Genomic DNA, 57,671 nt, shown 5'->3' with positions numbered 1-57,671 from the left:
GAAACATTAATTAATTCTCTTTCAAAAAACTTTGCAGATAGAATGAGAAAAGCTTATGATGATCATGCTAAATTAACTGATGAACTAAACCGCGAATTAATGACTTTTGGGATATATAAAGATCGTGTTAAAGAACTGACATATTCATGAACAAAAACAAAGAAAACATCTTTGACAAGAAAAATGGTTAAAGATGCAAAAAATAATTATAAATTTGCAAAACAAACTACTCATTCAAACGAAGAATATTCAAGAATTAAAAAGTACTACAAAAATAGAATTGATAATACAATTTTAGAGTTTGAAACAGTAAACCCAGAAATAACAAACGTAAGACAAAAATTAAGAAAAATGTCTGCTTATAAATTGAACAGACTAGATACCCCTGAAAAAGAAAAGTTATATGACTTATTGCTAGACATTAATGAAAATAAATATGCAGGTGCAAAACAAATTACTGAGTTAAAACTTGAATTAAGAGACTTGAAAGATCAATTTATTTATATTAAAGGTACAGTAAGTTTCAAAGAAAAAATGAAACAAACGTCACTATCTATTTCTAGTAATGCAGGTAAAGTAACTAATGTTGGGTTTATTTATGCTATTAGAAATGGGTACTTCTCATTAATGCCGCTGGTATTGTTGGGTGCCTTAGCTATATTTATGACACAAATATTTTTCAACTATGAAACTGGATTTATGTCTTTATTTATTGAACCTGATAATGAATCGGCGATAAAAATATTGGACGCACTAATTATCCCGTTTAAAACACTGTATGATTCCACATATGGAATGTTAGGTATATTACTTGCAATTTCTATTGCTTATTCACTCGCAACGTTCCACAAGGTAAATAGGTTATCAGCAATTGTTGCTACAATATTATCGTTTCTAATTATGTCTCCAAAATTCTCCCAAGACTTTAGTGTGTTTGGAACACAAGGAATGTTTGTTGGAATGTTTATTTCTATTTCTACAACCATGTTATTTGTTTTATTTTTCAAAACTAATATGTTTAACTTCTTATCGTTAAGAGCTTATGAAAAAAACCTTGCTTTGGCGTTTGTTAATGCAATATCAGTATTAATTATTTGTTTAGTATTCTCATCAATATCGGTTTCAATAATATTCATTGGTGAAGCGGTAGGGCCGGTTACTATTTTTGAAGATACGATTGTTATTACATCAATTTATGATGTGCTGCTTGTATCAATTCAAAGACCATTAGTTGATATTGTTACTGGGCCATTTGGGATGCCGATCATATTAATCTTATGACAAGCATTATGATTCTTTGGTATACATGCTTCAGGGCTATTATCAACCATAATAGAACCTTTACAATTAGAAGCAATTCAACAAAATGCTTCTGGTACTGGTGAAAATGTATTTACAAAACCATTTGTTGAAATGTTTGGTCAAAACGGTGGTGCTGGTGCAACTTTCGCATTAATAGTTGTAATCCTTGTATTCTCAAAAAGACATGAATGGAAGACGATGGCCAAGATCGCAATAATACCTGCGCTATTTGGTATTAATGAACCAATACTATTTGGACTACCAATCATCTTAAACCCAATGTTCTTTATATCATTTGTACTTGCGCCACTTGCTGGTTGCATGATTGCATATGTTGCAACAATCACTGGATTTATGCCGTACACAACAGTAATAACGCCATGAGTTACGCCAACAATTTTAGGTTCTTTCCTTTCAACTGGCGGAAGCTGAACGGCCATTATTGTTTGACTGATAACAACTACATCTCAGTTACTTGTCTATCTACCGGTTGTTTTAATCGCAAATGCTGCAATTAAAAAAGATATCGTTAGAGAAATGATTAGATTAGAAAAACGGGGCTTTAACCGATTTAAAAATGAGTATCAAGATGAAAAAAATATAAAAGACGAAGAAAGAAATGAAGAGCTTTCAAAACAGTTTGATTTAGATAACAAAGAAGACTATGCTGATAATTTGGCTTAAAAGGAGTAAAGATGAAAAGATACAAATTTTTATTAACATGTATGGCAGGAATGAGTACATCTATTGTCGTTAAAAAAATGCTTAATTTTGCTTTCGAAGAAGAGATGGACATTGATATAAAAGTATTTACTTTAGCAGAAGCAATTAGTGAGTCTGACGGATATGACCTTTGTTTGGTTGCACCACAGGTTTCATATGAAATGCAAAAATTATCTGACCACATGAAATGTAAAGTCATGTTAATAGATAAGGTCGACTATGGAAATGTAGATGGAAAAACAATTTTACAAAAAGCTATTTCTTTTTACGAAGAAGATTTCTAAAAATTAAAAATTAGCAAACAATGAATAAGGAGGGAATATGGTACACAAATTTTCAAAGTATGAAAACATCAGTAAAGTTAATGCAGAATTACTTGAAATTTTAAATCAAATTGAGATAGTCACAAAAAAAATGAAAACTCAAAAAGCTGATTTAAAAGAAATGAATAGTTCAAAGTATTCGATGAAAACACGTTTCAAAGAACTGAAAAACGAAAAGCTTATTATTTTAGATAAGAATTTTAATATTCAATTATTGCGTGCAAAAGTAAACAAAACAGATGTAAACAAAATCTATGATGATTATGAAGTCGAAAAAAGCAACACATATATTGATTACGATGAAAAATATAGAAGACGTATTTCCAAATTAGAACTTGATATTTCTGATCTTAAAAAAGGTATAAGAGATAATGGTTTAAACAGGGAGTTATTAAAAGGTAAATTTAAACTTACTAAGAAATCATTTAGAGAGCAAAGAAAAATAATTTCAAGTGTTAAATGAGAGTCCAGGAAAGACCTTCTTGAATTAAAATTCAAATATAATGTTGAGTGCCTAAATTTAACTAATCAATTAAAGACTGAATTAATTGATATTGAAAAGTATGACGCTGATTTTTTAAATATAACAAATGAATTTAGAATTCAAGAAGAGAAGGCTTTGATAGAGGCTGATGCACTATATTTAAATTATGTTGAATGTAAAAAGTTTTCAATCAAAAAAGAGAATTTAAACAACTTGGATATTAAAATTGAAGAAGCTAAAAAACTTATAAATATAAAAGCTCAAAAGATTGAGAGTGACTATAAAACTCAAATTAATGAGCAAAATAAAAAATACAAAGATCAATTTCTTGTACCTAAAACAGAATTATCAAAAGAAGAAATTAAAAAAATAAAACATGAAAACAAATTAACTATTAAACAAATTAAATTTTTAAGATACTCTGATAGCAAAGATAACTCAGTTGAACTTGCAGAATTAAAAAGAGAAAAGGTATTATACAAAGATAGTGTTTCTTCAAACAAGAACCAAATCTTGGTCGAGTTCTATAATTCAGTTGAAATTTTTCAAACAAGATATAAAAGTTTAAATGCAATTAAAATGACTTTCCTAACCGTTTTCCCAATAGTATTGCTTGGAGCATTTGTAACATTGTTTACAAGTGTTATATTTAGTACTGGAGCTGGATCTATTGTAGATACATTTGACATACCGTTATCCCATGAAATGATTTTATGAATGTCTAGAATTAGACAATTCTTTGAAGTTGTAGGGGCCGGTACTAGTGGTACTATTTCTTTATATATTGTTGTCGTTATGTCTTACAACATTTCAAAAAATTATAATCAAAATATTATTTGAGTTTCTACGGTTTCTTCAGTGATAGCATTTTTCTTGCTATCAAATAATTTTTTAGAATCACAAGCTAACTTTAATATGACAATGGGTACAGATGGGATGCTTGCTGCAATCGTTCTACCAATATTTATTGTTAAAATATTTGCTTGATTAGATAAGGTAGAAGTGTTAAAGTTGAAACTGCCAACATCAATTCCCGATGCAGTTGCCAAATCACTTAACTCACTAGTTCCGATGTTTGTTCTATTAACCGCTGTCTCATTCCTTGCTTCAGTGCTGACTTACACATCACCATTCATTGACCCATTGTTGGACGCCATTGGTGATGGATTCACGGTAAGAGGGGCCAAAACATTATCACAAGTCTTAGGTATATTTGTTTCAATACCAATGAATTTATTATTTAATTTCAATATTATTCTAGGTGTAATAATATTCGTAGGGCTTTCATCAATAATATGATGATGTGGAATTAATAGTTCGGCTATTCTAGGTGCCTTTTTATGAGGTAAGTTTGGTGGTTGAATAAATGATGGATTTGGAGATAGTTGATTTGGTTCTTCGTTCTTCGACCATATGATAAGTCTTGGTGGTACGGGTGGTACACTTGCATTAATATTTGTAGTATTAGCATTTTCAAAAAGAAATAATTGAAAAATGATATCAAAAATAGCAATAATCCCAGCATTATTTTGTATTAATGAACCGATCTTATTTGGTTTACCATTAGTGTTTAACCCAGTGCTGTTCCTACCATTTATATTAGCTCCAGTATCTGGGGTTTTAATGTATGTTGGAATTCATGGTTTTGGTATCATGGATCTAACAATTGATAAAGACATTGAAGTTCCATGAACTACTCCACCAATTTTAGGTGCTTATTGAGCTACAAATAGTTGAAGGGGTTCATTCTTTGCGGTGTTAGTGTTGATTGTTCAGTGCGCAATTTATACTCCATTTGTATTTATGGATAACACGTTGTATAAAATAACGCTTGAAAATCAAGATGAAGATGTTACATTCTCATTTAGAAAAGATGCTTTAAAAATTGGAAATGAATTAGAAGCTCATGGAGTTTCGAAAACATTAGAAAGTTATATCGACCCACAAGCAGATTATTATGATTAAAAAATAGTTCATTTTTGAACTATTTTATTTTTTTAATTTCACATATTTTTTTAAAGTCACCCAAAGAATCGGTCAGTTCACGTTTAGTGAAATTATAGTGAACTCGGTGTCGGGTATTAAATATAGAATATGTTTCTATTTCTGAAATATCATCAAAATTATCAATAATCAACTTCTCATAAAATCTAAGTTGTAGTGATTCTTTTTCCTTGTTTAATTGAGCTGTAGTTTTAAAGTCAACAAGATGTCATAGGTCATCGACATCTTTATAAAGAAAATCAAATGTGCCAGAGTAGTGGTCATTAACCATAGAGACTTCTGAGTAATATTCAGAAATATTGTTTAATTTTATGAATTGTTCAATTTGAGATTTGAGTCAACTAAATTCAGTTTGATGTGTTTTGTCGATAATGTTATCGTAGATGTGTTTACATTTGATGTCTGACTCATATTTAATATATTCACTTATACGATCATGTACGCAAGTTCCTTTATCAATTGAACGTCTTAGGACTTCTTTATCAATTGAACTAGCAGGGAATGGGTACAATAGGTTAATAAGGGTAGTTACGCTTGGCAAGTTATATGGAATCTGACTATCAACATTAATGTATTGATGTTTGTGTTTTCTAAGTTCGACTGAAGGACTTCAGTAATATTCAATTAATTTCATATCTATATATTAATGATTTGTTTTGAATTTTGAAAAAAATTAATTAATTAAAGAATATTGAGATATAATTATTTTGTTTAAAGCAAGAAGCAATCGCTCACCACTACAAATAGGACGTGGTATTAAACAAGATTAAATTAATACAAAGTGATTAATTAATATTGTTTTTCTTAAGTGTGCTGATTGTTTTAATCGCACACTTTTATTTTGGAGGAGTCAACTTGAACCCTAACAGCAACACTAATAACCGTAATCAAAAAGATGTAGAACCATTGAATAAAGCAATTAGAGCCAGAGAGGTTTTAATTATTAATGAAGATGGAACAAGACAAGGACCAATAAATAAATTTGAAGCATTGAAATTAGCCGAAGACGGTGGAATGGATATGTTACAAGTTGGTGTACAACCTAATGGGGTTGCAATTGTAAAATTCTTAGATTATGGAAAACATAAATACGAACAAAAGAGAAAACAAAAAGAAAATAAGAAAAATCAAATTCGTACTGAAAACAGAGAAATAAGATTAACAGTTGGAATCGGAGATCACGATTTAGATGTTAAGGCCAAAAAAGCACGTGAGTTTTTAAGTGATGGAGATAGAGTTAAAGTATCTCTTAAATTTAAAGGACGTGAAATTGCTTATCAAGAATTTGGATTAAATACAATCAACAAATTCTTTGAAAAAGTTAAGGACGTTGCTAAAGTTGAAAAAGAACCAAAATTAACAAATAGATTTCTAGATATGTATATCGTACCTAGCAAATTAAAATCAGGAGGTAAAAACAATGCCAAAAATGAAGACGAAAAAAGCGTTAGCTAAACGTGTAAAAGTTAAACCAAACGGAACATTACAAAGAGGGCATGCATACCGCTCTCACCTAGCACAAAACAAAACAACAAAACAAAAAAGACATTCAGAAAAATCAACAACTGTTCATCCATCAGATATGAAAAGATTGAAAGGTCTAGTCTAATATAAGGAGACATAGAAGATGGCAAGAGTAAAATTTGGAAAAGTAACTAGAGCAAGAAGAAAACGTTGAATCAAACGTGCTAAAGGTTACTATGGATTAAAAAAGGCAAGTTACAAAAAAGCCCATGAACAAGTACAACGTTCAATGGCTTATGCATTTGTTGGTAGAAAATTAAGAAAAAGAGATTTTAGAAAATTATGAATCGTACGTATTAACGCAGCCGTTAGACCATTCGATTTAAGTTATTCAAAATTTATTAACGGTATTAAATTAGCAAACATAGATATCAACCGTAAGATGTTATCTGAGTTAGCAATTCACGAACCTCAAAAATTCGAAGCAATTGTTGGTATGGTTAAAAGTGCATTAGCATCAAAACCAGCTGTTAAGCCTAAACCAGCTGTAGTTGCACCAGCTCCTAAAGTTGTTGCACCTAAACCAGTAGAAGTTAAAAAAGAAGCTCCTAAAGCTGCTGAACCTAAAAAAGTAGAAGTTAAAAAAGAAGCTCCTAAAGCTGCTGAACCTAAAAAAGTTGAAGTTGTTGAAGTTTCAAAAACTGAACAATCTGATGCTGACAAGTTCTTGAAAGAAATGGAGAAAAAATATGCAGATGAATTATCTGCAAAAACACAATCTCCTTCAGCTGCTGATTTAGAAGCTAAAAAAGAAGCCGAAGCAAAAGCAAAAGAAGCTGCTAAAAAAGAAGCTGAAGCTAAAAAAGAAGCAGAAAAAAAATTAGCAGAAGCTAAAAAAATTCAAGAAAAAGCAAAATCGGAAACTGACGTTAAAGCAAAAGCTGCCGCAAACAAAGAAGCTGATAAGTTAAAACTTGAAGCTGAAAAAGCAAATGTAGCTGCCAAAAAAGAAGCTGAAGCTAAAAAGAAAGCTGAAAAAGATGCTGCAGATGCTGCTAAAAAAGTTGAAGCAGCTAAAAAAATCAATGTTAAAGAACTTTCTGCTGAAGAAAGAGCTAAACTAGATGGATCAGCAACTATCAAAGAAAAAAGAAGTGATTTACAAAAACACTCAAACACAACTAGAAAAATGGCAATTCAAAATAAATTATCTCCAAAAGCTCAAAAAGCAAACTTGAGAGATATGACTAAAAAAGAATTAATCCAATACATGCAATTAGTTCGTGAAGAATTATCTAAAAAATAAAATCGGTTATAAACCGATTTTTTCATTTATTAATTTAAGTTTCTTATTTGATATTTCAGTTGCACGTTGTTTACCGCGATCTAATAAGTCTCGTAGTTCTTTTGTTCCAACTAAAGTATTAAATTTTGTTTGTATGTTTTCTAATAACTCGCAAACAACATCAGCTACTTCTGATTTTAAAACACCATAATTTTTCCCATCAAAGTGTTTTACAACGTCATCTATTTTTTCGTTTTTCAATGCACTATAGATTGTTATTAAATTAGATACACCAGGCTTATTAACGGGGTCGTATTTAATTAAGTTTTCAGAATCAGTTACAGATGAATTGATTTTCTTTCTTGCAACTTCGGGTTTATCAAGAAGCGAAATGAATGACTTTTGATTATCAGATGATTTAGACATCTTTTTAGTGGGGTCTTGTAAGTCCATTATTTTTGCTGTCACATCATTTGTGTATTCTTTTGGAAGTGTAAATAAATCTTTTCCATATTTATTATTCATTCTTGTTGCAATGTTTCTTGTTAGTTCAATGTGTTGTTTTTGATCTTTTCCAACAGGGACTAAATCAATATCATACAGTAAGATATCGGCTGCCATTAAGGTAGGGTAAGTAAGTAAACCAGTTGGAACTGTTTCGGTACCGTTGCTTGATTTTTTAGCAGATTTATCTTTGAATTGAGTCATTCTAGAAAGTTCACCAATCGTAGTATGACAATTTAATATTCATGCTAATTGTGTGTGGGCTGGAACTTCAGATTGAATAAACACTGTAGTTCTTTTTGGGTCAAATCCACAAGCGAAATAGATGGCAGATGCATTAGAAATTCTTAATCTCAAGTCTTTTGCATCACTTGGAGTCACAAGTGCATGTAGATCTGCAATAAACATAAACATCTCGTTATCGTTTTGCAAGTCTAGCATTGGTTTGATTGCTCCAATGTAATTTCCTAATGTAATTGTTCCAGTGGTAGTAATACCCGTAATAATTTTCTTCATAGATACCTTTTCTTAAAATATTATAGTTTAAAAAATATATATAATATATACATAATTTAATGGAGTGGGTAGTTATATGTCTGAAAACAAAAAACCAAATAAAAAAAACGAATACTATGATAGTTTTGATTTAAAAGAACAAAACGAAGCACACCTTTATAGAAGACCTGAGAACATCAATGAACAGACTGTTGATATTCAGAATTTTGAATATGGTAAAAAAAATAAATTAGACACATTATCAAAAGCCGTTAATGACCATAAAAAATCTAAGAAACCAAATGAAGATGACATGATTAAAACAATTGATATTAAAGATATCAATGATGAAAATAAATTAGTTGCTTTAAAAATGAAAAGAAAAGGTAGAGATAAAGTTGAATTTATTGATGAATCTACAGTTTCTGGTCGAAACAAAGCAAGAATGAGATTAGAAACAAAACCATATTTTGTAGTTTCTGGTATAACAAAAGAATTTAGAAATGGAAGTGGTGTTAAAGACGTTTCATTTTCAATTCAAAAGGGCGAAATGGTTGGTTTTATTGGGGATAATGGTACCGGTAAAACAACAACAATTAAAATGATATTTAATGAACTAAAAAAAGATGCAGGTTTTGTATCTTTAGAAGGGAAACAGGCAACTAATAAAAATGTTCTAAGTAGAATTGCATTCTTCCCAGATCAAAACAACTACCCAAAGAATTTCAACATTGTTAAATTTTCATACTACTGTGCATCTTTGAAAGGCGTACAAAAAGATGAACTTGATAAGTATATTGAACTTTATCTTGAGGCACTAACGTTAAAACCGTATGCAAAAAATAAGTTTTCAGATTTATCTGCTGGTATGCAAAAAAAAGCGCTATTACTTTCAGTACTAGTTACAAACCCAGAAATCATAGTTCTCGATGAACCAACTGCTAACCTAGATGTTTACTCAAGATTAGAATTCATGGGTGTATTGAAACACTTAAGTAGTGTTCACGGTAAAACAATTGTTATTACATCTCATAATATTGATGAATTAAACAACTCAGTTAATAGAGCGATACTTCTAAAAAAAGTTGATGGTTATGGCCAGTTAGTTTATGACGAACCTTTCAATAAAGAAAAACAAGATCTTAGAAAAATTTATATTGAAGTCGTAGGGCGTGAAATCAAAGGAATTGATTATGATAAAATCAAGAAAGTTGAAGACGAAAAACATAGTGCAAAATACGAACAAGTTTTTGGTGATGTTTTAGCTGATGCTGATCCAAAGGGAGGGCGTAAAGATGTTTAATAAATTCCCAATTTTTAAAAGAACATTTGTTACACAACTGAGTTCTAAGATAAATTTAATTTTATTACTAATATTTACACCAACGTTTATAGCAGTAATTATTTCTGGAATTTTATTGGCTGATTTAGTTCTATTTGGTTGAGTTGCATTTGCTGTTCTTTTGTTGTTCGTCACATTTTTTAATGTTTTCTTTACAACTAATTCATTTAACAAGGACCTCGAATTAGGGGTGATAAATCTTGAAGTAAGAAGTGGTTATAAAAACACTAAGTTATTTTTCCAAAGGTACGCAGCTCAAAAGTCATTTATTATTCCAATTCAAATTATTTTATTTTTAATTTGAACTATTGCAGGTTATGCATCTGGAGTTTCATACATTCAAATGTCAACAACTGAGTTAATATTTGGGATGTTGACTATATTTCTTTATGAAGCCTTAATATCAAGTTTCTTATTATTATTTTCGTCATTAAAAAGTGGGATAGCAACCACATTCTTTGGTGTGATTATTGGAATATTGTTAGCGGTTATGCCGTTGTTCTCTTTACTTGAATCATATACAAGCAGTGCTGTTGCGATGAACGATAAAAGTTATAGTAAATACACGCTACAAAAATATTCTGTACTAAGTGAGTTTGATCAAATCAGATTAGACAACAAAGATGGAATTATTGATGGTCAAGTATCAATTAATTTTGAAAGTGATAATGAGATTGTTACCTCGTCATTCTTTGAAGCGTTCACGGTTTTTGATTTGTTTTTCTTCGAAGTAAGGGGGACGGGTCCGAATGCCGATGTTTATAATGTTAAACAAAATATAGACAGAAACGGTAGGGACTCATATAATCCGGCAGAAACATATATAAACATATCAAGATCATATACAAACGATCTGATATACAATGGTCTGGCTTCTGAATTGGTTAATCCGACACTGGAATTGATTTCAAAAAAAGGTTCTGGTAATGAAGGAACTTATTTATTTGATGAGTTTGCAGCGCAAAATCCCGTTGCTAAAGCAGAATACGAAAAATTAGTAATGGAAAATAAAGTATTGCAATTCATTAAAGAAATTGATGAAATTGATAATTCGTTCTTCGGTAGCAAAAAAAATAATGTAAACAATTCATTTTTCTCATTGAATGCTAAAACTAATGACAGATTTTCTGGATCAACTGGTTTTGATAATTTTGTTGAATACTTAAAAAATAATTATTCAAATGATAGTGAAATGCTAAGAATAATTGATTTAGTAAATGAAACTGCTAAATTTTCATATACGTCAGCATATAAAACAAATTCATCAAGAAGCTCAATATTCGATATTGGTGGGAGCACTGTGGATAACCCGGATAAAAGAGTTGAAGATACAAACTTGTGATTAACGAACCCAGAAATTAATAATTCAAAACAAGAATGAACAAATATAACATCTGATGGTGCAAGGGTGTTCTTCAAAGTGTATTTTGATATATTGAGAGAATATATGATAAACCAAGCACCGAAGTATAATATCAGTAATCGCAACAGTGATGATAGCATTATTAATGGAACTACATATTTAAAAGAAATTACAAAAAGAAACTTGATTAATACTGGAACTATGCTTACTTCATTTTTTTATAACTCAGGATACAATAAGAACTTTAAAAATAGTCAAATCGATTTTTTTAATCCGTACATTACATATGTTTATGACTTTGATGAAGATGTAAAGAACAAGTTTAATATAGGTCAATATTTAACGCTTGAAGAAAACCCGAATGGTGTTGGCTTGAATGACGTGTTAATTTGAGATCTAAGTGATAAAGAAAATGCTATTGATGATGAATTTATTGAAAAATTTAAGGAAAAGATTTCTTCAAATTCAGATGACGAGATTGAAGCAAAAGATATTGAATTAAATGTTATTGAGCTTAAAAATACTTTCAAAGGAGCGCAACTAGATGGTCTTCAGGTTTATACGAACAAAGAAAACTATTTTGGTGAGAAAAATATTTCAATATTATTTATTAACGGAAGCGGTGTCAGTGGTGGTCCGAGCGATCCTCAAAAAACTAAAATAACTGAGACTATCAAGAATCATATAACAGATAATCCCGAACATAGTTTAAAAGATGAAAACCCAACGAAAAGTGATCTATACAAATTTGGTAAAAAAGATGGAGAACTATATTATGTAGGTTCTACATTTAATGTATGAATTCCATTAATTGCTCTAATAAGTATTACGGCATTATTTTTTGGATTATCATGATTTTTATTTAATAAAAGAATTATTAGATAAATAATGGATATTAATCCATTTTTTATTTTCATTTATTACTTTGTATAGTAAAATATCAATAACATTAATTCGACATAAAAATTAAATATAGGAGTTTATACAATGAAAGAAATAAGTTTTTTTGCTCTTGGTGGGCAAGATGAAAAAGGTAAAAATATTTTCTGTATCGAAATAGAAAATGAAATCTATGTATTTGACTGTGGTTTAAAATACCCAGAAAAATCATTATTAGGAATCGATCAAATAGTTCCTAACTTTACATATCTAAAAGAAAACGAAGACAAAATAAAAGGGGTATTTCTATCTAACCCTTCAATATACAATGCTGGTGGAATCGGTAACTTATTAAAAGAACTACCTAACCTAACTGTTTATTGTAGTGATATAGCGATTGATTTATTAAGAGAAAGAATTACAAAACAAAAAATAAAACACAATCCAAGTTCTTATAAAGCAATTAAAAACAAAGATGTAATTAAATTTAAGAATGCTGAGATACATGTATTCAAAGCAACTGCTTCATTTCCAAATACATTTGGGTTTGCAATAGTTACTGATCAAGGAACAATTGTATACATGGGTGATTACATGATACAGGCTAATGCTGAGTATTCATTTGAAGCTGACTCACTTTGAGTTAACAACTTATCAAAAGAAGGCGTATTAGCATTTATTAGTGATTCAGAATATGCAGATAGAATTGACTTTACAATGCCAAACCATAGAATTCAAAAATATATCAAAGGTCCGATGAAAGATATGTCATCAAGATTAATCATTGGTATTTTTGAAGAAGATATTTACAAAGTATATGAAATCATCAAAGAAGCAAAAGAAGTAGGTAGAAAAGTTGCTGTTTATGGAAAAACAATGTTTAACATTGTTAACTCAAAATTAGTACAACAAGACTTAGACTTAAAACCTGGTGATATTATTCAAACAAGTGAAATTGAAAAATATCCTGATTGTGTAGTAATTATAAATGGTACCGGAGATGCACTATATTCTAGATTAGAAAAAATGGCAAACGAAAGCGAAGACTTTGTTTCATTTAATGAAAAAGACTTTATCATCCTTGCAACACCACCAATTGCAGGTGTAGAAAAAAGACATGCACAAGCACTTGATGAACTAGCTAGAACTAATGCTCGTGTTTATTCTTTATCTGATAAAGCACTATGAACAATGAGAGCTTCATTTGAAGATATCAAATTAATGACTCACATTTTTAGACCAAAATACTTCATTCCAATTAAGGGTTTATTTAAAAATTTCTTAAATGCAGAAAAGGCCGCTATTGAAGCTGGTGTTAGTGAGAAAAACACATTGCTAATTAGTAATGGGCAATTATTAAAAGCCACAAATGGAAAAATTGTTTTTGGTAATAAAAAAATAAAAGCTGGAGATCAATTTGTAAACGCAATTGGAGCTGGCGGAGTGTCATCAATCGTTATTAATGAAAGACATCAACTTGCATCTAACGGTGTTCTTGTAATGGGTGTAAATATCGATCACAAGACAAAACAAATTGTTTCATTGATAGATATTCAAATGAGGGGATTAATTTATGTTTTTGAAGATTCACCAATATTCAAATTAACTCAAAAATTAGTTTCTGATGAAATACTATTTCATGCAAATGAATTCAAAAAGAATCCAAAAAACTTTAGTTTAGAAGAAATCAAAAAAACATTGTCATTTAAAATTGGGACAATTGTTAAACAAGAAACTGGTAAAAAACCAATAGTATTGATTGCAATTAATGAGATTGATGAAACAAAACATTACAGTCCAAAACCGCTAACAAATACAAAAAAATAGTTTATATATTTAAAATCAAAACACATATTAATATGTGTTTTTTTATGTTTCAAAAAAATGGTTAATTCACCCTAAGTTATTTATAATATATATTATGAAAATGAAAGGGGTTACATATGGATATTAATAATTCAAACAACAATAATGAAACCCGCGATTATACAATGGCTTTCAGTGTTAATAAAACACAAAAGAAACCAGATTCTATTAAGTGAATAGTTTCATCACTATTAATTTTATTTATAACAGTGATGTCTGCATTCAGATTAACAATGATAGGACAATTCTTAGATGACATATTCTTTTCTTTCCCGTTCGGTTGATTCAAATACATCATATATCTAATAACATTCACAACAAGTGTTTTAATATTCTGTGGATTAAAGATTAAGTTTAAGAAAAGGTTCTTATTAATCACGGCAGTTGTGTTCGTATCAATTTGTTTTTTAATCTCATCAACAATCTTTTTTGTAAACTCATTTGTAGATTATGGAACAGATATGAATTACATGCATGGAGTATTTTGAGATAAAAATATCTTTGGTAATTCATTCAGCTTATATACAAAACACTGATTAGAGAAATCTGTTTTTTCAGAAACTTATCCATCAATCAACTTCTTTGTTACAAACAAAGCGACATACTTTAACTCATGAGCTGGTGGAGGATTAATAGGGACATTCCTAACAGGAATTTTTGCATATCTTTCAACACCTTTATGTTGAATCATATCAATAGTTACTTTTGTATTTGTTCTAATTTGAATCTTCTTTGGACACCCACTATACTGATGACCTGGAAAAAAATGAGGTCCAAAATTTAAAGAAAGAAAATACAAACGTCTTAAAATTTTATCAATTAAATCAAAAACAAACGGTTCTACAAAAAGAGGCGGGATTATCAATGTACTTAACTTACGTGGAGATATGGATAATGAAGAAGTTGCTTCAACTTCTGATGCAAGTGATATCACAATTGAATTCCCAAGTTATACAAAAAATAAAAATAATAACTTAGAAAATGAAATGGACTTCGAAGATTTAAATTACCTACCTGGACCAACAAATTCAAAACCAAGCGGTAGAACATTTAATGAAGCCCAACAAGTTAATAATAATTTTTCAAATCAAAGAAATGATTATTTTGAAAACAATGAATCGGACTACTACTCAATAAAAGATAACACACAAACTAAAATACAAAATAACGAATCAACAAACGAGTATGCAAATTCTAAAGAAGAAACTATTGCAGTTCCAGTACCGTTAAAACCAAAAAGAAATGCAAGTAAAGATGAATGGTATTCAATAGACAACTCAATTTCACCAATGCAAAAAAAAGGTTCAAAATCATCAGCAACACATCCGGGACAGTCATCATTGGAAAGCTTCTTAGCAGAAGCTGAAGAAGAGAGTGTTGAAATTAAAGAAATTGAACAACAATATAAAAACTCAAATTATAATTCACCACTAACTAAATCTGCGCCAATTTCACATGCACAACAAGAAGTTAAAGCTCCTGCGCCTGTAAAGAAATCAAACGAACAAGAACCAATGTTTGTTAACAAATCATATGTTTTACCACCAATGAGTATTTTGAGTGAAGACAAAAACAGTGCTGGCGCAATGGCTACACAAGTTGCTGAAAATGAAGTCAAAGCTGCAAACATTAATTTGTTGTTACAACAATTTAAAGTTGACGCTAGAATCACACATATTAATACAGGACCAACAATTACTAAATTTGAAATCACACCAGCACCAGGTACTCGTGTAAATTCAATTACAAAACTAGAAAATGATTTAAAACTAACTCTAGCATCTCAAAATGTACGTATAGAGGCACCAATTCAAGGTAAAGCAGCAGTTGGTATAGAAGTACCAAATACATCACCGCTAGCGGTACCTATGAAAGGTGTGATAGCAAACCCACCAATGAATAAAGCAAATTCTAAATTATTATTTGCAATTGGTAAATCAGTTACTGGTGAAGTGTTATTTGGTGAGTTAGATAAAATGCCACACTTACTTGTTGCCGGTTCAACAGGGTCAGGTAAATCAGTTATGATCAACGGATTGATTGCATCGATTTTAATGAGAGCAAAACCTCATGAAGTTAAGTTCATTATGGTTGACCCGAAAAAAGTTGAACTTGCTGCATACGCAAATATTCCACATTTACTAACTCCAGTTATAAACGATATGTTGTTAGCAAGTAATGTTCTTAAAAAAGTTATTAACGAAATGGATAGACGTTATATGTTATTTACTCAACATGCTGTAAAAAACATTGAAGGGTTTAATAATAAACAAACAGACATCGCATTAAAATTACCATTCATTGTAGTTATCATTGATGAGCTTGCAGACTTAATGATGACAGGTGATAGAAAAGGTGTTGAAGAAGCAATTATGCGTTTAACACAAATGGCTCGTGCTGCTGGTATTCACTTGATTGTAGCCACTCAAAGACCATCAGTTGACGTTTTAACTGGCGTAATTAAATCAAATATACCAACTCGTATTTCGTTTGCTGTTACTTCACAAATTGACTCACGTACAATTTTAGATCAAGTTGGAGCTGAAAAACTTGTTGGTAGAGGAGATATGTTATACATGCCTCCGGGATCATCTTCATTATTACGTGCACAAGGTGCATATATATCTGATGATGAAATAGAAAAAATTGTTGAGCACTGTGCAAAACAACAAAGACAAATGTTTGATTCAGAATATGAACAAGAAGAAATTTCAATGTCAGACGGAAGTGGTTCATCACAAGGTGGTGGAGCAACTGCAGACCCAATGTTAAAAGAAATAATTCAATTCATTGTAGATCAACAAAAAGCCTCGACTTCATTATTGCAAAGAAAGTTTTCAATCGGGTATAACCGTGCAGGAAAAATAATTGATCAATTAGAAGAAGAAGGAATCATTGGCCCACAAAATGGAGCAAAACCAAGAGAAGTCTTTTTAAAGAAAGAAGATTTGTAAAAGATATTTAAGCGATAATAAATCGTCTTTAAATATCTTTTTTTATTAGAATAGTAGTGGAGAACATTATGTTAGATTTAAAAAATATTTCTGAAAAACCAGGTTGTTATCTATATCTAAATAAAGATAACAAAATAATATATGTTGGTAAAGCTAAAAATCTTAGAAAAAGAGTTAGCCAATATTTTTTAAAATCCCAAAATTATAAGACATCAAAATTAGTCTCAGAGATAAATGACGTTAAAACAATTATTTGTAATAGTGAAAAGGAAGCATTGTTACTAGAAGAAACTTTAATAAAAACACACAAACCAAGATATAACATCGTTTTAAATGATGATAAATCTTATCCGTATATTTCTATTACAAAATCAGTCGATCCGCAGTTTGAATACCATAGGAATTACAAACAAAAAAAATACCTAGCAACATTCGGACCCTTTCCAGAAGGCACAAGTGCAAGAAAAATATTATATATAATACAAAGTATTTATCCATTGAAAAGATGCAAAGGTAAGATGAACAACCCATGCATATATTTTCATATTGATCAATGTCTTGGCGGATGCTTTAAAGAGATTCCCAAAGAAGTTTATGACAACCAAATAAAAAATATTAAAAGCTTCTTCAAAGGTAATACAGAAAACGTTGAAAAAATACTAGTAGAAAGAATGGAAAAAGCATCAAACAATTTACAGTTTGAACAAGCTCAAAAAATTAAAGAGATGTTAGGTCATATTGATTTCTTTGTCCAAAAACAAAATGTATTATTAAATGAAAAAAAAGACAGACATGTAATAAACTTTTTTGCAAACGAAACACATATTGTGTTTACGATATTATTTTATGTTGGTGGAAAATTTCAACATACATTCCAAGAATCATTTGAATTAAATGACCAAGATATAAATGACGCATTTGAAAGTTTTGTAACTCAATTTTATTCAAAAAATATAATCCCCGATATTGTAACAATCCCAAATGAATTTATAAGTGAAGCAATGACTGAGTTATTTAAATTGAACAATAAAATATCAAGTGTCGAAAAACAACTGTTAACTCTTGCAAAAACAAATTCAGAAGAATTTTATAATTCGAATAAAGAATCAATAAATCAAAGTATTCTAGAAGAATTTAGGGTCTTAATTGGAATGGAAAAATATCCTCATACAATTGAAGTTTTTGATATTGCAAACTTATCAAATGACGTTGTACTTGGTGCGATGGTAGTTTTTAAAAATAACAATCCATCTAAAAAAGACTTCAGAAAATGAAATATAGACATTGAAGAAAAGGGCGACTATAACAGAATGAAAGAGGTTTTATATAGAAGATATCAACAAAAAGTATTTAACAATACCGAGATGCCTGACTTGATTATTGTCGATGGGGGCATCATTCAATTGAATGCAGCGAAGCAAATTTTGAAAGAATTAGAACTTGATATTTTCGTTGTCGGCTTACAAAAAAATAAAAATCATAGGACAGATAGTGTTGTGATATCGGAAGATAAAGTGATAAAATTAAATAGTAAAACTAATTTATATAAAATGCTATATTCACTTCAAGAACGCGTCCATAATTTTGCGATCACCAACTATAGAAATAAGCATGAGAAAAAAATATTTGAATAAAAAATAACGTTTGAGGTTATATGAAAAAATTACTAAAACTACTTTTCATTTCAACAATGGTAACAATTCCAGTAACAAGCTCAGTAGTATTGGCGGCTTGTACTTTTTCTATGGGCGATACAACAATTGCTATACAAGGAATAAATAACAACTCAATTTATATTGATGCACAAGTTAAACCAGGCACAGAAGAGGGAACTTGAGAATCTCCAAGACGTAATAACAAGATTGTTGATATTAACATCAAGAATCCAATGAAAGGGTACAAAATTGTACCTAAACTTTCAAATAACATGGTTAATGTCACAGAGGGTGGAGTTAATAAACAAGTTCCACTTTTAAGGGTAGAAGAAATAAATAATTCCCCTGGTGAATCCAATGTTAGTTTAAGGGTTACGTCAGATACTTTCATTGATAAAGATATTGAGTTTGCTACAATTGAATTTTCTTACTTTAACGAAAAAACAAATTCAACTATTACACCAGATATAAAAAATAAATCTATAAGTGTCCAGGTCCATCAAGTTGAAGTTCGCGATAAAGTCAACCTTGTTGATTTATCTGAATTAAAAGGAAAAATTAATTCAGAATATGTATACAACTTTAATTCTGAACTTGTTGAAGTAAATAGACAAAACTTTTTAGATAAATACGTAAAAGAAATAGTCAACTCAAAAATAAAATCAATCAAAAATACTGAATTTATTTTGGGTGAACATTATGAAATATCTCTAAATGATAAAAATTTGAATTCAAATCAGTTCGAAACTGAGATTGATGCTTTTTTTAATTTTAATCAAAGTAAGGACATCTCAGTTTTAATCAAATCAACAGGTGAAGAAAATGGTGATGGTTGAGAGTTGGATAAAAAGACTGAGTTTTCATATGTGATAAAGCACGATTCAAGTGCTGATTTGGCGCCTTTGACACCAGGTGGAACAAGCCCTAACGAACCCGCACGTAAATACAAACTTGAAGAACTAAACCTGCCTGAAATTCCAGCATATAACTTTAAAGATGCAAAAGATGAAGTTAAAAATTTATTTAGCAAAAACTATGTTGAAAATTTTGCAAATGATTCAATACAGGATTGGTCTTCGAGAGAAATAAATAGTGATGATAATTACATTGTTGTTTTAAATAATAATCCTCCGTCACCATATTTAAAAAACTTTTGAGAAGATCCAGAACAATTTAATCATGCACAAGTTAAGGAATTCCTTTCAAGACCTGAACCAGAAGCTGGGCAATATGAAGAAGAAATAGAAAATCCAAAAATTTCATTTGAGATTAAGGCACGAGATAATCAAGATGGAAAAATCACAGCCACTGGTTCAAAAGTATTTACATTTGAACATGATGATAACGCTTATACTATGCCAAAAGTGCCAGGACAGCCAGGGTTAGAAGAATTTATTGACATTAGATTTAACTCCATGTTTGATGGTGCACCAATCGACCTGTCGGGTATGGGTGAAGGAAATGAAACAACCGCACTTTTGAAAGAAGGTCTTGGTGGTTTGATTTTAGATAAGCCAATAAGATTGAGTAATACTGAGGCTATTAAAACTTCGGTTGACAATGGTTTCAATGTGTTTCATAGTGAAATAACAAAACCGGAAACAATAGAAAATTATGTAATGAATAAAGATATTGGTAATCCAAGTTTTGATGATAATAAGAATAAAATAAAAGAAAAATTCGTCAAGATCATTAGTGACAAAAATAACTGAACAGTTAACTTTTGAAAACATATGGGTTCATTAGGAACCAACGAAAAAGAAGGATGAGATATCGATCCTAGCATTAAAGAAAATCAATTATCAAATATTTCATATGCGCTAACTGTAAGTGCAAAGAAAGAGCTAAAAGATGATTTAAAAATATTAACTTTTACTGATTCATTCCAATTTCCAATGTATGTGGCAACAAAAGCCGCTCCAGATAAAAAATGAAATGACTACTTTGGAAGTGATGGTTTCAACAAATATTATGGTGAGGATCAAATGGGACTTGTTTTGGGGAGCACGAAAGACTTTTTGAATTTCGTCCCAAAACGTGATGGTGAACCCATTGACGACGACGAAACACTTAGTGAGATGTGGGCTTATAACGACATTCTGTCTCAGCAAGCATTGGGTGTTTTTGATGTCGGAGGCTTACCTGGTACCGACCCAACATTTTACTTAACAAGTGGTGCAGATTACTCAATCAGTGAAAAAAGAGATAATAGAGAATATGACTTTACATTGCAAAAATCAGATGTTTTTGATGAAGTTGAAAATGAAAAAAAATTTACAGATATTAGACCAATTTATGCGAACGATATTCTAATGAAGGCAATTTCAACATGGTCTAGAGCTAGGTTTTCGTCAGGAACTATTCCTGATGAAATAATCGGTAAATTCGTCGAGAGACAATTAAAAGTTCAATACGATATTAATAATTGAGATGGTAACATAAATTTAGCAACAGCCAAACCAATTGAAATTGGTGAGAAAATTGATAGTGTTGAATTTGAAGAAGGACCCTCAACAAAGAATGTTGTTGAAAATGCTTATTTATTGGATTTGACAAAAGATGATCTATCGTGAGATGGTGGTGATTCTTCTATTAGTTTTTCTGCAGGTGGAGAACAACTACAAATGTTTGATAAGGCATTGCTTGGCGAAGGCGGTAAAGTTCCGACTAAAGTTGACTTTAATGACCCAAATGGAAAAGTGGGTATTAAACCAGAACAAGAAGAAAATTGATTAAAATGAAATTTATATAACCAAACTCATGTTAAAAGAGGCAATGCATTAACATTGCCTTTGCTGCAACCAAATGATTATGAAATTAATGAAATAGGAAACACGGATGAGGGGGTCTCTTATCTATACATAAACACTTACAACTCAATCGGTAATGGATCTGAGTTATCAGATAAATCAATTAGACATTTTGTTATTAAAATTAAAAATCGTTAATAAATTGAATGAACTTTAGTTCTTTCTTTTTATTTAAAATAAATATTTAGGTATAATAAATCAAGTTATAAAGGAAATAGGTAAATGGAAAATTCAGTAATTTTAACCAAAGAAGGTCTTAAACAACTTGAAATTGAACTTGATAATTTAATTACGGTTGTTAGACCAAAAGTAATTGAAGAATTAGTAGAAGCAAGAGCACAAGGGGACTTAAGTGAAAATGCCGATTATGATGCAGCTAGAAATAGACAAGCAGAAGTAGAAGCAAGAATTAAAGAACTTGAATCTCAAATTAGAAAAGCTGCAATTATTGATGAAAAAAAATCAACATCTACAACAAAAGAAAAAGTTGTAGCTGTTGGTACAGAAGTTGAATTGTTAAACAAAAAAAACAAAAAGACTTACACATTCTATATTGTTGGTCCAATTGAAGCTGATCCATTTGTTAATAAAATTTCTAATGAGTCACCAATTGCTGAAGCAATTTTAGGTAAGAAAGTTGGAGATGTTGCAAAAATTAAGAACATCCAACAACCTTATGAAATTCAAATTAAATCTATAAAATAAACCTAAGGGTTTATTTTTTTATTGGAGGAACAATGTTAATAGTACAAAAATCATATAAAAATGATTGACCAACAATTTATGTTGTTTCAACACCAATTGGTAATTTAGATGATATGTCTGAAAGATCTATAGAAGTATTGAATGGTGTTAAAACAATATATTGTGAAGACACTCGTACAAGTAAGGTGTTATTAAATCATTTCAATATAAAAAAAGAACTGGTGTCACTACACAAATTCAACGAGTTAAGTTTAGTAGATAATGTCACTGAGTCATTGAAATTAAAAAATGATTTAGCAATAGTGTCTGATGCAGGATTGCCAGGTATGTCTGATCCTGGTATGAGGTTGATAGAGAACCTAATATGAGAAAAGCAAGTAAATGTAAACATAGTTTGTATTGGTGGTTCTACTGCAATTAATCATGCATTAATAGCGGCATCACAATACTTTTATGAATATGTATTCATTGGATTCTTGGATAAAAAAGAAAATAAACTAATCGAACAAATAAACAATGCACTTGGTTCAACTAAAGATAGATTGATTTGTTTTTATGATTCAATCCACAGAATCAAAGAAACTATAAAAATAATTAACAAACATTATCCAAGCTCAAACCTAACAATAGCAAGAGAACTTACAAAAATTAACGAAGAAATAATTCGTGGTTCAATTGAACAAGTTAGTGATTATGTCAAATCGACTGAATTTGTAGACAAGGGTGAAGTTTGTGTTGTGTTAAAAATCAACAATACAATAAATGCAGAGAAACTAAGCGACTCTGAGTTACTAGAAAAATTAAATACACTTGTTAAAAAAGGAATCAAATCAACTCAAGCAATTAAAGAAATTGTTAGTAGCTATGATGTTGAAAGAGATTATCTTTACGACTTATGAAAAAATGAAAAATAATTTGGTTGTTTTTCATTTTTTTGTCGTTAAAGATAAGGGAGGAAGAATATATGACAAAATTAAATACAGAAGAAAATCAAAATGTAAGTGGTGGTTCAATAACTGGTAGTTTTTTAAATGGTATTGCAAATATAATAACAGCGCCATTTGATGCAATAAACAGTATGATTGGATCAATAAGTGGAGCAGTGTTCATTGCAAACAATAAAGACAGAGATAAAATGTCTGTTACTATTGGTGGTACAAAAATGGAATATGACGACACGCAATCAAATAAGGAAAGTATAAAGCAAACAGCGGCATATGAATTGCCACCATTGTTTTAAAATAAAAAAAGTAAATTAATTTCGCCATTAATAATATAAAATATTTAAAGGTTGATTTGTTTCAACCGCACTTTAAGTATGTTTACAAGTGGACGCAAGACCCACATGCAAGGCGAGTATAAACGGAGGACATAAAATGTTTGCTATTATTAAAACTGGCGGAAAACAATTAATGGTATCTGAAAAGGATATTGTTTACATTGAAAAATTAGACGCTAAAGATGGGCAAAAAGTTTATTTCACTGAAGTAATCATGATTGATGATAAAGTTGGAAATCCAACTTTAAAATCAGCTGTTGTGGTTGGTAAAGTTATTAAACAAGGTAAAGGTAAAAAAATAAGAGTTATTAGATACCACCCGAAAAAAAATATTAACAAGGTATATGGTCATAGACAACCATATACAAAAGTTGAAATCGAAACAATTTCATTAGCAGGTACAGGCATAACTGTACCAACAGAAAAAAAACACATTCATGAACCACATGCAAAAAAACCATTTGCTAGAAAAACTGCAAAAGTAGTTGAGGCTAGACCTTTAGCTACTAAAGCACCAGCTGTTAAAAAAACGGTTGCAGCTAAACCAGTAGCAGCTAAAAAAACAGTTGTAGCTAAACCAGCAGTAGCTAAAAAAACGGTTGCAGCTAAACCAACAGCCGCTAAAGCACCAGCTGTTAAAAAAGCCACTGCTAAAGCACCAGCTAAAAAATAACATGATTAAGACTTTAATAAAAGAAAGAAACAATATAATTGAATCAATTAATGTTTCAGGACATGCGAACGCAGGTAAGTATGGAAACGATTTAGTTTGTGCAGGAGTTACAGCTATAATGAATGGAGCCTTAAACGCTCTTGACACTTTAGTTGGCGAATGCGTTGACTTAAAGGTTTTGGATAATGAAATTATTATTAAAGTATTAAAAAAAGAAAACGTTGAAGTTCAAAGGTTATTATTGTTTTTAAAAATTCAATTAAAAACTATTGAAGTTCAATATCCAAAGAATTTAAATATAATGGAGGAATAAGTATGAGATTTTTATTAGGGCTACAGTATTTTGCTTCTAAAAAAGGGGTTGGATCAACTAGAAACGGTCGTGACTCAGAATCAAAAAGATTAGGTGCAAAAAAAGCAGATGGAGAATATGCAAACGCAGGTTCAATTATCTTTAGACAACGTGGTACAAAAATTCACCCAGGTGAAAACGTAGGACGTGGTGGAGATGATACATTATTTGCATTAGTTTCAGGAATTGTTAAATACCAAAGATATGGAAAAGGGAGAACAAGAGCAATCGTTGTTCCTCAAGAAACAAAATAATCTCAATAGAGATTATTTTTTTATATATAATTATACTTGTATCGAATTATAAATTAATCGAAACACACTTAGGAATTTGAGTGCCCAGTGCTATTTGTATAAACAAATAGTGGTGCTCTTTAGAACTACTTGGAAGAACAACAAAAGGAGACACAAAAGAATGTCAACAAAAGTATCTAGAGACGATCTGCAAAATGCAGGATGTCAATATGGACATCAAACAAAAGTTTGAAACCCAAAAATGAAACCATATATTTATGGTGCAAAAAATAAAACACACATTATCGACTTACACAAAACAGTTGAAAAATTAGAAGAAGCTAAAAAGTATGTATCAGAATTAGGAAAAGCAAAACAAAAAATTATTTTTGTTGGAACAAAAAAAGTTGCTCAACAAGCAGTTAAAGAAGCTGCAACAAGAACACAAAATTTCTACATTGATTCACGTTGATTAGGTGGAACACTTACAAACATGAAAACAATTTCATTACGTATTAAAGCGTTATGAGATATTGAAAATGAAATCAAAACAGGAAAAATTTCTTTAAGACCAAAAAAAGAACAAATCTTGATTAGAAAAGAAAAAGATAAATTAGAAAGAGCTTTAGGTGGAATTAAATTCATGTCTAAATTACCAGCTGCATTATTTGTAGTTGATCCAAAACATGACGAAATTGCAGTTAAAGAAGCTAGAAAATTAAATATCCCAGTTATTGCTATTTGTGACACAAACGTGGACCCAGATTTAGTAGACTTTGTAATTCCATCAAATGATGATATTGCTGAATCAATTAACATGATCGTAAATATTATTGTTGATGCTTACGCTGAGGGTGCAGGACAAAAAATTGCTCCGTCAATTTTAAAAACTATTGCACCTAAAAAAGAAGAAAGAACAAACAACTACTTAAGAGAAAATAGAACAGAAAATGCTACAACAGAAATCAAAGCAATCGAAGGAGATAAGAAGTAATGGCTGTATCTCCAAAATTAATTAAAGAGCTAAGAGAAATCACGGCTGCTGGAATGATGGATTGCAAAAAAGCTTTAGAAGCTACAGATGGAGATATTCCTAAAGCAATTATTTGACTAAGAGAAAATGGTTTAGCAAAAGCTGCTAAAAAAGCAGATAGAGTTGCAGCAGAAGGTGTTGCTTATGCGAAATCAAATGGTAAAAAATCAGTAGTATTTGAGGTTAACTCGGAAACTGACTTTTTATCACAAAATGCAAAATTCTTAGAATTGATCGAAAAGTTTGCTGATACATTGTTAAACAATGATTTCACAACAGCTGATGAAGCAATGAATTTAAAAGTAGATAAAGAAAATACAATTAAAGAAGCTTGTATTGCAGCAACAGCTACAATCGGTGAAAAAATTGAATTTAGAAGAGCTGCTTTTGCACACAAAAAAGAAAAACATACATTATCAATCTACAATCACTCAAATAAAAGAATTTCAGTTCTATTAGAATTTGAAGGTGCAATTACAACAGAGGACGCATATAACTTAGCAATGCACGTTGCAGCTATGTCTCCAAGATATTTATCAACTGATGAAGTACCTCAAGAATTTAAAGATACAGAAATGCATATTATTAAAGAAACAACAGACTTAACTGGTAAACCAGAAAAAGCAATACCAGGTATCCTTGCAGGAAAACTAAGTAAAAGACTTTCAGATGTTGTTTTACTTGAACAAGGATTTGTAATGGATGAAAAAGTTAAAGTTAAATCTTGATTAGAATCTAGAAAAGCAGTTTTAAAATCTATGGTTAGATTTGAAGTTGGTGAAGGAATCGAAAAAGTTGTAACAGACTTTGCAGCAGAAGTTGCAGCCCAATTAAAATAAAAAATACGAATAACCCTTATGGGTTATTTTTTTTGTTATTATATGAATTATAAAAGAGGTATATATGGTCTTTGAAAAAGAAATGATTGTAATCTTTGCAGCAATAATTTTAGCTGTAAGTATTATTATTTTATTATCAACCGTTTTCTATTTAGTTAAAGTTATTAGAATTGATGCTAAAGTTAAACATATAAATTACCCTGTGATAGGAACCGTAATAACGCTTATGATGGTTACACTTATAATAGCCAGTTGTTCTCTTGCATTGAAGGAAAGTGATGCTGCAATCAGTTTGCTAATTAGTTCATTTGTAATGGCCCTTATATCGTTTGTAGTGGTGTTTGTAATGTTTAATCAAATAGCATTAGTGATAACTCCACAAGAAGTTTATATATTCAGCGATAAAATAAATATTGATCAAATCGAAGCTGTAATAGTAGATAAAGATAGAAAGAGATTATTTATCGCATTTAAAAACCACAGAAAACAACTAAAGTCAACTTCGTTTGTCATTGGTAGAAAGTATGAAAAAATGATAGTTGAAAATGTGGATTTATTAGGAAAAGAAGTCCAAGAAATTAACTTTGAAAACTGAAAAAAAAGTGCTCAAAGAGTTGATAAAATATAGAAATCCATAGTATAATATAAGAGTATATATATGAAATAAAAGTCATATGTATACTAAGAAAGGTAAGGTAATTTTAAATGCCAAACTCAATCACGAGCGATCAAATAATTGTTGATCAATTTAAACAAATAAGTGCTCAGAGTATATACTGAGGATTTCCAGTTTGTTTAATTTCTACACACGACCCAGACACTTACGAACAAAATGTATCTGTATATTCTTCTTTCTTTGTATATAAAAATATTGTTTCAGTTGCTACAACAATGGATTCAATTACTTATAGAAACTTAACAAATTCAGATAGAGCAATATTGAATGTACCATCACATGCGATGGTTCCATTATTGAAACAACTAAATTTAAAACAACACACACCAAAAGAAAAAAGAGAAGTATTAGAAAAATCAAGATTTAAATTTGTTGAATCAGATAAATTTAAAAACTTAATTGTATTCAAAGATTCTGAATTAGTTTTAGAGCTAACAGTTTTAAAAATAACAAACTTCGAAGCAAATAACTTTGTAACAATAAATTTTACAATTGATAAAGTTAGTGCAAACGAAAACATTATAGGAAAAGATGGAATCATCGATCCTAAGAAAATATCACCTTTGAATATTAAATTCAGAGAATATTATAAATTAGATAAAAAACCATTATAATATTATTAAATATTAGGTGGTTTTTTTTATGAAAAAATTCAAAAGAGTCTTATTAAAACTTTCAGGGGAATCTCTGAAAAGCGAAACAGAAATGTATGAGAAAGAATCAATTTATCATTATGCAGATCAAGTAATTGAACTTGCAAAACAAGGAATTGAAATCGGTGTAGTAATTGGTGCAGGAAATATCTGAAGAGGTAAACTAGCCGGTACACTTGAACTAAATAAAATCGATGCAGACTTTATGGGAATGTTCGGAACAATAATGAACACAATTGCATTCGCAGGTGTATTAAGAAAACAAGGTTATGAAAAAGTTAAAGTTTATTCTGCTCTAGAAATTAAAACATTAACTTCACCATACAACTACATACAAGCAAGAGAAGAGCTTAAAAATGGATACATAGTACTATTTGCTGGTGGAACAGGTTATTCACACTTCACAACAGATACAGCAGCTGCAATTCGCGCAATTGAAATCGGTGCTGATGCAATATTGATGGGTAAAAATGGAGTTAAAGGAGTTTATGACTCAGATCCAAAACTAAACCCAAATGCAAAATTCTTTAAAACATTAACACATGCTGAAGTTATCGATAAGAAACTACAAGTAATGGATTCGACAGCTGCTTCAACATGTAGAGATGCAAATATGAGAATAGTTGTATTTGATATAAATGTTAAAAATAACATAGTAAATGTAATTAATAATAAAACAGAAATGACAATCATTGAATAAAGGGAGAAACACAATATGAACATGCAAGAAATAATTGAAATTAAAAAATTAGAAATGAGTAATGTAATAGAATTGTTTGAAGATCACATTACAAAATTTAGAACAGGCAGAGCTAGCGCAATAATTTTAAATAGCGTAGTTGTTGATTACTACGGTACACCAACACCAATTAAGCATTTAGCATCAATAGTATCTCCTGAGTCACACCAATTAGTGGTAACACCATATGATAGATCATTAGTTGCATTAGCGGCTGCTGCTATCTCTAAATCAAACTTAGGAGTTACAGTTTCAAATGAAGGAACACTTATTAGAATTAAAATTCCAGCATTAACTACTGAGACTCGTCAACAAATAGTTAAAGAACTAAAAAAAGATACTGAAAACTACAGAGTTAAAATTAGAAATTTAAGAAGAGATGCCAATACTGAAATCAAAGCTGAAAAACAAAATGAAGATTGAGAAAGAGATGGGATGGAAATAATTGATAAAATTACAAAAGAATTCATCGAACTACTTGATAAAACTTCAACAGAAAAAGAAACTGAAATATTAACAATTTAAAAATTAAATTATTTAGTAATACATAATAAAAATAATGACAATATTGTCATTATTTTTTTATATATAATTATAAGTAGGAGATTTTATTATGAACAGAAAAGGACACAAAGTAGTTTTAGTTGGATGTGGTGCAGTAGGTACATCATTTATGTATGCATCAATTAACCAAGCAATAGCATCAGAATACGTTTTAATCGACGTGTTTAAAGATGCTGCTGATGGAAACCAATTAGACTTAGCAGATACACTTGCAGTATTACCAAACTCATTCTCAAGCATTAAGTCAGGTGATTACTCAGACTGTAAAGATGCAGATGTAGTTGTAATTACAGCGGGTAGACCACAAAAACCAGGTGAAACAAGATTAGACATGGTTGCAGATAATGCAAAAATCATGAAAGGTATTGCACTTGAAATTAAAAAATCAGGATTCAAAGGGGTTACAGTTATTGCTTCAAACCCAGTTGATGTATTAACAAAAGTATATGAAGAAATAACAAAATTTGACCCAAAATCAATTATTGGTTCAGGTACAACACTTGACTCAGCTAGATTAAGAAGATTATTAGCTGAAAAATTAAACGTACATCCAGCATCAGTAAATGCTTACTTGATGGGTGAACATGGTGATTCATCAGTTGCATGTTGATCACAAGCAACAGTTATGGGTAAACCAATTGCAGAATATATTGCTGAAGGAAAAGTGAACCAAAAAGAACTTGACCAAATCAGAGAAGATGCAGTACACATGGCATACAAAATTATAGAAAAAAAACGTGCAACATTCTACGGAATTGGTGTATGTTTGGCTAGAATAGTTCAAGCAGTATTAAACAATGAAAGAGCATCATTAATGATCGGTGCTTTATTAAATGGTGAATACGGAAACAAAGGTTTATATACAGGAGTACCAGCAATTGTTGGTGCAAATGGATGAGAATCAATCATTGAATGAAAACTATCAGATTTAGAAAAAACTCAATTTGACGATTCATTTGTTAAACTAGCAGAAGTTTACAAAGCAGCAGAAAAAGCAATTAAATAATGCGAATAAAATCAGCGTAAAGCTGATTTTTTATTTGGAAAAAAGTACCTTGGTTGATATAGTGGAAAGTGTTAAATAAGATATAATATTTATATTATTTAAAAGGAGACACATGAACAACATTTCACTTTTTCTTGTATATCCATTATTAATACTTGTGGGTATCGGAGTATTTGCCGTTATGGCCTTTAAAGAAAAAATGGTTAAGAAGACAGTTTACTACTGTATTCAGAACTTATTATTTTGAGTTGTGGGTGGTCTCTTGATGGCGAATCTTCAAGATCAAATTTCTTCACTATATAAAATAGAATTTGAAACACACATAGTAGTACTTATGTATGTGTTTGGGATTTTGTTCTTCAATGCAATATTCAGACCATTATTTAGTGTAATCATGAAATACTGATTACATTCTCAAAAGAAATTATTCATTATTACAGGGTTCTTACAAATTTTAAACTTTGCACTTGTATTGGTGATGTGCTTCACAGAAACAACTCCTTGAATGCTGATAATAAACATAGTATTAATAGGGTGGGTTTTAGCTTTGAACACAATACAACAAGTTTTCTTTGCAGATCAACATTACTATAAAATATCATCAATCTCAGTAGCATTCTTTATTGGTACAGTTAACCTATTAGGTAACTCAATTGGATTTTACATACAATCATTAACTAATGTGTTGGGAAATGTTGTGTTAATTTCTACTGCGCCAGTAATGTCAATAATCTTAATCTTATCTTTATATATGGTTTTTAAAACAAGTGAAGATACAACCCAACCAGGTTTATTTGGTGAGGATTTCCTTATTGAATTAAAGCCCTACAAAAAGAGAACCGGTTATAAACTATTGGGACTTGCAATAGTGTTGGGTGTGGTTTTTGCCGCAAACAATTCTACAACAACCATGAACTTGATGATTGCATTCATGCATCAAGATGGATTTAATTATGAAGAGATTAAAGCATCGATATCTTTATTTAAAGCATCAATATTCTTATTGCCGATGATATTAAGTTATCCAATATATAGACTTTTATTTAAAAGAATTGGTATTTATTTTTCTATGATGATTTTAGCTTCGGTTTTGTTTTCTGCATTCTTGTTTTTAATATTCTTGCATAATGGAATAGTGTTCTTAATAATGTTAATGATTAGTAATGCAATGTACTTTGCAATATTTCAAGCATTGTTTGGTCTATCAATTGCGTGACACTTTAGAAGGAAATCAATAATTGGGTTACCTGGTGTGATTGCCACAGGTTCAATTCTTGTGAAATGATTATTAGATATTTCTCTTTCGATTTTAGATTCTTCATCAGATAGTTTCTTATTTAATACAAATAAGCTAATGGATTACATTAATCCGACAAACCCAAATTCATCAGGGATGTTATCAGAATTAGAAATAACAAGTATAAATAATCTTGGTAGTTCAATATTATTATTTGGAGCATGTTTAATACTTGTTTGATTCTGTCTTTTCCAATTTTGATGAAAAGAAGTAATCGCAGACGAAAACGATATATCAGCTGCCCAATTTAAAATGAAAAAAATTGTACAAAAGACATTTATTTCAAGAGCGAGAGAACAAGTAACAATTAAATCAATTAATGAAGAAATAAGTAGCAAATTTAAAGAAGATGAGTTCTCAGAGTTGGAGGAATAATGAATAAAATAATTAACATTTCAAATGGCGATTTAATTCTGTCAATAAATACAAATCCAGTAGAGATGATAAGTCTTAAAAAAGGTGACACAGAATTCTTGTATCAAAGAGATGGTTCATGAGCAAAAACATCACCATTGCTATTTCCAATATGTGGAAAATTAAAATATGATAGCTACATCTATGAATCAAAAATATACAAGATACCAAAACATGGTTTTGCACAAACTCATTCAACAGATAAATGAGAAGTGAAAGAAAATACAGAAAATAAAGTTATATTTTCACTTTCATCAAACAAAGAACTATTAGAAATATATCCATTTGAATTTGAATTTTTATTTGAATTTGAATTAAAAGATTCAAATAACTTAAACATAAAAACAACAATGATAAATAAATCTAAAACAAAAGAATTGTTTTATTCATTGGGACACCACCCAGCATTTAACACGAGTAAAGAGGGTGTTATTAAGTTTAATAAAGTTGAAAAAATGTTAGATGTATTTCCAAACGGGTTTGTTGATTTAGAAACTGAAACTTATATGACAAATGAAATAAAAGTGAATGATGTTAAGTGACATCCTGATATGAATCCATGTGTTGTTAAATTGGAGTCTGACAAAGTTGTTTATAAAGACAATGTAAGAGAAATTAATTTTGATATAACAGATTTTGAATCAATGTTATTGTGATCAAAAGACGGTGGAACAAAGTGATTATGTTTTGAACCATGAAATGGATTGCCCGATTTTGTAAATGAAGACATAAATGAAATTTCTGAAAAACACGGAATATTGAGTGTTAAAGAAAATGAATCACACACATCAAACCTACTAATTAGTTTAAAAACTTTTTAGTAGGTTTTTTTATATTAAAATATCTATATGAACCTAAATAAACTAAGAAAACTAAATCAAGATAAAACTTCATTTTCAGAAGCTAATGCAAACTATGATAAAAATTATAATGATTTAATATCTTATGTTGACTCAATTATTTTTGATGACAACGCAGTAATTGATAATTTAAATAATCACCTAAAAGAGCAGGGTATTGATTTAAATCAATATATAAGAATTGAGAAAAAAGTTAAATTAACTGTCGATCAAATGCATAATTATTTTGAGGCAATGAGAAATTCATTAACAAACTTGATATATCGTAATAGTGATTTTTTGTCTCAAAATATATTTCAAGAGCCAAAAGAAATTATTAGATATAGTGCTAAGAAAGTTAAAGACAAACCTTCATTAAGTGATTATGAAAAGAAAAGTAAAATATCTTCAAGTGAATATCATTTACAAGTTGAATCATTTAAATATCAATTTACTGTATTTGACAAGTTGGCATATATTGCAATTCATATGAACTACAAATATAAAACAATGAAACAATTTGATGATAAATATATGGCAAAGTTTCATGTCGATTTTGTTCCAAACATTAAGTTTCTAACTAAATCCAAAAAGTCTTTTGATGGGCTGAGTGGTATAATTGAAGTGCTTACAAAATCAAGTGGATGACACTTAATTAGAAGACTGAGAAATATGTTGGAACATGATTTTATTGATCCAACTTTAAGATATAACTTTAATCCAGTCTCAGATCTTTTGTATATTTATATTTGCAGATTGTTTGTAGCAATTGATGAAACAATAATTAATGATAATGAAATGATAAAGTTGGTTGAATCATTAAAAAATAAAAGGGGTTAATTTATGTCTAAATGAAATGAAGTTAAATTAGATAATTTCAATGGTCCACTTGATCTGTTGTTGGAAATGATTCGTGAAAAAAACATGTCAATCATGGAAATAAATTTATTGGAATTATCAAATCAATATTTAGATTTCATAAACAGCACAAAGGATTTAAACATTGAAATAGCTAGTGAATATCTAATCATGGCTGCGTATCTAATTGAAATTAAATCTAAACTTTTAATTCCAAAAGAAGTTGTTGAAGTTGATTCAAACTATGAAGAAGATCAAAGACAAGAATTACTTCAAAGACTTATGGAATATCATAAAATTAAAGAGGTTACAAAACACTTTAAAGAATTCCAAGAAGAGGGAATGAAATTGATTTCAAAGGAGAAATCAATTATCCAAATTCAAAAAATTGACGACATGGACTTACCGTTAGCTCCGTCACACATTGACATGGATAAGTTTTCAAAAATATTTTTAAAACTTATGGAAAAAAATAGATTGAAAACTCCCGAAGTTAATACTATTCAATCAACTGAAGTTTCTCCAGAAGAGATGTCAGAAAACATAAAAGCATTTTTAGTAAAACACGAAAATAAAGTTTTCTTATTAGAAGATGTAATTTTTGAAGCTGTAACAATTCAATCACTGATTGCAACTTTCTTGGCAATACTAGATTTAGTAAGACATGATTGAGCAACAATCACACAAGATAAAGACGATCTTTACATTCAATGAAAAAGTGTAAAAGAAGAAATAGGAGATTAACATTATGGACAAAAATAAAGTAATTGCATTAACGGAAGGGTTATTGTTTGTAAGTGGTGATGAAGGTGTAACTTATGACGACTTCAAAGCACTTGTAAAAGTTAAAAAAGATTCAGATGTTGATGAACTAATAAAAATTTTGAAAGATAAGTATTCAAAAGATAAAGCATCTGGTTTAGATATTCAAAAGTTTGCGGGTTCAAAATTTAGAATGATCACAAAAAAAGATGATTCACAATATTACTTAGAATTAGAAAATATCAAAACAGAAGCAAGACTGTCTTTTGCGTCTCTAGAAACATTATCAATCATTGCATATAGAGGCCCTATATCAAGACCAGAGATTGAAAACATACGTGGTGTAAACACGGAAGGTATAATCCATAAACTGCGCGTTAGAAACCTTATTCATGAATCAGGAAGAAGTGATGGTCCTGGAAGACCTGTGCTATTTACTGTTACTGATGACTTCATGAAATATTTCAATATTAATTCACTTGATGAATTGCCACCGTTACCAACTAATGATGAATCAGCAGATAAAAATATATTTTCAAGGAAAGATACGTAATGGCAATTGAAAGACTACAAAAGATAATTGCAGATCGTGGGTATTGTTCAAGAAGAAAAGCTGAAGAATATATTACGGCTGGACTTGTTAAGGTTGATGGCGACACAATCACTACTTTGGGTTCTAAATTTGATGAAGATGTAAGAATCACAATTGATAACAAGGTATTAGAAATCAGTACTTCTGCTAAGAAGTACTATGTTTTTTTTAAACCAAGAAACGTAATCACTACAATGAGTGACCCATTACACAGAAAATGTGTTGGCGATTATTTTAAAAGATTAGATGATAGAGTTTTTCCAGTGGGTAGACTAGATTATGATGTGTCAGGATTATTGATTATGACAAATGATGGTGAGTTTGCAAATCACGTAGCTCATCCAAGATATAACTTTTACAAAACATACCAAGCCTTAATCAAAGGTGAAGTTAAATCATTTCAAATCAAATCTCTAAGAACAGGTGTAATAATTGAAGACAACTATTTAGCTAAAGCGATTGATGCAAAAATGGTTAATTACAATAAAGAACTTGGTGAATCAATTGTGACAATGGTTTTAAACGAAGGGCACAAACACCACGTTAAAAACATGTTGGCAGCAGCAGATATGGAGTTGGTAAAACTACAAAGAACCATGGTTGAAGACATCACATTGGATGGTTTAAAACCAGGAATGTATAGAGAATTCAAAGCCCATGAGGTCAAAAAATTTTATGGTAAGATTAAATCAAGTAAGGAGACTAAATAATGAGACTAGCACTTTTTGGAACAGTAGGAGCAGGTAAATCATCTTTATCTGATGCAATTTCAAAATCAACAGGATTTGAAATTTTCCCAGAACCAGTTGATAATAATCCATATTTTGATGATTATTACAACGACATGAAAGCTTATGTATTTAGAATGCAAGTATGAATGTTAACTGCACGTTCAAAGCAATTAACATCAGCATCAAGTCTAACAAATGTAATTTTCGACAGATCAATTATTGAAGACCCAATCTTTGTTAGGGTTTCTAGAAGACTTGGTCTTCTAAATGGAACTGACTATAATACTTATAATGATTTCTTTGAAGAGGTTGTTCTTAAATCTTTAGGTGAAAGAGCAAACTTTGATCTAGTTGTTTATTTACGTGTTGACACTAAAAAAGCAATTGAAAGAATTCATGAAAGAGGTCGTGTACAAGAACTCGGAACTGACCATGCGTATTGAGAAATTCTTAATGAAGAATATGAAGCATTTTATGAAAAACATAAAAACAAATTTAACTTTTTGGTTATCGATGCAAATTCAGATAACCTATCTAAAAAGTTAAATGCAATATTAAAAAAAATGAACGAAATGAAATAGGGGCAAATTATGGGAAGAGCTTTTGAAGTAAGAAAACAAAGTATGATGAAAACTGGTGCTATGAAATCTGCACTATATGGTAGAGCATCAAAAGAAATTTACATGGCCGCTAAAAATGGTTCGGCTGACCCGCTTGCAAACCTTGCACTAAGAAGTGCAATTGATAAAGCAAAATCAAAACAAGTACCAGCAGAAGTAATAAGTCGCGCAATTAAGAAAGCATCAGGAAGTGATCATGAACAATTTATTGCAAATAGATATGAAGGTTATGGTCCAAATGGTTCAATGATAATTGTTGACTCACTAACTACTAATGTAAATAGAGCGATTGCAGAAATTAGAGAAGCATTCAAAAAGAATAGTGGAAACATTGCAACTTCAGGTGCTGTTTCGTATGCGTTCCAAGAAATGTCAGTATTTGGTTTTGATTCAATGGATGTTGAAACAACACTAGAGTATCTAATGGAAGAAGATGTTGATGTATTAGATGTAGTTGATGAAGAGGGCATAACTATGGTTTATGGTTCTTTTGTTAACTTTAATGCAATTAAAAATATCTTAGATAAAAAAGTTAAAGAATATAAAGTAGCTGAAACTTCAATGATTCCAAATGAAACGATTACATTAGAGGGTGATTCAAAAATAAATTTTGAAAAACTAACTGATTGATTAGATGAATTAGAAGATGTTCAAGGAGTATTTCATAACGTAGAATAAACCATTTAATGGTTTTTTTATTTATAATAAGACTTATAGGGGTTTGATATGACACTGTTTGCAAATATTGTATTTTGAGTTTTTATTGCATGTGTAGTTTTGTATGTGCTGATCAAACTAATTAATTTGTCAGTTTACAATAAAATAGTTCAACCACGAATTGTAGACGAACACACAACATTATCTGATGTTGAAGTAAATGATTTAGCAAAAAAATATCTTGAATATTTAAAATCAGATTTAGAACTTGAGTATGCATCACATGATGAATATGTACCAATCTATGATCATCTTGATGAAAAAGAAAAAAAGATTATTATTCCAAAATGATATATGTCATCAGTTGCATATGAACTAGATTATGTTTTTGCATCTATTTGATTTAATTCTTCAGTCCATAAAAAAAACAAATTTGCAAAAACATGAAGAACAAGAGCTGTGAGTATTCCGTTCTACGCAACAGTGTTCTTTATAATTTCATTAGTAATTGTAGTCCCATTAAAGCTTATAAACATGATTGGAGGAGATACTCCATTTGTTGTGTCTCAACAATTGATGTTTGATATTGTGCTGTCTATTTTTTCAATAATAGGGACAGTATGTATATTGTCATATGTCATGTGCATAATTTATGTAAACACTTATAAAAATATAATCGAAGCTGAATATGAAAATTCACTTTCAAAATTTATAACTGAACATTGTAAGTTATACAAAGAAGAAATAATTGCAGCAAGGCATTATGCAATTAGTATTAACAAAGTTGATTTACGTTCGTTTAGAATGCGTAAGAAAAAAGCAGGGGAACTAAAGTTCTTAGGACCATTTGTGATTATTTAAAAACTACAAGTATTTTACTTGTAGTTTTTTTATCCAACGAACTCGCAATTGTTGAGTCTGTTGGCAATATGTTTAGCTTGTGATTTTGAAAGTATTATATTTTCTAAATCTGCACCAACAAAACTGGCGTCACCAAAATCTGCACCAATAAAGTTTGCTTCATCAAAGTTTGCGTTTGTGAAATTTACAGAACTAAAATCAGCAGCAGTCATATTAGATGAACTAAAATCAGCTTCAATAAAATCAGATGATTCTAATCCCGCACCATTAAAGTTTAGAATACTGAAATCAGTATGACCTAAATCATATACGTTAGTAAAATCAGCACCGTGTAAGTTGATATATCCAAATTCAAAATAGATGTTGCTAAAATATTTTTCGATTAAATCTTCTTCTACAACAGTACCTGTCAGATCTTTTATTAAATCTTGTAATGTCTTTTTTTCCATTTTTTTATCCTCCAATATCTACAACGTCACAAATTAAAAAAATAATTCATATTTTTTTAATTATTTTTTTATTATATATTTTAAGAATAATTAAAATTTGGAATATATAATAAGTATGTCTCAAAATTTATTTTGGGACTCCTATAATGTTATGTATATGTTGATAAGTCAAGCTTATTATATATAAAGCTAGCGAAGTTATAGGAAGCTGGTACTATGAGAAATAACGGAAGATCTGAAAAGTTAATAACAAAGAATGATAAAGTTGTAACAAAAGAAAAAAATGATAATTTTGAACACTTAATTTTTATTAACAAAATATTTACAAAAAATAATTTTGATAAATTCAATTCAATTACATCGTTTACGGATACAACATATTCTTATATCTTTATTGATGGTATAACCCTGCATGATGTAGATGATATGGAAATTAGTCAAATTTATAAAATAATAGATTTTATAGTTGAATACCAATCATTTTCAAATGGTGTAAATGTAATTGTTCATGGCGATATAAGTCCGACAAATGTTGTTTTTAATAAAGTAAATAACTTACCTGAATACATCATTGATTGAGATGGGTCATATTTTGGTTCAAAGTATGACGATATTGGTTACATTTGCTGATTATGAGTAAATTTTGGTAATGAAAAAAAAGAGCATGATGTTTATATTAAAAAAATTAGTCAGATTTTTACATACCTAGAATGAAACAAAAGTGATATAGAAAAAACAAAAAAATCAATCCTTGAAAGAATTAGTAAAGAAAAAGAAAAGACAAAGCATTGTAAAAATGAATTTTTACAAAAATGGTACACATATTGTGAAAATTGAATATCAAAATATTGAAAATTTTAAAATAAGGAGAGCGCAATATACAAGAATTTAAAAGCTTAATTAAAAGTCAAAGAAAAAGTTGACAAACATTTGGATGAATAATTGCATATTTGATGTTACCCTCAATTTGGATATTAATTAGAGTAACCATAATATCAAAATATGCAAACGCTGAACTTGAGACATTTATTTCATGAGAGTACTTAAACATTGTTCTCGAAGTTATACAAGAATCCGTTTTGCTGCCACTATTTTGGTGATTGGCAAAAATTTCAAAGGATAAAGAAGATATAAAAAAAATTCAGGAAGTATATATATTAATATTTATATTATTTCTTTTAATTTTATTCATAATTAGTTTCTTCACAAGTCATTTAATTAATTCAGTAGGTATGGATGGCGACAGTCAAATTATTTTCTTCTTATTACAACTGTGAAGCAGGCTTCCAACAATTTTATTTTCAATATCATTAATTATAATGATAAAGATGAACTTAAATATAGCGGTAATACTTTGTTTGATCACAAAAATAATATTAATGGTTGCATTTGACTTAACACTTGCAAATAAAGATGTATTTTTAAATTCATATATAGGAATCGGAATTAGTACATTGATAACAGAAACAACAGTTTTTATAATTAGTATTTTTGTTATTGCAAAACATTTTGGATTTAAAGATTTTTTAAAAATAAATAAACAAAGTTTCAAAGTGTCGAATTTAAAAATTAATAGACAATTAGTTATTAATGTTTTAAGTTGTTTTGTGTTATCGTTTGTAAATAATTTTTTATATATGTTCATGGTACTAAAGAATATCAACTTATCCAATGCAGCAACAAGTTATTGGCTATCAAATACAATCATTTGACAATGAATATTAATAATTCCAAATGCATTAATTTTAATTAGCAAAGATATAATCTCAAAAGAAAGTAAAGTTAACCTAACAAATAAAAAAAGGCTATTTATATTAATGGAGTTCATTTGTTTATCTCTTGCTTCGTTGTTATTAATGACATTAATATTTGGATTAACTTTTAAACCAATAGCTAACGTCATTAGCAACAATAATCCTGGGGTTAGTTTCAATATATTTATATTCACAATCTGATTTTTCATATCTTATATAATTTGTCAAAATATAAATGTCATATTTATTGCTGAAGGTAAAAATCATATTTTATTGATTAGCGGTATTATTTCCAATATATGTATATATGTTCCATATATTGTATTATCGGCCTGTGACATAATTGATATGAATTTAGAAACTACAATTATTATGTTTTCAACTGGATTAATCATTTCTACAATTGTTGCAGTACCGGCGCTAGCGATTTATCTCAAGAGGGAGAAAAAGAAATGGGTAGAAAAAAATTCACAAGCAAAGTAGTTAGACTTGTATTTAAAAATTATTCTGAAAAGAATAAACACAAATTGAAAAATGGACAAGATCCAACACAGGAAGCAATGTGCCCCAAGTGTAATAAAACAATGTTGAAAGCTCAGTATCTTGGAAACATGAAGGAAGAAAAAGATAAAACATGAGACATTGATCACATTGATCAAAATAATGAAAATAATGATATCTCTAACTTGCAACCCATGCACCCTATTTGTAATAAGCAAAAAGGTGGTAAAAATAATAATAAGGAGGAAAAGCATATGAACAACAACAATAAAGCAAATCAAAAAAATAATAATAATGTTAATCAATCTAGTAATAACAAAGCATATAATGATACAAATAATAATAGAGCAAATCAAAAAAATCCTAATAATAAGAACAAGGCAAAATAATTTAGTCATAAATATGGATTACGCAATGTAGGTGAAATTAATGAACTCTACTTTGCTAAAAAAATCACAAAGTAGCTAGAAAAACATGAATTTATTAAGGCGCTTTTGCTTTAAATTCTTAAATAAAAAATGAGTTTAAAAAACTCATTTTTTCTATCCTTGACCAACTCCGGCTTTTTTTCATTCAGCCATAATTTGTTTTTGTTCACCGTTTGCAATACGTTCTTTGTATTCTTCAAAACGTTCACTACATTCAGCAAGTTCTTCCATGGCTTCTTTTTCATTTCCTCAACCATTTATTTTTACTGTTTTCTTTTGTAATTCTTTGTATTGTAAGAAAAAGTTTTCAACTTCATCTTTCAAATGCTGAGGCACATCTTTGATTGAAGTGTATGAATCAAATCTTGGATCGTTTGCAGGTACACCAAATAGTTTAGTATCAATTTCACCAGCATCAATCATTTTGATTGAACCAAGTATCCTTACATTAACAGCTACTCCAGGGAAAGTGGGGTAAGTAATTAATGAAATTACATCAAGTGGGTCTCCATCTCAATCGAGTGTGTTTGGAACAAAGCCATATTCACCTGGGTAGAAGTTAGCACCATAAAGTACTCTATCTAAACTGATTTGTCCTGTGACAGCATCGTATTCATATTTGTTTGAACTTCCTTTTGGGATTTCTACAATCATCTGTATTATATTATTCTTCATATATCTCCTTAGGGGTATAATTATTATAACAAAAGGATAAATTAATTTAATTTTTCTTAACTGTTAATTGCCAATTTGGTATACAAAAGTTAGCCAGCCACAAAGTGGTTTTTATTTTACAAACAAAAGGATAGATATAAAATGTTAAAAGAAAGATTAAGACAGACGATTATAATTTCAAACAAGCAAATAGTGACATTAGGTATTTGTGTTGCTTTAGCGCTTATACTATCTGCGTTCACATTAATATTTTCAGCAATTGGCGCTCCAATGGCAATTGAATTAACTTTCTTTACTTACTTGATAGCTTGAAGACGTGTTAATGTTTTTTATGGATTTGTTGTATTGACAATATCGACATGAATGAGAATGTTATATATTCCAGATCCATTTGGTGGAGCAGGGGTTTTGACTTTGTTTGTATCTGATTTATCGCAATTCTTCTTCTTTGTTGTTGCGTGATATATTTTTGGTTTGATTAGAAAGTTAAACACTGAAAAAAGTGTTGTTAAATTTATAATTGCATATCTAGTGGCTATGATATTTACAATAATTATTATGACGTTATTTGTTATTTACTTTTTAATCCCAACACTAATCCCAACACTAATGGATGTACCAAATTGACAATACTATTATTTTTTTAGTGGACTTATAGGTAATACAATCAAGTATTCAGTTAACTTAATTATATTTATTCCAATATATACACTACTTCCTAAATTGTAATTTTTATAATTTAGAATTATTTCATAAATATTAAATGATATAATTATTTATGAAACGAGGAAGAAAATGCTTAATATTGACAATAATAATATTGATGAAAAAGAAATAAAAGATGAAGTTATTTCTGACTCAAACAATATAGAAACTCACGATATAGAACACGTGGGCGATGAACCAATGAAAGATCACTATCATGACAAACATCACTTTACATCTGATGGTGAACATGACGATATTGATGATGGTGAATTTGAAATCAAAAAATATTTTTGAGTAAGATCAAAAGGTGAATTGATATATAAAATTTCAGCATCTGGAATAATACTTGCATTGGCATTAATAATGACTGCAATTGACGGTTATGGCTTAGAGGTTCCGTTAATGGGATTATTTAATGGGGTACTTGTACCAATAAGAATATTTGATTTATTGGTTATACTAATTGGACTTTCGGTAACTGGACCATTATTTGGGGGAGTTATTGGATTCATATTACCTTGAATTCACTTCTTAATGCATGCGCACTCAATCTTTACACCTGTAATTGAATCATTTGCATATGCTGCAATGGTGTTAATATTTTGGTTAGTTTATTTTGGTTTATTTAAAAATTCGCCATTTCACAAAGATCCAAATCCAAAAAAAGATAAATTTAAAAGATGGGCGCCAATGCCAATTATTGTATTAATTGGTGTAGTTTTGTTTACGTCAGTTACAATCTTAATTTTATATATCAACCAACTGACTGGAGCTTCACATCACCACCACGATAGTATGGCTTCTACTTTCCATGAACACGATGAACATTCTGAATCGTTATTTGATTTCTTGTCAGAATCAAAATGAAATATAGCTATATTAATTGGGTTACAATTTATTAGATTTATTGTATGTTATGTTTTGTTTGCTTTAATTGAACCGAAAGCAAAATTACTAAATCACAGAAGAGCAAGATTTTAAAACTAGATTAGTCTAGTTTTTCTTTTTTAAAATGATTAAAAAAGAAAGTACATAAAATATTTAAGGCGTAAAATTAAAACAGTATAAGGAGAAAGTACTATGCCAAAAGATACAAAAAACTTTATTTATATTTCAGATCTTGATGACAAATCTAGAGAGAATATAAATAAATTACTTCAAGATAAAAAAACACTCGTAATGGCTCTAGAAGTTGGAGATAACGTTAAAAAATCATTAGATAAAGGATTCTCTGATTTTTTAAATGCAAATATGGAATTAAAAGAATATAAAGATAACATAGGTGTTTGTTCATGTGGCGAACCCAACAACGCATTGATATATCTATGAAAAGATTAAAACTATAAGTTTTAATCTTTTTTTGCCCACATTACCTAAGGTTGTAAAAAATAAAAATGAGTATGTATATTCTTAATTTATAATATATACAATGCGAGGTTAAATATGTCTATCGAAACAAGAATGGTTAAATTCAAACCACTACATAATGAGATTAATAAAGAGATTGAATATTGATCAAATATTGAAAGTCAGAAAACAAAAACAAATATGATTTCTGAAAAGCTACGTATTGTTGACAAACCTTTTTTTGAACCAAAAATAAAAGCATTCACAAAATCAAATGACATATTCAAACCATATTTAGATAAGGATAGATCTAATCTATTAATATCTGAGGAAATGAAATTTGAGCTAAGACGTTATTTAAATGATTTGGCTACATTTGAAATGATCCATAGCAAAAATCAAACTATAGATAAAAGATTAGATATTGTGAATAACTCAAAAAAAATAATAATCAAAGATGAAGAATTACAAAAAATGTATTTGAGCATTGCAAGTGAAGTTATTAAGTTTAATGAAGGTATAAGAAAAGCATCTGAAATTAATCAAAAAACATTAGCCACATCACACATACCTCCAGCTGCTATTGAAGAAATGAGGGGAGAGGGTACATCTAAGTTCTATTTGTCAGCTAAAGAATCAAATATAAAATTAGAAAATTCAATTTTATCTCTTGAAAGAAGTAAACGTGATTGATTTACAAAAAAAATGAGTAAGATTGCAATTATTGTTGGAACAGTATTGATATTGTTAACCTTGCTTTCGCTAATCTTGTTTTCAATACTATAAGGAGTAATATGAAAAAATTAATTATTGCAGTTGATGGAACGGCTGGTAGTGGTAAGAGTTCGACAATGGAAGATGTTGCAGAAGCAACCGGGTATCTATTGGTTGACTCAGGTCAAATGTATCGTGCGTTTACAAAGTTTTGTATTTTAAAAAATATTAATTTTGAAAATAAAAACGAAATCATAGAATGTATTAAAGATTTTCACCCAAGCTATAAAAATGAACTTATTCATGTAAATGACTTAGACTTTTCAAAAATGATTTTTGAAATTGATATTACAAAAAAAATTAACTATTTAACGCCAATTAGTGAAGTAAGAGAGTTTATAACAAACAAATTAAGAGAAGTTGGTAAACCAGGTACTATAATGATTGGAAGAGATATTCAAACAGTTGTATTACCTGATGCTGATTTAAAATTATACTTTGACACAGATTACAAAACGCGTGCACAAAGAAGATATTTACAAAACACAAAATTTAATGTTGCATCAAACAATCTAGAAGATATTGAACAACAAATTCTTGAAAGAGATAAATCGGACAAGGGTAGAAAAGTTGGCCCATTAGTTGCAGCTAAAGGCGCAATTATAATTGACACAACAAAAACATCAAAAATTGATACAGCAAATAAAATTATTGAATTAATAAAAGAATTAGAAGCTAAAAAAGGATAAATATATATGTCAAAAAAATTTGTTGTAGCAATTGTAGGAAGACCAAATGTTGGGAAGTCAACATTTTTTAATCGTGTTATCCGCGAAAGAAAATCAATTGTTGAAGACACTCCAGGGGTTACAAGAGATAGACTCTATTCAAAAGCAGAATGACTAACAAGAGAGTTCATGCTTATTGACACTGGTGGTATCACTTTGGCTAAAGAGCAATTTGCCGAAGAAATAAAAATGCAAGCTGAAATCGCAATTGAAGAAGCTGACTTAATTATTTTTCTTTTAGACCATAAACATGGTATCGATCCAGAAGATAAAGTGATTTCAAAAATGTTACACAAAACAAATAAACCAATTATTTTAGGTGTGAATAAATATGACAGAAAAGATACTAACAATGAAGAATACAACTACATGCAATTAGGATTTGGAATGCCATCACTTGTTTCGGCAGAACATGGTATTGGTATTGGTAACTTACTCGATAGAGTTATTGAACTATCTAAAAAAATTGACTTAAATTATAGTGATGCTGATTTTTCAATCGCAATCGTTGGTAAACCAAACGTTGGTAAATCTAGTTTAGTTAACGCAGTACTTGATGAGAATAGAATGATTGTTTCGCCAATTGCTGGAACAACTACAGATTCAGTTGATACAAAATTTAAATATAAAGATAATGAATACAGCATAATTGATACTGCTGGTATGAGAAAAAGAGGTAAGATTTATGAAAATCTTGAAAAGTATTCATACCTTAGATCTCTTAACTCAATCAACAAAGCAAACTGTGTTTTATTGGTACTAGACATTTCAAAACCAATCACAGATCATGATACAAACATTGGTGGTTTTGCTTTTGAAGAAAAAAAGCCAATAATCATTGTTGCAAACAAATGAGATTTAATCGAAGATAAAGAGAAAAACATATTAAAAAAAGAAGAAGAAATCAGAGCATATTTTAAATATCTAAAATATGCAGAGTTAATTTTTGTAAGTGCAACTGAAGGTAAACGAGTTAAAAAAATATTTGACTTAGTTGAAGTTGTACGTGCAGCACTTAAAAAACGCGTTAGAACTAGTGTTCTAAATGAAGTTATGAATAAAGCACAATTAATAAATCCAGCACCAAATCACAACGGTGGTAGACTTAGAATTTATTATGCATCACAAGTAGAGGCGACTATTCCAACATTTGTGTTGTTCGTAAATGATCCAGAATATATGCACTTTTCATATAAAAGATTTATCGAGAACCAATTAAGATTACAATTTGATTTTAGAGGTGTACCAATAAGTATAGTATTAAGGGAGAAAAAATAATGAAAAAGAATTTTACAATAATCGGAACCGGAGCATACGGTACAGTTATTGCAAATGTATTGGCTGACAATGGTCATGATGTAATAATGTATGGTATTGATGAAAAACAAGTTCAAGACATCGATATCAATGAAACAAACTCAATGTTCTTTGGAGACATTAAAATAAATGCAAACATAAAAGCTACAACAAGTTTAGAAGCTGCATTAGAAAATTGTGAGTACATCGTACTGGGTGTGCCAACTGCGGCAATTAAAATTACAATTGAAAATATTTCAAAAGTACTGACAAGAAAAGTTCACTTTATAAATACTGCAAAAGGTTTTGATGAAGAGTCAAAAAACTTGTTAAGTATTAGTGTTAAAAAAATGTTAGAAAAAAACAATATCTTAAAATCATATTCAGGATTATTTGGTCCTTCAATTGCAATTGAATGCATCGAAAGAAAACCAACATGTGTAATGATGTGTAATGAAGACATTGAATTAGCAACTGAATTATCAGATCTATTTAACAATGAATACTTCTCAGTGTTTCCTTCGACAGCATTAGTTGCTTCAGAAGTATCTGCTGCTGCAAAAAACACAGTTGCGATTGCAGCTGCAATGTATAACACAATGACAAAATCAGATAATGCAACAGCATCAATTATTGCAAAGGGTAATTCAGATATTTTTGAGTTATCTAAATACTTTGGAGCTGACCCAACTGACTTTATGAACTATTGTACAATTGGTGATTTGATCCTTACAACTATGTCACCACAATCAAGAAATTACCAATTAGGTAAGAAACTTGCAGAAAGTGATAACCCAAAAGAAGTGTTAAGTGAACAAAAAATAACTGTAGAAGGTGTGCTTGCTTGTAAAGTGATTCATGACATTTTAGCGAAAAGTACCATAAAATCTAAACTATTTGAAATTATGTATGAAATATTGTATAATTATAAACGACCAAGCATTGTGATGAACAACGTACTAACAAGGTAAGGTTTTATAAATAAGATAGGGGTATATATATGACAAAGAAAGAATTAGCAGAAAGATTGGCTATGGATTGTGGAACTACAAAATCACAAGCAGAACAAATTATTAACTTAGTGTTTGATGAAATTATTCAATCATTAGCAAAAGGGGAAGAAGTAGCTATTGCTGGATTCGGAAAATTAACAACTCTTGAGAGAAGTGCAAGAGAAGGAATCAATCCTTCAACTGGTGAAAAAATCCAAATTGAAGGAAAAACAGTTGCGAAATTCAAACCTTCAAAACAATTAAAAGAAGCAATTTCTAAATAATTAAAAAAGATCTCCTTGTGAGGTCTTTTTATTTATAATATTTTTATCAAGGAACTTTTATATGTTTGAATTATTGCAACACGGATTAATCAGTCACACATCATTATTGATCAATTACTATTCATCTATTGGTATGAATGAGAACCAACTAGCAATTGCTTTGATTGTTTTAAAACACTCAAATGCAAAAAAACATATATTCACTCCAAAAGACTTCGAACAATTTATGTCAATCTCTGAATCAGAAATAGATATTGAAATTAACAACCTTGTTGAAATGAAATTGGTTGAAGTTAACTTTTCAAAAAATGTAATTATGATTGCTCCAATGCTTAAAAAGATAATTACTCAAATTGAAACTGAAAAGACATTATATAAAGATGATATTAATTTTGACTTTGTCAAAGAATATCTAAATCACAAACTAAGCGAAAAAGAAATCGGCATCTTAAATACATATGTTGAAGATGGGATATCTAGACCAAAAATAAATGACTTAATGAAAAATAGTGAATGTGATGACTTCGCTTCATTAATAACTGTATTAAAGGCTGCTAAATCAAAAATGAGAAAGGTATTCACTCAATACGATTGAAATGCCTAGAACGAGCTTAAAATTGATTCTAAGTATAAGTTCAATCCATCTGTATTGATAGTTTGATCACTATCAACGAATCATGAATACGGAACTTTGTTTGTATTTAGATTTAATAAGTTATCAACCGTTAAATAAAAATAATCATTTGTTATGTGAAAGTAAATAATGAAAAAACCAATTCCACCAAGTTCATTAATCTGTTTGATTTTTTGAAGTTGGTGTTTTTTAATGTTTGTTAAATTGAAATAGGTGAGTTCTGTTTCTTTTGCTTCGAACTCAACATATCGGCCTTGATAGATGCCGATGTAATCGCAAAAATAATTCTTGTTTAGGGTAACTAGGAATTTATCATTTTCTTTTGAAATTATTTTTGAATTAATTGCCATTTTGTAAATTTGACATTTTTTGTCCATGTTTAATCTTTCAATATTGTGATTCAATATTGATTCTAAAAACATACCTTTATTTTTTAAAACCATTTTTACCTCCAATATTTACAACGTCACAAAAATAAAAAATAAGTCACATGTATTAAAAAGTGTAAAATTAATATATCAATGAGGTAGAAAATGAATATAAAGTTGTCACATAAAAATATAATTGACAAAGAATTTGAAATTGAATATAAAGGTTACAAAGTTGAAGAGGTGGATGGTTTTCTGGATTCAATCGCTGAAGACTATCAAACAATTGAAATAATCAATAAAGAAAACTTAAAAACAATTTCTACATTAGAAGAAGAACTAGAACGTGTTAAAGAAGAACTGACATTATCTAGATCTAAAAATACAGAACTTGAAAATACTATCTCTGAACAAATCAAAGACAAACAAGTTAACTCAGATATTTTTAGAAGAGTATCTTTATTAGAAAAGAAAACAAGCGAGAGCGAAAAATAATTTAATAGTATAAAAACAATGATTGTATTTTTATCTTGAAAAGAGAAAGCAAAAAAGTTAATTAATACAAATTTACAAATCATAAATAGGTCTAGTGCCTATTTTTTGTTTTTCTTTGAAGTATAATAATTTCATTAAAGAGGGAATTGTAATTATGAATTTTGTACAAGTTTTAAATAGCAAAAAAAATGGAATTGAATTAACAACAGAAGAAATCAACTATTTTGCGACAGAGTACGCAAATGGAAATATTCCTGATTATCAAGCGTCAGCGTTATTAATGGCAATTTGTATCAAAGGATTAAACGAAAGAGAAATATTAGATTTAACGCAAGCATATGTTAACACTGGTGAAAAATACATGTTAGAAAATGTAGAAGGTTATAAAGTTGATAAACATTCAACTGGTGGAGTTGGAGATAAAACATCATTAGTATATGGACCAATTTGTGCCAACTATGGTCTTAAGGTTTGTAAGATGTCAGGTAGAGGACTTGCTCAAACTGGTGGAACAATTGATAAATTAGAAACATTCCCAGGAATGACAACTGAGTTGTCAGACAAAGAATTTCAAAAAGCTATCAACAAAACAAACATGTCTATTATCCAACAAACTTCAAACATAGTTTTAGCAGATAAAAAAATATATGCATTACGTGATGTAACTGCAACAGTTGATTCTATTGGGTTGATCACAGCATCAATCATGTCTAAAAAATTAGTATTAAACAATGATGGTTTAGTGATTGATTGTAAAGTTGGAAAGGGTGCATTCATGAAGAATGTAGAAGAAGCTAAAAACTTATCTAACTATATGATCAAGATTGGTCAAATGGCAGGAAGAAAAATTGCAATCATGTTAACAAACATGAATACACCATTAGGTAAAGCAATTGGTAATGCAATAGAAGTAAAAGAAGCGTATGACACACTTTTAGGAAATGGACCAGAAGATTTGAATGAGTTATGTTCAGTGGCTGCAGCAATTAGTTTAGTTCAAGGCGGAATATTTAAAGACTTAAAAACAGCTCAAGCAGATGTTTTAGCTAAATTAAAAACTGGTGTTTTTGCTAAAAACTTCAAAGACTTTGTTGAAGCACAAGGCGGAGATTTTTCAGTAATTGAAAACTATGACAAGAACTTTACAACTAAAAATAAACTAGAAGTAAAAGCAACACATGATGGATTCATTGAATACATCGATGCAAATGAAATGGGTTTATTAGCAATGGAACTTGGGGCTGGTAGAAAAACTAAAGAAGACAAACTAGATTTATCAGCTGGAATTTATTTAGAAAAACAAACTGGTGATAAAGTTTCAAAAGGCGAAGTTCTATTTACTTTATATGCAAATAAGGAAATTAAGTACAGTGATGATCTAAGTTTAAAATTATTTACAATTAACAAGACAAAACCTAACTCAAAAGTAATTATTGATATTTTGCAATAGAGATTTGCTAACCAATATAGTATAATTATATTAATTACAGTAGGAGACATAAAAATGGCAGCAGCACAAACAAGCTTAAACGCAGAAAAGGCAAAAGACGAAGGCTTAGACATGCTATTTAATAGCAAACTTTCAGTTAGTCAAATTAGTGTTTTAAAAGACGCATTAGAAAAAGGTATCAAAATAGAATATTTCAAATTAGTTGCAAAACCTGATTTTAAATTTTCATCAATGTGTGTACTTTTAGAAATCGCATTCGAAATCGAAGATCTAGGTATCTTCACACATTTAGCTAATCCAAAATTAGCAGTTTACAAAATTTCATACTTAGCTGATTTAATTAAAAACAACAAATTATCAGAAGAGTATGTAAAAGTATTATCAAATCCAAAATTCTCAGTTGTTCAATTAGGAGTTCTTGAAGAAGCAATTAAAAAAGAAGTATCTTTTGATTACATCAAAAGAGCCGCAGATCCCGCAATCAACGCTACAAAAATGGCAGTATTGCTTGGTACTAAATAATTAACCAACTAATAACAGTTGAATTAAAATCTTAGATAAATAAAAGAGTTGCATCTGCAATTCTTTTATTATTTATAATAATAAATAGATAAACAGAAGGACACACATGACAACAAGAATCGAAACAATGATATCAAATGATAAATTATCGCCAGAACAACTGCGAGTATTAAATTCAGCTATAGATAAAGGGATTAAAGAAGAATACTTTATTTTATTTGCAACGCCAGATTTTCAACCACAAAGTATGTTTTTGTTATCAAAATTAGCTTTCGTACTAGAAATTGATATCTTTAGTTGTCTTGCAAATAAATATTTAACAACAAGAAAAACTCAATATATTAGTGATTACATTATTGAAAACAAACCTTCAATTGAATATGTGAAGCTAATGACTAACTCAAGACTTTCAATGAGTCAAATTTCGTTGTTACTTAGAGAACTAAAAAGCGGTATTGAATTAGCGCTATTTAAAAAAGTATGTGATCCAGTATTGTCAATTTCACAAATGGCAAAATTACTTAGCAAAAGATAATATCCAAACACCAAAATGGAAAATAAAAATAGGGGACTAGTCCCTTATTCTTTTTATTTCAAACACTTAATGAAATAAATTAATTATATTAAACCATTTGCCATTAAAGTTAATTTTAATTCCGCTAACTCTAAGCTTGTTGCGTCTAGTTTTGATTTAGTTTCTTTAAGCTCTGATTTAGTTTCTTTAAGCTCTGATTCAGTAACTTTAAGCATTTCTTCACAGACTTTTGTAAAAATTGGCATCTTAATCTCCGTTAACAATTCTTTTTCGACATCGTCTATGGCTTTATTATATATTTTTTTTGGCTTCATTTTCTTGTACAGAACCTGAAATATATTTTTGACTAAAATATTCTTTAACCTCAAAATAAATTTCTTCAAAATTTCCCAACTTGTTATTAATCACAATTTTATCTTTATCGTTTATTGATGTATCAATTTTTATAATTATTTGTTTTAGGTTTTTCATTTTCATCCTCCATCTTCTACAACGTCACAAATCAAAAAAATACTTAAATTTAATAAAACAAAGATGAGTGGCAATGATCCGTGGAATATATTGAAGTGGAAAAAGTCACTTCTTAAAAAAATGAAATGAAAACGCTACCTTACATTGGTTACCAATTCTTGAATTATAGAATTTATTTATTCAATATTAATTTGCGAATTCATAACTATATATTTATTGATATATAATATTAATAAATTATTGGTGAAGAAATGAAACAGAAGATTAGTGATTTCAAATTAAAATTTGATAAGTCAATTAAAGAAGTTAGTACAAAAGAAGATCTAGATAAAGTTAGATCACTTTTTGTCACATCAAAAGAATCAATTTTAATTACTGCGTTTTCAGAGATTAGAAGTGCTGATGGCGCAACTAAAAAAGTAGTTGGGGAATTAATTAATAAAACTAAAAAATACTTCATTGAAGAAATAAACAAATTAAATGATAAGTTCCAAAAAGAAGAATATGACAACTTATTAAAAAAAGAAAAATGAGATGTTTCAATTGAAGGACTTGGGTTTAAACCAGGAACTTCACATCCATTAAATTTAGTTATTGAAGAAATCAGACAAATATTTACAGAACTAGGATATGAAATGATTAATGGTACAGAATTTGAAACAGATGATTTTTGTTTCCAAAAATTAAACTTACCAATTGGTCATCCTGCAAGAGATATGCAAGATACATTTTATGTTGATGAAAACACCGTGTTAAGAACTCATTGTACAAACATGACTTCAAGAACGTTATCACAACTTGCCAAAGCAAAAGATTCTATACCTGCAAATGTAGGAATGTTAAGTTATGGGAATGTATATAGACGTGATGATGATGATGCAACTCACTCACACCAATTCATGCAAGTAGATGGATTGTTAATGGGTGAGAACATATCATTTGCTAACTTAAAGTGAACACTTGAATATGTATGTAAAAGATTATTTGGACAAGAAACAGTAATTAGAATGAGACCTAGTTTCTTTCCATTTACCGAACCATCTGCAGAAGTTGATATCAACTGTGTAGGGTGTAATGGTGCAGGTTGCAGAATATGTAAATTCTCAGGATGAATTGAAATTCTGGGATCAGGAATGATTGCAAAAGAAGTGTTTGAATTAAATGGAATTGATTCAAACAAATATCAAGCTATAGCATTTGGATGAGGTATTGAAAGAATTGCAATGCTAAAATTCGGAGTAACAAACATTAGGGACTTTTATGAAAACAATAATAAGTTCTTAAAACAATTTAAATTTTTTGGGAAATAAAAACAATGAACATTACAAGAAGATGAATTCAAAAATATATTAATATTTCAAAAATCAGCAACGAAGAAATATCTAAAGCATTTAACAGCTTAGGTTTTGAAGTTGATGAATTTTTAGATTATTCAAAAATGAATTCAGGACCAATTGTTTTAGGAAAAGTAGTTAACACAACACCGATTGAAGGAACAAGTTTAAACTTGTGTGAAGTTAAAGTAGATAAAAATAAAACTTTAAATATTGTTTGTGGTGCATCTAATGCAAGAACAGGAATATATGTTATTGTGGCATTGCAAGGTGCTAAGTTAGCCAATGGATTAGAAATAAAAGATAGAGAAATACGTGGCAACAAATCACATGGAATGTTGTGTGCTGTAACTGAAATAGGTATGGAAGAATCTATTTTAAATGAAAAAGAAACAGATGAAATATTTGAAATTAATTTAAATGAAGATATGGATAAATTAATTGGTTCAAAAGATGTGTTAAATTTAATTGGATTTAATGATCAAATTTGAAATGTTGATTTAACTGTAAATAGAAGTGATGGATATTCATCTTTTCAATTATTAAAAGAAATTGCAAACTATTTTAATATTGAATTAAAAGTTAATTTCGATGTTAAAACAGAAAACAAAGAAACAATTGTTTATCCAAAAACAGCAAAATGAATTAACGTAATTACAACTCAAGATATCAAATTAAAGAAAAGTGAAACAATTTTTGATTCAATCAATAACATTTGATTAAAACAAAATGACTTAAAGACTTTTGATTTAATGTTTTTAAATATTGCAAATCAAGTAGCTATTAGCTCCGGTCAACCAATTATTATTATTGATAAAGATAAAGTACAAAACAAATTAGAGTTAAAAGTTATCAAAACTGATCGTGGTGATTCAATTCAAATAGTTGATGGAAAGAACATTGTTTCTGTGATTGGAAAGGGTGTAGAAGTACCATATTGTCCTACGGAAGACTCAACAGAAGTTGTTGCTATCACATTAAACATTTCACCAGTATTTGCACGTGTGCATCAAAAATCAATTAATCAATATGGTGTTGAAATACAAAGATATATTAGACCAATGTCAAAATTTATTTTTGAAAAAACACATAGTTATTTAAAAGAAATTTTAAGTGAATTGAATTTATTTGAATCAGCATCAAATGTTTATTTAATAAACAATCCAACTTTTGAAAACGAAAAAGTAACTGTTAGTTTAAAACAATTAAATAGATTACTTGGAAATGAATTAACACAAGAAATTATCAGACCATTATTCAAACAACTTGGAACGACAATTTCTGGAACGGGTGACGAATTAGTTATCGAACCAGATAAATACCGTGTTAACTTAGATACATTTACAAATGTTGTTCAAGAAATTGTAAGACTTTATGGATACGATAATATAGTTTCGAAACCACCTTTGATTGAATCTCAAATTCAATCAAAGAATTTAGGCCAACAACAAATGGATGTTACATTTAATTATTTAAAATTTAATGGATTCCAAAACATTAAAACATATTCACTAAATGAAAAACAAAAAGTGGATGAATGAAACTTATTTAACATTAAAGATCCAATTGATTTAATGATGCCGTTATCTACACAACGTGAAAGATATAGATTATCATTGTTTTCATCAATGATAGAAACACTTGAGTTTAACTATAAAAATGGAAATACAGATATGAGAGCATTTGAAGTTGCTCAAGTTTATAACAAGTCTGGTTTAATCAATACTCATTTATCTATAGGTATCTCTGGTAGAGTGTTTGAAAACAAAGCGTACAACTTATCATTACAATCATCATTTGGTTATATGAAAGGGATGGTTGAAACTGTTATGGCCCAATATAATGTAAACCCAATGTTTACATTCTTTGAACCAATGAAAAAACCAGGAGATAAAATTCACCCGTACCTAAATGCAGAAATTAGACAAAGCGGTAAAGTTATAGGTTATATTTTTAAACTAGATCCAAAGTACAATCAAAAATTAAAAACAGATCCAATGTATTTAATCGAATTGAATATTACTGAATTAGAATCAATTCAAAATTCAAAAATTATTACAAATCCAATTTCAAAATTCCAATCTACTACAAGAAACATTACCTATATAGTTGGTAAGTTAGAATACTTAGATGTTTTAAAAACAATGTTGAATAACATTGCTAACTTAAAACATGTAAGCTTAGCTGATATTTATGAAAGTGATAAAGAAACTTCAATTACATTGAAGTTAGAATTTAATTCAGATTCTAAACAATTATCAGATGAAGAAATTAATACTTCAATGAATGAAATATTATCAAGATTTAAAAAAGAAAAAGTGGAAATCAAATAATGAAATTAGATATTAAAGCATTAGAAAAAAAAGTAGATATTGATATTAATCAAGACTTTGATTTAAAAGAAATACCAGTAGATAATGCACTAGTAAGTAAGTTAAAGAACTTACATCTAGATGTAAATGTACATTACGAAGATAACCTAAGAATGGTTATTGTTTCTGGGTCGGGAACTGTAAGTGCAAAATTTATGGATGCTCGTGATGGTAAGTCATTTGAAGATGAAATAGAGTTTGAATGAAACGATGATTATGTTTTTTATGACAAAGATTCAAACGCAGAAAGCAACATAATAATGGAAGATGAATTTGACATTATTAAGAATGCATTAGACCAATTCTTTTTAAATATTCCATTAAACTTTTCTAAGAATTATGATAATATTAATCTAATTGGTGAAAACTTTGCTTTAATAAGTGAAGACGAATACCAATCACTTCTAGAAAATAGAGTTGATCCTCGTTGAGAACAACTAGAAGAAATTAAAAAGAAATTAAAATAATAGGAGATTAAATCATGGCAGTACCATTTAGAAAGACTAGTAAGGCAGCTAAAAACAAAAGAAGAAGCCACTTAGCATTAACAACTACAGCAATAGTTTCATGTACAAACTGTGGTGCCATGATCAAACCTCATAGAGTTTGCAAAGAATGTGGATACTACAAAAACAAAGAAGCTAAAAAAATAGAAGACTAAAATAAAATCCCATGTGGGATTTTTTTTGTCCCAAATAAAACAGTATCCACTGTTTTATTTTTTTAAAAAAGTTTTATTTTTTCGTTTATTGTGTTATTTTATGTTTTAATATACATAAGTGGGAGAAAGTGGGAGAAAGTGGTATGTTATTAGGAACATTTGAACATTCAATCGATGATAAAGGTAGATTAAATATTCCAGCTAAGTTTAGAGCTAAGTTGGGAGAAGTGGTTTATGTATCAAAAGGTTTTGATGGTTGTCTTGAAATTAGAAAACCAGAAGATTTTGAAAAATGAAGTAATGAATTACTTTCTCATTCAAACACAAAAAAATCAACTCGTTTATTAAGTAGAGAAATACTTGGTAATACATCTGATGTAAATTTTGATAAAGTAGGGCGTATCAGTTTTCCATCAAATCTATTAACAATAGCAAACATTAAAAAAGAAGTATTAATAATAGGGCAAGGTAATAAATTAGAAATATGAGATGTTAAATCTTATTCAGATTATTTAAAAGAAAATAGCGCTAGTTTAGAAGCTGTTGCTGAAGAATTTGGTGGTACACAATAGTATGGAGCACATATCTGTTCTATTAAAAGAATCCATTGAATTATTAAATATAAGTGATGATAAAACATATGTTGATGCAACTATGGGACGAGCAGGGCACTCGTCAGAGATTTTAAAAAAACTAAAATCTGGTCACTTATATTGTTTTGATCAAGACCATGAAGCTATAAAATTCAGCCAAGATAGGCTACAAAAAATTAACAATAATTTTTCAATTATCAATGACAACTTTGTAAACATAAAAGCACAATTAGCACTTAATAATGTAACTAAAATAGATGGAATATTATATGACTTAGGAGTTTCGTCACCACAATTTGATCAAGCCGATCGTGGATTTTCTTACAGATTAGATGCAAGACTTGATATGAGAATGAATCAAAATCAAGAATTAGATGCTCATAAAGTTATAAATAAATATTCAGAAGAAGAACTAGTCGACATGTTTTATAAATATGGAGAAGAAAAATTCTCAAGATCAATTG

At 29.3% G+C, this 57,671-nt stretch carries 61 protein-coding genes and 2 pseudogenes (2 of these 63 running past the window's edge); 56 read left to right on the top strand and 7 right to left on the bottom strand.

Annotated features, from left to right (window positions below; translation table 4 throughout):
* The 3 genes in view from AACL07_RS02800 to AACL07_RS02790 are tightly spaced (at most 37 nt apart) and all read left to right on the top strand, a layout consistent with a single transcriptional unit that may run on beyond the window.
* Window positions 1–1,986 carry the 3' portion of a PTS transporter subunit EIIC gene (locus AACL07_RS02800; protein ID WP_338983103.1) on the top strand. It extends 276 nt beyond the left edge of the window, so the window shows 1,986 of its 2,262 coding nt (coding positions 277–2,262); the start codon falls outside the window, past its left edge; its stop codon occupies window positions 1,984–1,986.
* Window positions 1,987–1,997: 11 nt separating this feature from the next.
* Window positions 1,998–2,309, top strand: coding sequence for a hypothetical protein (locus tag AACL07_RS02795; protein ID WP_338983102.1), 312 nt, complete (start codon window positions 1,998–2,000; stop codon window positions 2,307–2,309).
* A gap of 37 nt (window positions 2,310–2,346) precedes the next feature.
* Complete coding sequence (locus tag AACL07_RS02790) at window positions 2,347–4,797, top strand: PTS transporter subunit EIIC (protein ID WP_338983100.1); 2,451 nt, start codon at window positions 2,347–2,349, stop codon at window positions 4,795–4,797.
* 19 nt (window positions 4,798–4,816) lie between these two features.
* Here AACL07_RS02790 and AACL07_RS02785 read toward each other — a convergent pair whose 3' ends face one another.
* Window positions 4,817–5,470, bottom strand: a complete 654-nt coding sequence (locus AACL07_RS02785) for a hypothetical protein (RefSeq protein ID WP_338983098.1) — start codon at window positions 5,468–5,470, stop codon at window positions 4,817–4,819.
* A 221-nt stretch (window positions 5,471–5,691) separates the two neighbouring features.
* Between AACL07_RS02785 and infC the strand changes: the two genes are divergently transcribed.
* The 3 genes and pseudogenes from infC to rplT form a co-directional block, all read left to right on the top strand.
* Entirely contained in the window at window positions 5,692–6,291 is a 600-nt protein-coding gene (infC, locus tag AACL07_RS02780; RefSeq protein WP_338983096.1) for a translation initiation factor IF-3, read from the top strand.
* Window positions 6,257–6,445, top strand: coding sequence for a 50S ribosomal protein L35 (rpmI, locus tag AACL07_RS02775; RefSeq protein WP_338983094.1), 189 nt, complete (start codon window positions 6,257–6,259; stop codon window positions 6,443–6,445). The genes infC and rpmI overlap by 35 nt, the downstream gene beginning before the upstream one ends.
* Before the next feature lie 18 nt (window positions 6,446–6,463).
* Window positions 6,464–6,814, top strand: a pseudogene (gene rplT / locus AACL07_RS02770) (50S ribosomal protein L20); the annotation flags it as partial.
* 798 nt (window positions 6,815–7,612) lie between these two features.
* Here rplT and trpS read toward each other — a convergent pair.
* Window positions 7,613–8,605, bottom strand: a complete 993-nt coding sequence (gene trpS / locus AACL07_RS02765) for a tryptophan--tRNA ligase (RefSeq protein WP_338983092.1) — start codon at window positions 8,603–8,605, stop codon at window positions 7,613–7,615.
* Between the two features lie 76 nt (window positions 8,606–8,681).
* Between trpS and AACL07_RS02760 the strand changes: the two genes are divergently transcribed.
* The 28 genes and pseudogenes from AACL07_RS02760 (at window position 8,682) to AACL07_RS02625 (ending at window position 37,836) form a co-directional block, all read left to right on the top strand.
* Complete coding sequence (locus AACL07_RS02760; protein WP_338983090.1) at window positions 8,682–9,887, top strand: ABC transporter ATP-binding protein; 1,206 nt, start codon at window positions 8,682–8,684, stop codon at window positions 9,885–9,887.
* Window positions 9,880–12,174 carry a hypothetical protein gene (locus AACL07_RS02755; RefSeq protein ID WP_338983088.1) on the top strand — a complete coding sequence of 765 codons (2,295 nt, stop codon included), beginning with the start codon at window positions 9,880–9,882 and terminating at the stop codon, window positions 12,172–12,174. The genes AACL07_RS02760 and AACL07_RS02755 overlap by 8 nt, the downstream gene beginning before the upstream one ends.
* Before the next feature lie 102 nt (window positions 12,175–12,276).
* Complete coding sequence (locus AACL07_RS02750) at window positions 12,277–13,995, top strand: ribonuclease J (protein WP_338983086.1); 1,719 nt, start codon at window positions 12,277–12,279, stop codon at window positions 13,993–13,995.
* 116 nt (window positions 13,996–14,111) lie between these two features.
* Entirely contained in the window at window positions 14,112–16,988 is a 2,877-nt protein-coding gene (locus tag AACL07_RS02745; protein ID WP_338983084.1) for a DNA translocase FtsK, read from the top strand.
* Window positions 16,989–17,056: 68 nt separating this feature from the next.
* Window positions 17,057–18,622: an excinuclease ABC subunit UvrC gene (uvrC, locus tag AACL07_RS02740; RefSeq protein ID WP_338983082.1), complete on the top strand. Its 1,566-nt coding sequence runs from the start codon at window positions 17,057–17,059 to the stop codon at window positions 18,620–18,622.
* Between the two features lie 20 nt (window positions 18,623–18,642).
* Window positions 18,643–21,591 carry a hypothetical protein gene (locus AACL07_RS02735; RefSeq protein ID WP_338983080.1) on the top strand — a complete coding sequence of 983 codons (2,949 nt, stop codon included), beginning with the start codon at window positions 18,643–18,645 and terminating at the stop codon, window positions 21,589–21,591.
* Window positions 21,592–21,675: 84 nt separating this feature from the next.
* The gene (gene greA, locus AACL07_RS02730; protein ID WP_338983078.1) at window positions 21,676–22,158 is read left to right on the top strand and encodes a transcription elongation factor GreA; all 483 of its coding nucleotides are present in this window, start codon (window positions 21,676–21,678) and stop codon (window positions 22,156–22,158) included.
* A gap of 32 nt (window positions 22,159–22,190) precedes the next feature.
* Complete coding sequence (gene rsmI, locus AACL07_RS02725) at window positions 22,191–23,072, top strand: 16S rRNA (cytidine(1402)-2'-O)-methyltransferase (protein ID WP_338983076.1); 882 nt, start codon at window positions 22,191–22,193, stop codon at window positions 23,070–23,072.
* 50 nt (window positions 23,073–23,122) lie between these two features.
* Window positions 23,123–23,398, top strand: coding sequence for a hypothetical protein (locus AACL07_RS02720; RefSeq protein ID WP_338983074.1), 276 nt, complete (start codon window positions 23,123–23,125; stop codon window positions 23,396–23,398).
* A 136-nt stretch (window positions 23,399–23,534) separates the two neighbouring features.
* Window positions 23,535–23,828: pseudogene (rplU, locus tag AACL07_RS02715) on the top strand (50S ribosomal protein L21); the annotation flags it as partial.
* Window positions 23,829–24,111: 283 nt separating this feature from the next.
* Window positions 24,112–24,423, top strand: a complete 312-nt coding sequence (locus AACL07_RS02710; protein ID WP_338983072.1) for a ribosomal-processing cysteine protease Prp — start codon at window positions 24,112–24,114, stop codon at window positions 24,421–24,423.
* 2 nt (window positions 24,424–24,425) lie between these two features.
* The gene (rpmA, locus tag AACL07_RS02705; protein ID WP_338983071.1) at window positions 24,426–24,716 is read left to right on the top strand and encodes a 50S ribosomal protein L27; all 291 of its coding nucleotides are present in this window, start codon (window positions 24,426–24,428) and stop codon (window positions 24,714–24,716) included.
* A 160-nt stretch (window positions 24,717–24,876) separates the two neighbouring features.
* On the top strand, window positions 24,877–25,689 hold the full coding sequence (gene rpsB, locus AACL07_RS02700; RefSeq protein WP_338983069.1) for a 30S ribosomal protein S2: 813 nt from the start codon (window positions 24,877–24,879) through the stop codon (window positions 25,687–25,689).
* A complete protein-coding gene (gene tsf, locus AACL07_RS02695) occupies window positions 25,689–26,567 on the top strand; it encodes a translation elongation factor Ts (protein ID WP_338983067.1) in 879 nt (292 codons plus the stop codon). The genes rpsB and tsf overlap by 1 nt, the downstream gene beginning before the upstream one ends.
* 64 nt (window positions 26,568–26,631) lie before the next feature.
* Window positions 26,632–27,195: a hypothetical protein gene (locus tag AACL07_RS02690; RefSeq protein WP_338983065.1), complete on the top strand. Its 564-nt coding sequence runs from the start codon at window positions 26,632–26,634 to the stop codon at window positions 27,193–27,195.
* A 77-nt stretch (window positions 27,196–27,272) separates the two neighbouring features.
* Complete coding sequence (locus tag AACL07_RS02685; RefSeq protein ID WP_338983063.1) at window positions 27,273–27,857, top strand: hypothetical protein; 585 nt, start codon at window positions 27,273–27,275, stop codon at window positions 27,855–27,857.
* Window positions 27,858–27,885: 28 nt separating this feature from the next.
* Entirely contained in the window at window positions 27,886–28,596 is a 711-nt protein-coding gene (gene pyrH, locus AACL07_RS02680; RefSeq protein WP_338983061.1) for a UMP kinase, read from the top strand.
* A 15-nt stretch (window positions 28,597–28,611) separates the two neighbouring features.
* The gene (frr, locus tag AACL07_RS02675; RefSeq protein ID WP_338983059.1) at window positions 28,612–29,160 is read left to right on the top strand and encodes a ribosome recycling factor; all 549 of its coding nucleotides are present in this window, start codon (window positions 28,612–28,614) and stop codon (window positions 29,158–29,160) included.
* Between the two features lie 88 nt (window positions 29,161–29,248).
* Complete coding sequence (locus AACL07_RS02670) at window positions 29,249–30,205, top strand: L-lactate dehydrogenase (protein WP_338983057.1); 957 nt, start codon at window positions 29,249–29,251, stop codon at window positions 30,203–30,205.
* A 112-nt stretch (window positions 30,206–30,317) separates the two neighbouring features.
* The gene (locus AACL07_RS02665) at window positions 30,318–31,877 is read left to right on the top strand and encodes a hypothetical protein (RefSeq protein ID WP_338983055.1); all 1,560 of its coding nucleotides are present in this window, start codon (window positions 30,318–30,320) and stop codon (window positions 31,875–31,877) included.
* On the top strand, window positions 31,877–32,737 hold the full coding sequence (locus tag AACL07_RS02660; protein ID WP_338983054.1) for a hypothetical protein: 861 nt from the start codon (window positions 31,877–31,879) through the stop codon (window positions 32,735–32,737). Before AACL07_RS02665 ends, AACL07_RS02660 begins: the two co-directional genes overlap by 1 nt.
* A 27-nt stretch (window positions 32,738–32,764) precedes the next feature.
* Window positions 32,765–33,595 carry a hypothetical protein gene (locus AACL07_RS02655; RefSeq protein WP_338983052.1) on the top strand — a complete coding sequence of 277 codons (831 nt, stop codon included), beginning with the start codon at window positions 32,765–32,767 and terminating at the stop codon, window positions 33,593–33,595.
* A 3-nt stretch (window positions 33,596–33,598) separates the two neighbouring features.
* The gene (locus tag AACL07_RS02650) at window positions 33,599–34,357 is read left to right on the top strand and encodes a segregation and condensation protein A (RefSeq protein ID WP_338983050.1); all 759 of its coding nucleotides are present in this window, start codon (window positions 33,599–33,601) and stop codon (window positions 34,355–34,357) included.
* 4 nt (window positions 34,358–34,361) lie between these two features.
* Window positions 34,362–34,928 carry an SMC-Scp complex subunit ScpB gene (gene scpB / locus AACL07_RS02645; RefSeq protein ID WP_338983048.1) on the top strand — a complete coding sequence of 189 codons (567 nt, stop codon included), beginning with the start codon at window positions 34,362–34,364 and terminating at the stop codon, window positions 34,926–34,928.
* Entirely contained in the window at window positions 34,928–35,677 is a 750-nt protein-coding gene (locus AACL07_RS02640; protein ID WP_338983046.1) for a pseudouridine synthase, read from the top strand. The genes scpB and AACL07_RS02640 overlap by 1 nt, the downstream gene beginning before the upstream one ends.
* Window positions 35,677–36,279, top strand: a complete 603-nt coding sequence (locus AACL07_RS02635; protein WP_338983044.1) for a deoxynucleoside kinase — start codon at window positions 35,677–35,679, stop codon at window positions 36,277–36,279. The genes AACL07_RS02640 and AACL07_RS02635 overlap by 1 nt, the downstream gene beginning before the upstream one ends.
* Window positions 36,280–36,288: 9 nt before the next feature.
* The gene (locus AACL07_RS02630; RefSeq protein WP_338983042.1) at window positions 36,289–36,996 is read left to right on the top strand and encodes a YebC/PmpR family DNA-binding transcriptional regulator; all 708 of its coding nucleotides are present in this window, start codon (window positions 36,289–36,291) and stop codon (window positions 36,994–36,996) included.
* 48 nt (window positions 36,997–37,044) lie between these two features.
* Entirely contained in the window at window positions 37,045–37,836 is a 792-nt protein-coding gene (locus AACL07_RS02625) for a hypothetical protein (protein ID WP_338983040.1), read from the top strand.
* 29 nt (window positions 37,837–37,865) lie between these two features.
* Here the strand turns inward: AACL07_RS02625 and AACL07_RS02620 are convergent, their stop codons facing one another.
* The gene (locus tag AACL07_RS02620) at window positions 37,866–38,285 is read right to left on the bottom strand and encodes a pentapeptide repeat-containing protein (protein WP_338983038.1); all 420 of its coding nucleotides are present in this window, start codon (window positions 38,283–38,285) and stop codon (window positions 37,866–37,868) included.
* A 216-nt stretch (window positions 38,286–38,501) separates the two neighbouring features.
* Here AACL07_RS02620 and AACL07_RS02615 point away from each other — a divergent pair, with 216 nt between their 5' ends.
* The 3 genes from AACL07_RS02615 (at window position 38,502) to AACL07_RS02605 (ending at window position 40,929) form a co-directional block, all read left to right on the top strand.
* Entirely contained in the window at window positions 38,502–39,146 is a 645-nt protein-coding gene (locus tag AACL07_RS02615) for a phosphotransferase (protein ID WP_338983036.1), read from the top strand.
* 92 nt (window positions 39,147–39,238) lie between these two features.
* Window positions 39,239–40,522, top strand: a complete 1,284-nt coding sequence (locus tag AACL07_RS02610; protein ID WP_338983034.1) for a hypothetical protein — start codon at window positions 39,239–39,241, stop codon at window positions 40,520–40,522.
* Window positions 40,492–40,929, top strand: a complete 438-nt coding sequence (locus tag AACL07_RS02605; protein ID WP_338983032.1) for an HNH endonuclease signature motif containing protein — start codon at window positions 40,492–40,494, stop codon at window positions 40,927–40,929. The genes AACL07_RS02610 and AACL07_RS02605 overlap by 31 nt, the downstream gene beginning before the upstream one ends.
* 153 nt (window positions 40,930–41,082) lie before the next feature.
* Here AACL07_RS02605 and AACL07_RS02600 read toward each other — a convergent pair whose 3' ends face one another.
* The gene (locus tag AACL07_RS02600; protein ID WP_338983030.1) at window positions 41,083–41,643 is read right to left on the bottom strand and encodes an inorganic diphosphatase; all 561 of its coding nucleotides are present in this window, start codon (window positions 41,641–41,643) and stop codon (window positions 41,083–41,085) included.
* A 141-nt stretch (window positions 41,644–41,784) separates the two neighbouring features.
* Here AACL07_RS02600 and AACL07_RS02595 point away from each other — a divergent pair, with 141 nt between their 5' ends.
* The 9 genes from AACL07_RS02595 to AACL07_RS02555 all read left to right on the top strand — a co-directional run bounded on the left by AACL07_RS02595 (window position 41,785) and on the right by AACL07_RS02555 (window position 48,376).
* Window positions 41,785–42,372, top strand: a complete 588-nt coding sequence (locus AACL07_RS02595) for an ECF transporter S component (protein WP_338983028.1) — start codon at window positions 41,785–41,787, stop codon at window positions 42,370–42,372.
* 66 nt (window positions 42,373–42,438) lie between these two features.
* Window positions 42,439–43,332: an ECF transporter S component gene (locus AACL07_RS02590; RefSeq protein ID WP_338983026.1), complete on the top strand. Its 894-nt coding sequence runs from the start codon at window positions 42,439–42,441 to the stop codon at window positions 43,330–43,332.
* Window positions 43,333–43,431: 99 nt separating this feature from the next.
* Complete coding sequence (locus AACL07_RS02585; RefSeq protein WP_338983024.1) at window positions 43,432–43,689, top strand: hypothetical protein; 258 nt, start codon at window positions 43,432–43,434, stop codon at window positions 43,687–43,689.
* Between the two features lie 105 nt (window positions 43,690–43,794).
* Window positions 43,795–44,484: a hypothetical protein gene (locus tag AACL07_RS02580; RefSeq protein ID WP_338983022.1), complete on the top strand. Its 690-nt coding sequence runs from the start codon at window positions 43,795–43,797 to the stop codon at window positions 44,482–44,484.
* An 8-nt stretch (window positions 44,485–44,492) separates the two neighbouring features.
* The gene (gene cmk, locus AACL07_RS02575; protein WP_338983020.1) at window positions 44,493–45,161 is read left to right on the top strand and encodes a (d)CMP kinase; all 669 of its coding nucleotides are present in this window, start codon (window positions 44,493–44,495) and stop codon (window positions 45,159–45,161) included.
* A gap of 6 nt (window positions 45,162–45,167) precedes the next feature.
* Window positions 45,168–46,478 carry a ribosome biogenesis GTPase Der gene (der, locus tag AACL07_RS02570; RefSeq protein WP_338983019.1) on the top strand — a complete coding sequence of 437 codons (1,311 nt, stop codon included), beginning with the start codon at window positions 45,168–45,170 and terminating at the stop codon, window positions 46,476–46,478.
* Entirely contained in the window at window positions 46,478–47,467 is a 990-nt protein-coding gene (locus AACL07_RS02565) for an NAD(P)H-dependent glycerol-3-phosphate dehydrogenase (protein ID WP_338983017.1), read from the top strand. Before der ends, AACL07_RS02565 begins: the two co-directional genes overlap by 1 nt.
* Window positions 47,468–47,496: 29 nt before the next feature.
* The gene (locus AACL07_RS02560; RefSeq protein ID WP_338983015.1) at window positions 47,497–47,772 is read left to right on the top strand and encodes an HU family DNA-binding protein; all 276 of its coding nucleotides are present in this window, start codon (window positions 47,497–47,499) and stop codon (window positions 47,770–47,772) included.
* 61 nt (window positions 47,773–47,833) lie between these two features.
* The gene (locus tag AACL07_RS02555) at window positions 47,834–48,376 is read left to right on the top strand and encodes a DnaD family protein (RefSeq protein ID WP_338983013.1); all 543 of its coding nucleotides are present in this window, start codon (window positions 47,834–47,836) and stop codon (window positions 48,374–48,376) included.
* Here the strand turns inward: AACL07_RS02555 and AACL07_RS02550 are convergent.
* Window positions 48,373–48,849, bottom strand: coding sequence for a Holliday junction resolvase RecU (locus AACL07_RS02550; RefSeq protein ID WP_338983011.1), 477 nt, complete (start codon window positions 48,847–48,849; stop codon window positions 48,373–48,375). The genes AACL07_RS02555 and AACL07_RS02550 overlap by 4 nt on opposite strands.
* Before the next feature lie 90 nt (window positions 48,850–48,939).
* Between AACL07_RS02550 and AACL07_RS02545 the strand changes: the two genes are divergently transcribed.
* The 4 genes from AACL07_RS02545 (at window position 48,940) to AACL07_RS02530 (ending at window position 51,776) form a co-directional block, all read left to right on the top strand.
* A complete protein-coding gene (locus AACL07_RS02545) occupies window positions 48,940–49,269 on the top strand; it encodes a DivIVA domain-containing protein (RefSeq protein ID WP_338983009.1) in 330 nt (109 codons plus the stop codon).
* Window positions 49,270–49,420: 151 nt separating this feature from the next.
* Window positions 49,421–50,719, top strand: coding sequence for a thymidine phosphorylase (locus AACL07_RS02540; protein ID WP_422397429.1), 1,299 nt, complete (start codon window positions 49,421–49,423; stop codon window positions 50,717–50,719).
* A gap of 54 nt (window positions 50,720–50,773) precedes the next feature.
* Entirely contained in the window at window positions 50,774–51,241 is a 468-nt protein-coding gene (locus AACL07_RS02535) for a hypothetical protein (protein WP_338983005.1), read from the top strand.
* Window positions 51,242–51,347: 106 nt separating this feature from the next.
* The gene (locus tag AACL07_RS02530) at window positions 51,348–51,776 is read left to right on the top strand and encodes a hypothetical protein (protein ID WP_338983003.1); all 429 of its coding nucleotides are present in this window, start codon (window positions 51,348–51,350) and stop codon (window positions 51,774–51,776) included.
* 83 nt (window positions 51,777–51,859) lie between these two features.
* Here AACL07_RS02530 and AACL07_RS02525 read toward each other — a convergent pair whose 3' ends face one another.
* Both AACL07_RS02525 and AACL07_RS02520 read right to left on the bottom strand, forming a co-directional pair.
* Window positions 51,860–52,021 (bottom strand): hypothetical protein, encoded by a 162-nt coding sequence (locus tag AACL07_RS02525; RefSeq protein ID WP_338983002.1) that lies wholly within the window; start codon window positions 52,019–52,021, stop codon window positions 51,860–51,862.
* Window positions 52,022–52,067: 46 nt separating this feature from the next.
* Window positions 52,068–52,247 carry a hypothetical protein gene (locus AACL07_RS02520; RefSeq protein WP_338983001.1) on the bottom strand — a complete coding sequence of 60 codons (180 nt, stop codon included), beginning with the start codon at window positions 52,245–52,247 and terminating at the stop codon, window positions 52,068–52,070.
* Window positions 52,248–52,486: 239 nt separating this feature from the next.
* Between AACL07_RS02520 and pheS the strand changes: the two genes are divergently transcribed.
* The 6 genes from pheS to rsmH form a co-directional block, all read left to right on the top strand.
* Complete coding sequence (pheS, locus tag AACL07_RS02515) at window positions 52,487–53,557, top strand: phenylalanine--tRNA ligase subunit alpha (protein WP_422397428.1); 1,071 nt, start codon at window positions 52,487–52,489, stop codon at window positions 53,555–53,557.
* Window positions 53,558–53,562: 5 nt separating this feature from the next.
* Window positions 53,563–55,914, top strand: coding sequence for a phenylalanine--tRNA ligase subunit beta (gene pheT, locus AACL07_RS02510; RefSeq protein ID WP_338982997.1), 2,352 nt, complete (start codon window positions 53,563–53,565; stop codon window positions 55,912–55,914).
* The gene (locus tag AACL07_RS02505) at window positions 55,914–56,420 is read left to right on the top strand and encodes a hypothetical protein (protein ID WP_338982995.1); all 507 of its coding nucleotides are present in this window, start codon (window positions 55,914–55,916) and stop codon (window positions 56,418–56,420) included. The genes pheT and AACL07_RS02505 overlap by 1 nt, the downstream gene beginning before the upstream one ends.
* Before the next feature lie 14 nt (window positions 56,421–56,434).
* Entirely contained in the window at window positions 56,435–56,614 is a 180-nt protein-coding gene (rpmF, locus tag AACL07_RS02500; protein WP_338982993.1) for a 50S ribosomal protein L32, read from the top strand.
* A gap of 143 nt (window positions 56,615–56,757) precedes the next feature.
* On the top strand, window positions 56,758–57,186 hold the full coding sequence (gene mraZ, locus AACL07_RS02495; protein ID WP_338982991.1) for a division/cell wall cluster transcriptional repressor MraZ: 429 nt from the start codon (window positions 56,758–56,760) through the stop codon (window positions 57,184–57,186).
* A 1-nt stretch (window position 57,187) separates the two neighbouring features.
* Window positions 57,188–57,671, top strand: the 5' portion of a protein-coding gene (gene rsmH / locus AACL07_RS02490; RefSeq protein WP_338982989.1) for a 16S rRNA (cytosine(1402)-N(4))-methyltransferase RsmH. Its footprint extends 446 nt past the window's final position; 484 of the gene's 930 nt are visible here — the first part of the coding sequence; the start codon lies at window positions 57,188–57,190; the stop codon falls past the right edge of the window.

The sequence above is a fragment of the Spiroplasma endosymbiont of Othius punctulatus genome (assembly GCF_964019505.1).
Lineage (GTDB): Bacteria > Bacillota_I > Bacilli_A > Mycoplasmatales > Mycoplasmataceae > TIUS-1.
Note: the sequence above shows the minus strand (reverse complement) of the source record. Positions and strands in the feature narration are given on the sequence as shown.